Consider the following 57671-nt stretch of genomic DNA (forward strand, 5'->3'; position numbering starts at 1 on the left):
CGATGCGCACCAGCGCTACAACGACCAGGACGCCCGCGCGGACACGCTCACGGTGACGGCGGAGATTCTCCTCGAGAGCGACGAATTGGACGAGGCGGAGCATTTCCTCGCCGAGGCCGCGGCCATCAATGCGGTCACGCACAACGCGTACGACACGACCCACGAGCTGGTGGTGCGCGCGGAGCTGCACCGCCTGCGGCGCGATCCGCACGCCGCGATTGCGCAGGCCATCCAGGGCCGGCGCATGGCCGAGGATCGCTCGCTGGTGAGCTTTCATTTTTACGGCTTGGCCATCGAAGCGGCAGCGCGGGTGGACGCCGGGGAGATGCACACCGCCACGCTTCTGGCCACCACGGCGCTGGGGGCCGTGGAGACCCTCCAGGGCTGCGAATATGGCTTCGATATCCGGGTTTTGTGCGCCGATGCCCTCAGGCGTGCCGGCTCGCCCCAAGCGCCCGAAGCGCATCAGCGGGCGGTGGATCGTGCGGTTGCGGTGGTGGGAAGTATCCGTGATCCACGGTTGCGTACGTTGTTCCTTCAACGACCGATGGTGAGCGGACTGTTCGACAAGACCCCCGTTCCCCAGATAGTGCTTTCGTCAGCACCGATGAGCGAGATCGAATGACTGGAAAGACCCGACGGCGTGTCGCCATGATTCTGTCCGGAGGGGGTGCCCGAGGAGCCTACGAGGTGGGCGTCCTCTGGTACATCTTCGACGAGCTCACGCGCATCCGCGGTGGGCCGCCGAAGATCGACATCCTCTGCGGCACCAGCGTGGGCGCCATCAATGCGTGCTACCTGGCCGCGCACTTGGGCGATCCCGTGCTCGGGCTGCGGCGGCTCGTCGACCTTTGGACCGAGCTGCAGCTTCCGCGGGTGCTCGGCTTCGGCATGCGCCAGGTGCTCAATCTTCCGCGGCTGCTCCTGGGCGGGGCGGGCGATGGGCACGGCATCTTCGACGTGCGGCCCATGGCCGATCTCGTCACGCGCGAGATCAGCTGGCGCGCGGTGAGCCGGTGCCTTCGACGGCGGCAGCTGCTCGCGCTGAGCGTCTCGTGCACCGAGGTGTCGCGCGGCCGCACCGTGGTCTTCATGCAGACCTCGCCCCATCTGGTCATTCCCGAGACGGCGCCGCCGCGGACGCTCTTTCGCGCGGTGCACGTGGGGCCGCACCACGCCTTGGCGAGCGCCGCGATCCCGCTGCTCTTTCCGCCGGTGCGCATCGATCGCGAGCTCTATCTGGACGGCGGATTGCGCCAAAATACGCCGATTGCGCCCGCCCTGCGGCTCGGGGCCACGCACATTTTTGCCATCGGCGCCTCGTCGGAGGTGCGCGGGGTGGTGACCAACGAGGGTCCGCCCAAGAACACGGAGACGCCGGCGGCCGCGTTTCTCCTGGGCAAGGTGCTGAACGCGTTCTTGCTCGACCACATCGACGTGGACATCGAGTTGCTCACGCGGATCAACCACGTGGTGCTCGATGGGACGAACACCTTCGGTCCAGAATTTCTCGAGCAGCTCAATGCCACGGCGGCGCGCCGTGGGGCGCCGCCCTGCAAGTACGTGCACTGCTTGAACGTGCGCCCCAGTGAAAATATGGGGCGGCTTGCGTCGGACTTCGTGCGGCGCGGACGTTACCGCGGCGATCCGTTCGTGACCAAACGGGTGCTGTCGCTGCTCGATTTCGGCGTGGGCGACGAGGCCGATCTCGCAAGCTATCTGCTCTTCGACGGGCAGTTCGCGCGGCAACTCATCGAGATGGGGCGAGCCGATGCTCGCGCCCGGCGCGACGAGCTGCTGGAGTTTTTCGAAGGCGACGGCGCCAGCGCAGACGAATCGGACGAAGTCAGCGTAGACTCCAACGCTTCATGACCGCTGCCGAACGCCACGCCGCACTGGTGCGCGAGATCGACGCGCACAACTACCGCTACTACGTGCTGGACGATCCGAACGTCACCGATGCCGAGTTCGACCGGCTTCTGCGCGAGCTGCGGGCGCTGGAGGAAAAGCACCCCGAGCTGGTGAACGAGCACTCGCCGACCCAGCGCGTCGCCGAGCAAGCGCGCGCGAACGTGGTGAAGGTGCGGCACGAAGTGCGCATGTTCTCGCTCGACAACACGTACTCGGTGGAGGACCTCACGGAGTTCGCGCGGCGGGTGAAGGCGGGCCTCTCGGAGAGCGAGACGGTGCGCTACGTGATCGAGCCGAAGCTCGACGGCGCGAGCATCGAGGTGGTCTACGAGGACGGCCGTCTGAAGATGGCCTCCACGCGCGGCGATGGCGAAATTGGCGAGGACATCACCACCAACGTGCGCACCATCCGCGGTGTGCCCCTTTCCATTTCGCACAAGGGCAAGCTCACCTTGCGCGGCGAGGTGGTCTTCTACCGCAAGGACCTCGAGTCGCTGAATGCGGAGCGCGCGCAGGAGGGGCTCGAGCCGTTCGCGAACCCGCGCAACGCGGCCTCGGGATCGCTGCGCATGATGGATGCGCGCGAGGTGGCGCGGCGGCCGCTGCGGGTCGTTTTTTATCAAATCGTGGAAGGGCCTCGCCTGCACAAGTTCCACAGCGAGAGCCTCGATTGGCTGGCCAAGGAGGGGCTTCCCTCGCACCGGCGGCACGTCGCCGTGCCGTGGGAGGGCGTGACAGAAGCCATTTTGAGCATCGACCGCGCGCGGGCGGATTATCCCTTCGAGACGGACGGCGCGGTCATCAAGGTGGATAGCTACGCGCAGCAGGACATCCTGGGCTTCACGTCGAAGTTTCCCAAGTGGGCGGTGGCCTACAAATTCGCCGCCGAGCGCGCGTGGACGAAGCTCACGGACATCCAAGTGCAGGTCGGACGCACGGGAACGCTCACGCCGGTGGCGGTGCTCGATCCGGTGCAACTCGCAGGCACGACGGTGTCGCGCGCATCGTTGCACAATGCAAGCTTCGTAGCGGCGCTCGATGCGCGCATCGGCGACAAGGTGGCCATCGAGAAGGCGGGGGAGATCATCCCGCAGGTCGTCTTGGTGGACATGGAGGCGCGCAGCGGCGACGAGGTTCCATGGCAGATGCCCACCAAGTGCCCCGAGTGCGGCACCAAGGTGATGGCGCGGCTGCTCGACGAGGAAAAAGGGCAAATGGAGGCGGCCATCCGCTGTCCAAACCGACTTTGCCCCGCGCAGGTGAAGGCGCAGATCTTTTACTTCGCGCGCCGCTTTGCGATGGACATCGATCATCTGGGGCTGGCGCTGGTGGAGCAGCTGGTGCAGCGCGGCGCGGTGAAGGATGTGGCAGATCTGTACGATCTGACGAAGGAGCATTTGCTCGAGCTCGAGCGCATGGGCGACAAGAGCGCGCAAAACGTGATCGACTCGATCCAGCGCTCGCGCGAGCGTGTGCTCGATCGGCTGCTGTGCGGGCTGGGGATCCCGCAGATCGGGCAGGTGGCGGCGCGGCAGCTGGCCGAGCAGGCGGGCACGTTGGAGCATTTGCTTTCGTGGAACGAGGAGCAGGCGCGCGAGCAGGTGGCGAGCATTCACGGGTTCGGGCCAAAGATGGTCGATGCGGTGGTGGCGTTTTTGGCCGACACCGAGCAACGACGCATCATGGAGAAGCTCGTGGAGCACGGCGTCGGGCAGCCGCAGCCGAAAGAGACGGTGGTGACCGAGGGGCCGCTGGTGGGCAGCTCCTTCTGCGTGACGGGCGTACTCTCACGCAAGCGCGAAGACGTCCACGCCGACATCCGCGCCCTCGGCGGCACCGTGTTCGACTCGGTGAAAAAGGGCACGACGTACTTGGTCGCCGGCGAGAAGACCGGCAAGACAAAGCTGGATCAAGCGAAGAAACACGCGACCCGCGTCATCACGGAGACCGAGCTCGCGATCCTTTTGGCCGGCAAGGAATTGCCTCCGGCGTAGCGCGGGGGGAGGATGGAGCGCCGCCGTCTCGGCGGCGGTCCGCCGGCTTCTAGCCGGCCTGCCTCACGCGTCCCTTCGCGGGAGGTCTCCCCCATGCGAAGGCGGCCCAGCCGCCGAGCATTTGGGGGAGACCGCCACGCGCCCGCAGGCGCCCTGGCGCCGAGGACGCGTGGCGAGTGGGGGCAGCAAATCTTCTTTCTTCTGTTCTTCTCTCTTTAGGAAAATAGCATTTAGAACTTGAGTGTCTTCGCGTGGGCGGTGATGGCGTTGCGGAGGGCGCGGGTGGCGGCGGTGAGGTAGCCGGCGCCTCGGTGGACGACGCATACTTGGCGGAAGACGACGCCGCCGCTGATGGGGATGGGTTCGACGCGCCAGCGCTTGTCGCGGGCCATGAGCTCGGGGACGAGGGAAACGCCGAGACCCGCTTCGATCATGCGGCGGACGCTCTCCAGGTTGTCCGTCTCCAAGGCGACGGAGGGGCGCTTGCCGACGGCGGCGCACACTTCTTCCATTTTGCGCATGCCGATGGTGCCGGGAATGACGACGAACGGCTCGTCGATGAGCGACTGCAGCGCGATGGGCTTCTTGCTACCCGCGAGGCGGTGGTGCGGTGGAAGGGCGAGGCGGTGCTCTTCGCGCCAGAGGAGCAGCGCGGAGAGCTCCTCGCTTTTCGGTGGGTACTGCACCAGCGCGAGATCCAGCTCGCCGCGGGCGACTTTGGCCTCGAGGCCACCGGTACCGCCTTCGAGCACGATGAGCTTCACGGCGGGGTATGTCTTGTGAAACCCGGCGACGACCGGCGGCAGCACGTACGCCACGATGGTGGGTAGCGCGCCGATCTTCACCTCGCCGCGCGGCTCGCCCGAGAGCTCGCTCACCTCGACGACGCCCGAATCGATGGACGCGAGCGCACGCTCGGCGTGGGGAAGGAAGCGCTCACCCGCGTCGGTGAGGACGACGCCCTGCGGGGCACGCACGACCAGCTTCGCGCCAAGTTGGCGCTCGAGGCGCTGCACGAGGCGCGACAGCGTCGGCTGCGAGACATTGAGCGACTTCGCGGCCCGCGTAAAACGGAGCTCGCGCGCGAGGGCGGTGAAGGCGCGGAGTTCACTTTCATCCATGGCGTGCTATGCAAACTATACCAAAACTGCATGCCCGCTATTCGAGTCATTCACTCGACGCATGGGGTTACGGGGACCATAGTGGGGACATGACTTCCACGGTGTCTTCGTCGCTGCTGGAGGCTCCAGCAGCCACCGCGGGGACACGACGGAAGATCGCGACCCTCGCCATGATGACGGCCTTGGTCGTCAGCGCCTTCGAAGGAACGGTGCCGACGACTGCCATGCCGAGCATCGTGCGCGAATTGGGGGGGACGCACCTGTTTTCCTGGGTCTACGCGAGCTTCCTCGTCGCCTCCGCCGTTTCCATCCCCGTTTTCAGCAAGCTCGCCGATCGCGCCGGACGGCGCCCCATCTTCACGGCGGGCATGCTCCTCTTTCTGCTCGGTTCGGTCCTGTGCGGCGCCGCCCACTCGATGCACGAGCTCATCGCGGCGCGCACGCTTCAAGGCATGGGCGTCGGGGCCATCGGCCCGCTCGTGCCCACGGTGATCGGCGATTTGTATACGCTCGAGGAACGCGCCAAAGTGCAGGCGCTGTTCATGGCGGCCTGGGGCGCGGCCAATGCGCTCGGGCCGGTCATCGGCGGTCTCATCGTCTCCACCATGTCGTGGCGCTGGGTCTTCTACGTCAACGTTCCCTTCGGGTGCGCCGCCGTCGCGCTGCTGCTTGCGTCGTACGTCGACCCGCCCGGCCGCGGGCTCCGCGTGCGCTCGTGGCGCGAGCTCACGAGCTTCGTGAAGGCGAACCTCGACGTGCGCGGGGCCATTCTGTTCGCGCTCGCCGCCTCGGCGATGCTCCTCGGTTTGGAGGACCAGGCCGCCTTCGGGTTTGGCGTGCGCGTGGTGCTGCTCGCGATGGCCGTCGTTTTCGGCATCATGCTCGTGCGCGAGGTGCGCGGCCTGCGCGACGATCAGGGCACACCGCCCCTGCTCCCCTTCGCCGAGCTCGCGGATCCGGTCGTGCGCGCCGGCGCCATCGGAAGCCTCTTCGCCGGGGGACTCATGTATGCCATTCCCGCGTACGTCCCCTTTTGGTTCGCCACCGAGCGGCACGAGAGCGCCGTTCTCGCCGGCGTGGCGCTGATTCCCTTCCTGGTGGCGTGGGCCGTTGGCTCGGCGCTCGGTGTGAAGGTGCTCGTGCGCCTCGGCGCCGTGACGGTCTCGCGCGCGGGGATCTCGCTGTCGGGCGTGGGCACCTTGCTCGTGGCGCTCGCGGCGCGGATGCATGCGCCGACGTGGTTCGTCTTCGCCGCCCTCGGCATCGTCGGGCTCGGCCTGGGCGCGACCGCGAACTCGACCTTGGTGGGCCCGCAGTCCCGCGTACCATGGGCAAAACGCGGGGCGGTAACCGGTTTCATGCAGGTGGGACGCACGCTGGGTGGTGCCACCGTCGTGGCGCTCCTCGCGCTGCTTCCCTCGGCGCAGGGCCGCTTTCTCGTGCTGGCGTTGCTGGCGCTGGCCGGCGGGCGGGCGATTACCTTCGCGGCGTCTTGGAACCGCGCAGGCGATCCCGTGCCTCGCGCATGATTTCCGTCACGTCGTCCGGGTTGTCGAGCTTCACGGTGATCTCCTCACCCTCGGCAACCGGCGGCGTGGCGGCAGCTGCCGCGCGCCGCTGACCCGTGCGCGCGGCGCGGATCATGTCGATGGCATCCTGCCGCACCTCCGTGGCCGCCACCTCGTCGTCATCGTCGTAGGGGCGCGGCCGAAAATCCGTCCGCTGGATCTCGGTGGGCATGTCGTCGAACGCATCGGCCTGCGCGGCCAGGCGTCGCTCCTCGTCGGAAGGCGGCAGCGTCACGGCTTGGTAGACGGGCGCGGGAACAGGAGCGGGAACGACAGGAACGGGAACAGGGCGCGACGCGGCAGGGGTCGGAGAGCGCAGAAACGACTGCCGCGCGGCCTCCACCAACTCGGGCGAGATGGGATGCAACCGCGTGGGACCGCTGTAATCGTCTCGCAACCCCTTGAGATCGCTCTGGAAATCCACCGCGCTGCGGTACCGATCGTCGCGGGAGCGGCGCATCGCCTTCTCCACGACGCGCTCGATGTCGTTGGGCACGTTGGGCCGCAGCTCCCGAATGGGCCGCGGAGACGTGGTGAGGATCTGCAAAAGCAGCGCGTTGTAGTTCGGCGCGAGGAAGGGACGGCGTGCGGTGAGCGCCTCGTACATGATGACGCCGCACGCATACAGATCGACCCGTGCATCGAGATCGCGATCGCCACGCGCCTGCTCGGGCGACATGTAGAACGGCGTGCCCATGACCATGCCGGTGCGCGTGAGGTGCAGCTCCTCCTCCGTGCGATCGCCGGAGGGCAGCATTTTGGAGACGCCGAAGTCCAAAATTTTCGCGATGGGCGCGCAGCCCACCCGTCGCGCGAGGAACACGTTTTCCGGCTTGATGTCGCGGTGCACGATGCCCTTCTCGTGCGCGGCGATGAGGCCCGAGAGGACCTGCGTGATGAGATCGAGGACCTCGTCGTAGGGCAGCACGCCATCGCGCGAGATGCGATCGGCCAAGGTCTCGCCGACGAGGCGCTCCATCACGAGGTACGGGCTGCCGTCTTCCAGCTCGCCGAGATCGTACACCTCGCAAATATTCGGATGGCCGATCGCGCCGGCCGCGCGCGCCTCGTGGTGGAAGCGCTTCACGCTGACCTTTTTGCGCGCCTGCGAAGGGTGGAGCACCTTCACCGCGACGGCGCGGCCGATGGCCACGTGCTCGGCCTCGTACACCGTACCCATACCGCCCTCACCGAGGACGGAGCGAACGATGTACTTTCCACCGATTCGCTTGCCGATCAGGTTGCGGCCCCCGCGTTCGATCAACCGACGTTCTCCCGTGGGAGGCCGGTCCGAGCCGCCGCCCGTATTGGAAATGGTGCCGCGATTGGCCGGTGACGAGGACGACGACGAGGAGGACGAGGAGAACGTGGTGCTCTCCGCCATTTTTCTTCCCGTGATAGGGCAAACGGGAAGAGCTTCGTCGTGCATGCGTGCACAGTGAGGGCAAGGAATGGAACGGGGCACCGTATCTTCTCGAAGACTAAGCCCAGCGAGGGGCTCTAGCAACGTCCGCCGCCGTGTCACCCCCTCAATGGCCGTTCGGTACGCAGAGGTGTGCTAGACCGAGGGCGCAAGGAGATTTCCCATGACGACGACCGCGCCCGTTTACATCGTTTCGGCTTCGCGTACCCCCATCGGGGCCTTTTTGGGCAGCCTCTCCGCCTTGCGCGCGCCGGATTTGGGCGCCACCGCCATTCGAGGCGCCCTGGAGAAGGCCAAAGTGGCCCCCGATCAGGTCGGCGAAGTCTTCATGGGCAACGTGCTCTCGGCCGGCATCGGCCAGGCGCCCGCACGCCAAGCCCTGATTTATGCAGGGATCCCCAACACGGTGCCGGCCACCACGGTGGGCAAGGTCTGTGGCTCCGGCCTGCAAGCCATCGTGCTTGGCGCCAAGACCGTGGCGCTCGGAGATGCCGAGCTCGTGGTTTCTGGCGGCATGGAATCGATGTCAAATGTGCCCTACTACCTCGACAAGGCCCGCGGCGGGTACCGCATGGGCGACGGAAAAATCGTCGATGGAATGATCTTCGACGGCCTGTGGGATCCGTACAACAACATCCACATGGGCAATTGCGGCGATTCGTGCGCCAAGGAGCACGGCTTCACGCGCGAGGCGCAGGACGAATACGCACGCGAGAGCTTCCGCCGCGCCCTCGCCGCCCAGCGTGAGGGGCTCTTCGACAAGGAGATCACGCCGGTCAAGGTTCCGCAGAAGAAGGGCGACGCGCTCGAGGTGAAGCTCGACGAGGGGCCGACCAAGGGCGATCCGTCCAAGTTTGCCTCGCTCCGGCCGGCGTTCTCGAAGGATGGCACCATCACGGCCGCCAACGCTTCGTCGATCAACGACGGCGCGAGCGCGCTCGTGCTGGCCAGCGAAGCCGCCGTGAAGGCGCACAACCTGACGCCGCTGGCGCGCATCGTCGGGTACGCCGCCGCGGCGCACGAGCCGACGCAGTTCACCACGGCGCCCATCAAGGCCATCGACGCGGTGTGCAAGCGCACGGGGCTCAAGACGAGCGACATCGATCTCTACGAGGTCAACGAGGCCTTCGCGGTGGTGTCGATGGTGACCATCAAGCAACTGGGCCTCGACCCGCAGCGCGTGAACGTGCGCGGTGGTGCGGTGGCGCTCGGGCATCCCATCGGCGCTTCGGGCGCGCGCATCGTGACGACGTTGCTCCATGCGATGCAAGACCAGGGCAAGAAGCGCGGCTGCGCGGCGATCTGCATCGGCGGCGGCGAGGCCTTGGCCCTGGTCGTCGAGCGGTGATTCGCCCGCGCGAGCTCTCCGCCACGCTGGATCTGTTTCCCGTGCGCACGCCGACTTTGCCGCCGGCGACGCACACGAACAGCTACGCGCTGGGCTCGCGCGATGTTCTTCTCGTCGAGCCATCGACGCCGTACGACGACGAACAGCGCGCGTTCCTCGATTGGGCGCGCGCGCTGGCCTCACAAGGGCGGCGGGCGGTGGCCATCTGCGCAACGCATCATCACGCAGACCACGTGGGCGGCCTCGCGGTGCTCGCGAACGAGCTGTCGCTGCCGGTGTGGGCGCACCCCGAGACCACCGCGCTGCTCGAGCCGGATCTCGCCGCACACGTGACGCGTGCGCTCGACGATGGCGACCGCATCGTGCTCGACGGGCCCATCCCCGAGGCATGGCAGGTGCTGCATACGCCCGGGCATGCGCCAGGGCACGTGTGCCTTTACGAAGAGACGCACGGCACGGTCGTGGTGGGCGACATGGTGGCGAGCGTGGGGACCATCTTGATTGCGCCCGGCGATGGCGACATGCGCATCTACCTGGAGCAGCTCGCGCGGCTGGAGTCGCTGGGTGCGCGGCTGGCGCTGCCGGCGCACGGCGATCCCATCGACGAGCCGTCGGCGCTGTTTCGCAAGTACATCGTGCACCGCGGCATGCGCGAGTCCAAGGTGCGGGCCGCGCTCGATGCGGCAGGTGCGAAGGGCTCCTCGTTGGAAGACCTGGTGGCGGTCGCCTACGACGATACGCCCGTACACCTGTGGCCGATCGCGCGTTTGAGCCTGCAAGCGCACTTGGATAAACTCGCCTACGAGGGCGCCGCCGCGTTCGACGGCGATCTCTGGCGAGCGTCATGACCTGGCAGAAGGCTTACCTGGCAACCTGCATCGTGCTCGAGGAACCGGAAGCTGCGCGCGCGCTCGGATCGAGCTGCGACGAGGTGCGGCGGGAGCTCGCGCTCGATGCCCACTCGAGCAAACAAGCGCGGGCGCGCCGTTTGGCGGACGCGATTCAATCGATCTTGCGCGATCTCGAGCGCATGGAGCAGCCATGGCCCATCTAGCGCGCGGGACGGTGATTCGCGGCGAAGCTGCGGAGAAGGCCACGCCCTTTGGGCAGCACGTGGGCGATCCGGCGCGCGGCCGCGTTCTTCCTCGTCCGCTGGTGGACGCGCACCAGGCGGCCGCGGAGGTGACGGAGCGCGCGCGGGCTCGCGCCTACCACGAGGCACGGGTCCACGTGGAAACGGAGCTGGCGGCGCATTACCTGGCGCTGCGCACGCGGCAGGAGCGGCAGGCCGAGGACGATTTGGATCGCACGGTCGCGCTTGCCGTGCTGCTGGCCGAGCGCCTCATCGGCGCAACGCTTCGCGTGGAACGCCATCGTATCGTGCATATGGCCCAGGCAGCCTTGGCCGAAGCGAGGGGCGCACGAAGGGTCGTCATCGAGGCCTGCCCCCTCGACGTGGAGGAGCTTCGGTCCAACGTTTGCGCTTTCGGGCTCCCACCCGAATGCGTGGAAATCCGCGAAAACCCGGAGCTTGCTTCGGGCTCCCTCTCCCTTCAAACCGACCTCGGATCGTTGGATGCAAGGCTCTCCCCCCAACTCGAGCGACTCGCCGTCGCACTCCGTGACGCACTCCGTGAATAGTGATCGGCCCAGCGAGGCGACGCCGACGGGCGAGGTGGCCCACGTCGAACGACGGCCCCTGGCGTGGCGCACGAACCTCGGGCTCTTCCTCGTCACCGCCGTGAGCGTCTTCTGGACAGGGACGCAGGTATTCAGCGACGCCCCCACGTGGGCGGAACGCGCGGCCATGGCCTGGCCCTTCACGGTGACCTTGCTCGCCATCTTGCTCGCGCACGAGTTCGGCCACTACATCGCGGCGCGTCTTCACAAGGTGGACGCCTCGCTTCCCTTCTTCATCCCGCTGCCGTTTCCCGTCTCCCCCTTCGGCACGATGGGCGCCGTCATTCGCATGCGCGGGGACATCGACACACGCCGTGCCCTGCTCGACATTGGCGCATCGGGTCCGCTGGCCGGCTTGGTGGTGGCGATCCCTGCATATGCATGGGGTGCAGCACATTCGCAACTCGTCGCCAACACGGTGGACGCAGGCCAGCTCGGCGAGTCCATTCTGCTGAAGACACTGGACTACTTCTTCGGGCCCGCAGTTCCGGCGGGGATGGACCTGCAGCTCTCGCCGGTCGCGTACGCAGCGTGGATTGGCATGTTCATCACGATGATCAACCTGCTGCCCATCGGCCAGCTCGATGGCGGACACATTGCCTATGCGCTCTTGGGCCCCCGCCAGGACAAAGTGGCGCCTTACGTGCACCGCTCGCTGTTGGCGTTCTTCTTCGTCAGCCTCGCAAGCTTCGCCTTGCGCGACGTGCGCGCCGGGTTCGGGCTCTTCCGCATCGGCCAGCACGTGGCCAACGCCATCCCTTGGCTCGCTCTATTCGAGTTCATGGCCGTACTCGGCACCCTCTCGAGCCAACGCCACGCCCGTTCCCCCGACGCGATGACCCTGCGCACCCGCATCCTCGCCGTCGTGGGCCTGGTGGTGATCGCGATGCTGGGCCAAGACCTCACCGGCGTAAAGGGTACGCTCCTCTGGTTCGGGTGGTTCGTCGGACTCGGGTTGTTTCTCGCAATGGACGTCCGCTGGGGCGTGCTCCGCCGCCACGCGCTGTTCGATCATCCCGTCACGAGCGCAGAGCCCCTCGACCGCGTACGCGCGGCGATTGCCGTCATCACGTTGGCGATGTTCGTGCTGCTCTTCATGCCCGCACCGTTGACGATGTGAGATCGACGATCTCGTCGTAGGCGCTCCCGCAAAAACACCTTAATTGGGTGTTATATTGCATTTTGCAATTGGCACGTTCCGACGCAGATTCGTTGCCATTTTGCGTAAGGTCATACGCTCTCTTACTTCGAGTCAAACCGACCGATAACGTGAATTATCGCTACGTCGCGAGAATCCTTCAACGGATGCGTCACGATGTAAGTGTCGCGTCGTCATCTTCGTTGAGAAAAATCGAATCAGGATGGCGTCGTCTCATTTCGAACGATACTCCTAGATGGCCTAGCGCGGTTACCGCGGCTTTTTCGAAAGCAACCATCCTCCTGATCTCGACGATACGATGCGCAAGAAAAGCACCGCAAAAAGCCTCGGCGTCGCGACGTCGCCGCATACGCTCCCCCTTGGGCTGAAGCACACGATCGAACTCGTGCCTCAAGGGGGTGGCGCACAACTGCGAGTTGTGAACGCGGCATCGGGCCGCAACGATCTCGAAATCGATATCGTAGTCACCGATGCTGGCCCCACCGTGCGAGTACGGGCTCGCACGATCGAATTGGATGCGACCGACGAAGTGGCGGTTCATTGCAAGAATTTCACCGTCGACGCTCGCGAGGCGATCGCTCTGCGCGCTGGCAGTGACATGAACATCGCTGCGTCGGCACTCGAAATGAAGGCACATGTCGGCAACGTGACCGTTCGCGCCAACGACGACGTGCAGCTGCTCGGTGAACAGGTGCTTCTCAACTGCGACCGCGAACCGCCCATTCCACCCTGGGTACCGGTACGCACCGGCCCCGAGCAACTGCTTGCACGCGAAGATCAGACAGGAGACGTGGAGCTGCTGAACGCTTTACTGTCCAACGAACCTTTGCAGCCAAGTTAGCGGAGAACTGGCACGGACACGATGGAGTTCATGAACCATACGCCGTTCGCCGCGCGTTATCTTCCCCTCGACGTCGACGATGGTCGAGTGCGCGCGACCGTCATCGTCAAGGCTACGTACGAAGCCGCCCCCGACGGCTCACTCGTTCCTACGGCCGAGCAGCTACCAATCGTAGCGGACAGGTTGGACACTTCATTTGGCGTCTTTCACACCGACCACTTCGTCTCCAAAGAGGGCGCGGATCTATGCGTGCTCGGCACCATTCGGCGCGTGCAGCCGGTGCCGCACGTGGCCCTTTTTTTGATGGTGGGGACCTTTCGGCATCAGCTGCTCGCCTTCGGTGAGCGACGGTGGATCCGAGCCAACGGTAGCCTCGTGCCGTCTTCGCCCACCCCTTTCTCGGAGCTGCCACTCGGATACCAGTACGCGTACGGCGGAAAGGCCGAGTTCAATCACGAGATGGCCGCATGGCCCGATAACCCCGAGGGTCGCGGATACTACTTCACGGCAGCACAGGCGGAAGGCAATCCGCTTCCCAATATCGAATCGGCGCGCAATCCGCTGATCCGCACATGGGAAGAACGTCCTACAGTGGCTGGCTGGGCGCCATACCCCATGTTCTGGGGCCTACGCGCACGAGAAGGCATCGAACCACGCGACGGCGGCAAGACGCTGTCGATTCCACGCCTACGCGCACGCCTTTACAATCAGGCTCACCCTGAATTGATATTACCGAAGATCGTTCAAGGTGAGCACATATGCATCACGGGCCTGCGCGCGCATGATCTCTGGCTGGAAATTCCTCGCGATTCGGTCTCCGTCGACGTACGCGTTGCTGACACCTCGATGCAGGCCGGGGGAGTGCTCGACGGAGTGTTCGTGTGGGCGGATTTAGGCCGTCTCACAATCACGTATCGAGCACGATTCGAGTACACGTTTCGTCGAGGCGATCGACGCGTGATCAGCGTGGGCCTGCAAAGTGGCACACGCGCCATGACCCAGGGGGTGACGAATGCCCGGATCTCCTAACAAGGTTCTCAATTCGGTGCAGATGGTGGCAGGTTGCGATTTTCACCGCACCGCTCCGCCATTTGTGCCGGTATTGCCGTTCGCGCCCCATGTGGTGGCGTATTGCATTGGGTGGAGCTTCACGGGCGCGAGCAAGAAAGCACCGACCGTCTCCGCCGGTTGGGGGCGCGCACTCGGTCGACAACACGACATCGGTCCAGGCGTCTACCACTTCTGGCCCAATGCACTGCTTCCACTCATTTGGGCCGGTGCGGGCAACAAGGCGGAGTTTGCAGCCGGTACGGTGAAGATTCCGACGGGGCGCATGGCCGTCTCGCTCATCCCTTGGGTCGGGCTCAACCTTCAACTCGATTGCCAAGATTTTCCGATTCCACCAGCTCCAACCAGCATCTGTATTGCGAGCTTCAATACCGTACGCGCTGGATTTACGGGAATGGACGCCCTCGGCGGTGCCTTGGCGATGCTCTTCGACAGCGCATATGTCTGGGTCTTGAACGGTGTTCTCAGTTTCGGAGGGTCCGCTCTTAGCAATGCGATGCAGAAGGGCTTGTCCGGGTGCACGAGCGGCGTGCTTCGAAGCATTTCTAGGATGGGGTTTGTCTCCCCAAGCTTCGTCCGCACAGCGGCCTACTGGCTTAGCACCGAGGCACGTGAATTCTGGACGAGCGCGCCTAATGCGATCCCGGCAGTGGCCTCGTATCTCTTGAGCACATTCGGGGTCGGATCGCCGTTGGGGTATTCCGGAAGCTACACGCCCGGCGGGAGCTGGAGCGGTGGGGCCAACGACGCGATCAACGATTACGTATCCCCATCTCCGACCGGCCGCTGACCGCACCACGGTCCCCAACCACGAAGGAAAGAATCAGGCATTGGCCACCACGGGACGACTCTCGGGAATCACAGTCACGGCCCACCCAGAGGGGGGCTGGTGGGTGGGTGTCATCGCCAAGCGGACGTACGTGGTTCAGGCGGATCGATGTGTGCCGGCGGATGAACAATTCGCACTGGTCGAGGAGCCGCAGTTTACCGAGGACTCTTCGGTGCTCGTACACGACAGCGATCTCGTTCTCAATCGCAGACGCGCCGACGTGATCGTGACCGGACATGCGTACGCACCCAACGGGCGCGCCACGATTTTCGACGCGCACGTACGCCTGGGTGAGCTCGATCGCCGGCTGCGGATCTTCGGCGATCGGCAATGCCGTCTCGATTACAGCGGTCGCGTCCAATTTTCACCGCCCGCGGTGGTCGAAACCGTAGCCCTCGACTGGACAGCGGGCTACGGCGGCGCCGATCTGGTGGCACTCGCGCGACACGGAGACCCTACCCGTGAGATCACCGAGGCCGCAGGGGGCGCCTACGACCCGCGTTACGGGCTCTTTGCCTATCCTCGGAATCCGGCAGGTCGCGGGTATGTCACTGAAGCTACATCCGACGCACTCGAAGCATGTCGTCTACCGAATCTCGAAGTGCCAACGTGGTTATTGACGCCTGAAACGTTGTGCGTCGGAACATTCACGCGCTGGCCGGCGGGTCCCCCAGTCGCTGGGGTCGGATGGCTCTCTTACAATTATTTTCCTCGCACCGCCATGCTGGGCCTACCGCCGTTGGTCTACGATGATGCGGAGTTTGCACCGTCGAACTTTCTCGAGGTGCGGGCGGGCATCGTACGCTCACCCGATGTCGTGGCACCTGACAGCACCGTGGCACAACGACTCGACCTAGGGGCTGCGCAAGGTGCGGCCTTGGGTATGCAGTTGTCGCGAATCTGGCCGGGCAGCGCGGTCGAACTTCTACATTTGCATCCGCGACAACCGTTGTGGCGTTTTGCACTCGCGGAGGAGATGCCAAGGATTGCGCTTCAAATGCCAGACGAACCGGTGGCGGAGCTTACACCGGAGATCCGCACGGTAGAGATCCATCCCGATCGGGATCTCGTTTGTGTGGTGTGGGTCGCCCAACACCGGACATCTCTTCCCGTAGGGCCAGGAAAATTCGCAAAAATTCGCCACGCGGTCTCATGGACACACTGAAGGTGGTTTATGGGATCGAGGCCGTCGCGTTCTTCGTTGGATTGGTATTCTATTTTGCAGGTGATCACTTCTGGCCCATGTTGCGGCCGTGGATCGCGGTACTGATCGGTTTAGCCGTCGGTGTTGTGCTCGCGGTCAGCGTCGCGATCGTGTGTCTTGCTTTTGGCACCGCGCCTCGTCAGCTGATCGGACTGGGTCTGGGAGCGCTGTTGTGCGGTGGCACATTTGCGATGGGCGTAACGTACTTCGCCAACGGTGCGGCGTATCCCGGGTACGAACAACCATGCCGTGTGGTAGTGGTCGCGAGGGGGAGGGTAGGATCCAAATTCTTGGTCGAAGCACCCGAGACACTCGCGGGGCTGACGGGATATGCGCCCGGCTCGATCGATAAGGGACAACACGCAACCGTCGTGCTTCGTCGCGGCCGACTGGGCATTTACATCTATGTCACAATGCGTGTGGACAAATAGCTCTAGGCATTGACCTTCACCTCTCCACCTAGAACCTCGGCCTCGGGACCGCCATTCAAGGTCGCTTTCGCGGGTTCGAGCTTGAGACTACTCGCCACCACCTTCGCGAAAATCTCGCTCGTCCCCTCCAGTTTGATCGTCCCATCCTTCTTCAGTGAGATCGATGCATCACCACATTTGATGATGATCTCCTCTGCAGCCTCGAGTTCGATCTTCTTGGCCTTCGTCTTGTCAACTTCGGCGACTTCGCGCGTGTGGTTGCCGGCCTTCACTCCGATTTTTCGACTTCCCGTCGTCACTTCGAGATTGTCATCACCGGTTTGAATCGTGTGCGTGCGGCCGCTTTTGATGACGACTTTTTCTCCCGCCTCGATGGTCTCGTCGCGAAGCTGCTTCACCTTCACGATGAGTTTGCCCTGCTGCACGTCGACCGTGCGATTCCCTTCTTTCACGACGAGCATGTCGTCGCCCGTTTCGATCGTGTGCGTGCGGCCGGCTCTAATGAACACGTCTTCGCCCGTGGTGACCCTCTCGGTGCGCTTGCCCGCGATGGTGACTGTCTCGTTTGCGCCGATGGTGGCGGAGCGATTGGCTCCGATCGTCGAGCTCTGGTTCGCGCCGATGGTCTCCTTGTGGTTCGCGAGCACGACTTCGCGGAGGTTTTTCTGGGCGTGGAGGTAGATTTCCTCTTTGCCCGCGGAGTTGTCCTGCGTGATTTCGTTGAAACCAGCGTTGCCGGGGATGCTCCGGGTCTTCCAGGTGCTCTTGGCCACTTCGACCGGCAAGGGGTTCGGCTGGACTTGGACCTTGTTGTAAATGGCTCCGAGGATGACCGGGCGATCGATGTCGCCATCGATGAAGTCGACGAGGACTTCGGATCCGACTTTGTGGACTTGCCAAAAGCCTTCATCGCGATGGGCGACGGGCGTCATCATGCGGATCCAGCACGAGCTGTCTTTGTTGGACTCGGGGAGTCGGTCCCAGAAGAAGCGCACTTTGATGCGCCCGTGCTCGTCGATGTGGGGATCGCCGTCCTTTGGCCCGACGACACGGGCGCTCTGCAGGCGGCTCGGGGGCTTCTGCATGCGTTTCGGGTGAATGGTGGCTTTCGCCGGGACCGCCGAAAAGGAGGTGAAGCCGGTGCTCGCGCGGAATCCGCCTGCGTCGCGCGAGGCGCCCTGGACGGCGCCGTCCAGGCGGACGTGCGTCACGAGGAGCTTCTGATTGAAGCCATCTTCACGGTGGCCTTCGAGGGTGAAGGTCTTTCCGGCCGTGAGGCGATGCGAGGAGGCGGTGCCCGCGATCACGGCGGCGTCGGACCTCAGTTCGTCCAAACGCCGCTTGGCGAGCTCCTTCGCGATTTGTTGGTCCGTGAAGCGGCCCGGGTAGTCTCGTACTTCCCTCTTGTGGGAATTGGCAGGCGTCTCTTCGCCTTCGGTTTCCGCTCGCTCGATGATTGTCACCGTTCCCATGCCCGACATCTTCGACAATGGGTCGTAATCGCGATGTTCGAATGCGCCAACGCGCACACTCTGCATGCGCCGAATGCTGCGCACGTGTTCTCCTGATACGGCGCCGCCCGTGTCGTTGAACGAGATGGTGAACGGAGCGTGCTTGCCACCCTGATTGGCTTTCTCGTCGATGTCTTGGTAGCCACCAGGATCGTTGGCAAATACGAGCTTCGTCTTCGCCTCGTCGTGTTGAAAGTAGAAATGCATTCCCTCTTCGCTCGCAATGCGTTTGATGAATTCCAAATCGCTTTCGTCGAGCTGAGTGCAATATTCACGCTTGGGCGGGACACCGAGGACATTCCAGAAGCATTCGATCTGTTCGGTTTTGCAGATCTCCTCCACGATTTCGTTAATCGGCATATTTTGGAAGATTCGAAATCCGCCGCTGTGCCGGAGATTGGCCATGGTCGGCTCGAGCACGAGGAGGACGCGAGCTTGGTTCTTGCCGATGAACGCCCCGTCGGGCATCACATCGGTGATGATTCCGTGAACGACCCGTGCAACGCGACCATCCTCCTCGATCGCAAATGTGGCCTCACGACCGAGCCCATTTTCGAGTTCCGCAACGGAATCGGGCTCGGTGCCCACGAGAATCTTGTAGGTAAATAGTTCCGAAAGGCTCTCGACCGCTCGAAAAGATGCGACACGCACCGATGGCGCGTCCTTATTGGACTTCGCGTCCTTCGCAATCGTCAGCTTGTATTGCACATCTTCGTGCACGAGTCCGAAAAGCGAATCCCTCGCATCCAACGCGGTGGTCATGGCCCGTAGCATGGGAGACTTTGTCGCGACGTTGCAAGAAAGTCCGAACTTGCTGGCCGCCAAGGAAGACAGCTAACGTCTTCGCGTGCGCTACGGTTTTGGGGAGGTCTGGCTCATCACCGACCGCTTTCTACGAGATTGGCGCTTCGAAATCGTGCCCGTCGGCGAACGAACATCGAAGAACCTTAATTCCGTGTTGGATTCATCCGAAGAGTCTCTTTTTCACATCATCCAATTCACGTTCGACGATTCGCGGGCCTTGTGCGACGAGACCGCGAGCGATCTTCTATCGATTTACGATGCGCTGACAGGGACGCACCTGTGCGAGGTGTTGCCTCGCCCCACGACGGATCCGCATAGGCGACTCCGCGGGTTTCGAGCAGAGCTGAGCCGGGTACTCGATGAGGCGCTCGAAGCCGGTGTTCTCAACATCGAACGCTACGAGGTGCCTTGGCCCTTTCCGGAGCCGGAGGAAAAGCTGCCGAGTAAACCTCCGCCGTCACCCGTCGAGGAGAAGGACACGCATGACGTTCTCGTTCACGTGCCGGTCACCATGGACGACGCGAAGAAGATGCCCCACGTTTTCGTGCTCGAGAGCGACGACGGAAGCATCCGCATGAAGCACCCGTTGGCCAGCAAAGCGCGGCCGCTTGGCGAATTCGCGTGCGAGATCGAGTTCAAAGACTTGAAGAAAAGCCACCAATACCGCCTGTCGTATCTAGCCGACGGTAAACCGAACGTGCTCTTCGACTACACGCCTTATGACCAACTCCCGCATCTCATCGTTCCGGGCTCGCTCGAAGCCGACCACGGTGAAATCGCGAAGATGATCTCCGCCATGCACGCAGCGGACGACGCGTTCGACGCGAATACCGATTCATCCCACGCCGCCCCGTCCGAGCCTCCCCCCGCACACGACGGTGGCACCCGGGAGGGGAACGCGTGAGCGTCGCCGAAGCCGAATTCGTGCCTGCGAGCTTCGGGCGCACGGGGATCACGCCCACCGTCGGACTCGGGATCCCCCTCTACATCATTCATGCGACCTTCGTGCATCCGGTGACGGGCGCCGATACGGAGCTGCCGCCGCATCATTGGTTGCTCATGGATCTGGATGGCAAGGTCATCTCCGCAAGCCGGCCAAGCGATGTGAAAACGGGAATCTGCGTGATCAATGACGTGACCGATCACGGCAACAACGCGCTCGTACTCGGCTTCGTCCCAGAGCCTGCGGATGTTCGAGAATACTTCCTCGTCAACCACGAGGCGTGGATCGACCTCGATACGGGCATTTGGGCGTCACCGCAGCCCGACAGGACGAAGATCGATCCTCGCAATCTCTATCGCATCCCGGCGTGGACCACGCGTCGCAAAGCCAAGCGCGGAGGAGGCTTCAAGGACTGGCCTGCCAGGGCGCGCGCCAGCTCGCGGGAGAGCGGGGAACTGACCCGCGAAGACGTGCTGAGCAAGGCATACGGATCGCCGGCGAAGCCTTGGGAGATCGCCATCGACTTCAACTGGGTGCGCGCGACGGTGAAGTACATGTTCGCCGACTGGACCCGCGGCAAGGAGGCTCCCCTTCCCCCGGGCCTCTTCGTCGACGCGGTTCCGGCGATGCCCGACAGCCTTGTCGAGAAGGTGGGCCGTGGTGCCGCGGTGAAGAATGGAGATGGCGCGGCTCGGATGCTGCTCGAGATGGACAAGACGCGCTGGGCGGGCATTCACTTCCAATTTCACGCGCCGCCGGATACGCGCGTCGATCTCTCGGCACCCGAACCGACCGGGGGTGCGAAGGACACGCGCCTCACGGCAACGGGCGCCGCTCCACCGGACCGCGAGGTGCGGAATCTGCTTCCCGTGGTGTGGCATTCTCTCGGGCATCGCTGCAAAGCGAATGTGGGCGGCAAGGATTATGAGCGCCACTGGAGCAGCATTGCGCGAAAGCTGGTCTCGGATGGCGTGACAGACGTGACTGTGGAGTTTCACCTCGATGACGTGCAGCTCTGCAACCCGGACAGGACGGTGCGCGACCTCGACAACGGGCGCCCCGCGCTGTTCGATCATTTTTTGAAGCTGCTCGACCCCGTGGCCACGCGACCACACCTATCGGACACGGCGCTCGACAAGGGATTCCTCTATTCGGACAAGGCCTTTCGGATCGGCAAAGCGAAGCCCGGCCACGGCAAGCGGGGCATCGAGCAGACGACGCGTCTCGTCCACATGGAGGGCAAGCTCTACGATCTTCGCGACGATCGCGTGATGGGCGAACTTGGTCGCACGCCCATGATCGGCGCACGCGCTGCGATCCAGAACGCGCACCGTTTCGTGGACTACGGACGGAAAAAGGGCAATCCGTACATCGAGAAGTGCGGCGCCTACGAGATTCATTTGATCGATGTGCCGGACGTCAAAGATCCGCTGGCCGGACAGCCTCTGATGCACATGCTCCTCTTCATCTCTTGCCAGATCAAAGAAGGCGAGTTCCCCCCAAACGTCGTGGATGACTTCTACCTGATGCTGACGAAAGCGGCGGAGCGTTGGAGCCAGGGAAGCCCAGGCGTGCCGGGGCCGACGAAGGAATATCGGATCGTCTCGAAGGATCCCGCGAAACGCGACAAAGTGATCCGGGTGCGTGCCTACTTTGGACAGACGAGCTCGGACGAGCAGCTGGAGATCAAATTGAAATCTGGCGGAACGCGGTCGAATACCGGAGACCCATGGTGGCGGGGCGTGGACTCCGGCGTGATGGAGTACTACGACGGCAGCCTCAAGACAGACGTTGGCGGGGGCGCCGGAACGGGCCAGGACTCGGATGGCGTCTCGGCCGCGTGGCATACGCTCGCGCACGAGTTTGGCCATGCCCTCGGCTTGCCGGATGAATATGGGGAGTCGCTCAACCCGCACGACATCGACAAGACGATTCCAGGTCCGAGCGATCCGCGGGTGTCGGGCTACTCGCCTCCTGCGGAAGGGATGCCGACTGACTATCGGCCCTTCTACGGTGATGGTGATGCCATCATGAAAAGCAATCGGCTGCCCCGGTTACGTCACTATTGGCACCACATCGAGGCGCTCAACGAAGCCTCGGAGTTCACCGCAAACGGCGGAATTTCCGGAGCTCCGTTTCTCATGCGTCATGAGACACTCGGTGTGAGTGGCGTCGAATATGTGCGCGCACTCGATGAGCACCGGCACCCCTACACGCCAGTGTTTCATGGCAAGCGGATCCCTGGAGGACTTGGAGATTGCGCTCTTTTTCCCGTGGGGCAAGACGAGGGCGTCACCCAAGCCATGTTCGCTCTGCCCGTTCCCCTCGGTGCGCCCGTATCACCCGGACCAACACTTCTCAAACAAGATCAGTTCGATGCTCTTCTCATCGTTCGATCCCGCATACGATTTCGTTTCGACAACTCCATCGCGCCAGGCGACCAATGGAGGACCATCTCGAAGGACTTCATCGTGGAACTCTACGATGCCAATCATCGCGAGCGGGTGCGGTTCGCACTGAAGGGAGGTAGTAAACTTTCGCGCATCGCCATCTTGATCCAACCCCATTGCGACATCGGAATCGCGCCCCTCACGTCCGACGATTTGAAGCTCGTCATCTCGAGCAAGTCCCCCACTCCATCGAATCCGTTTGCGAGCGGAAGGATCGGCAGTTCGGCGGATTTGGATATGTCGCATTTCAATGCGATGTGCGTTCTTCGTGCCATTCTCGGGGTGTCGACGAGTGCACCGGCTCCCACGCCGGGCGCTCCGCCCATCGCCAACACGGCACCGATGGTCGTGTCGGATTTCGTCAACATCGCAACTCTCGTGGACCGCGAGCTCGGCGACCCTCCCGGAGCGAGGACCATCGTGCCCCTCTAGGGTGTGCCACCCATGCGATCCATGCTCACCTTTCTTATCTTCAGTGCGCTTGCACTAGCTTGCTCCTCGCGGGCGTGTGGAGAATCCAAGGAGGCCCCGATGTACAAGCTGGTTCCGTCTCCGAATCTGACCTTCTCGCGCTTCGAGACACGGAGCTCGGAATGCGTGCAGGCATCGAGCACCCGAAGCGGGCGCGTAGCGGCGCGATCGCGGAGATATGAAGAGCTGGCTCTTTTCGCGCCGATTGACGACGGCCCCCTTGGTCACCAGCCTCCGCGGGTCATCAACTTGCCTCCCGGAGGCAAGAACATCGTCCTAGAACGGCCCGGCGCGAACGGCGGAGGACTCGACGTGCGGTCCGCAACCGGCAAGCTAGATTCCGGCGGTCCCACCATATCCGCCGGAGCTCACGTTCTCGCGCATGATGATCGGTACTACCTCGATGTCCTGGGCTACTCATGGGCGGGTGAGCCGGACAAGGAATGGGCGGGGGGACATCTCAATCCATATGGCGAGTCGCTGGCCCGCAGCGTTGTAAATGGAGAGGCACGAAGCCTTATCGTGACGCCCGCAGGGCAGACGCCGGATCATCCCACCGTACCCGACTACATGATGGCGGAGCTGAATCGACCCTATGATGCCGATCGCCTTCGCCATCTTGGATGGCAGTACTCGGTCGAGGGCGCAGGTGTTGGCGCCATCGATGCTGCCGGCCACACCGTGATGGCCTTGCCCAGCGGACGACTCGTCGTGCTTCTACCGCAGGGCGACGAACGCAAATACGGCGTGCTCACCCTCGACGCGGCCATCCCGCCCAACGCGACGGATCTGAGCATCGTCCCGCCGTACGCCATGGTCCTTTACGGCGGTGGCGATGCCGGAAAGCTCGTTGCGGATCGAAGTGCCTCGATCACCTCCTCCCGGCTCGAGGCGCGGCGGCCCGATGGGTCGCTGGCGTGGAGCGCGAACGCCGCGTTTCTCGCCAAGCAGCCGCCCATCGATGGCAATGGCCGCGTCTACCTCGTGGGCGGCGGCATTGCGGCGTTCGATCTCGATGGAAAGCTGCTTTGGTCGGCGCAGTCCAATGTCCCGCTTCGCGCGACGGCGTTTGCGGACGGCACTCTGGCCGTCGTGCGCGGCAGTGAATTGCAAATCGTGGCGCCCGATGGGACGATTCGGCAGTCGTTCCGCGCCAACGAGGCGCTCACGACGTACCCTGCCATCGCGTCGGATGGCTCGGTGTGGGCGGCCTCGGCGAAGATGCTCTACCAGGCTCGCTGAGTTCCCCGTGAGACGGGCGAGTCCGCCACAGTTCGGCGGATTTTGCGCGGAATGCTATGAAACGGCTTCCGGCGCGGCGCGTTGGGGAGTAGGACGGGGGGCATGTCGAACGAGGAAAAGCTCGACCAGGCCATCCAAGTGGGGCTCGGGCGTGCGCTGGGTGGGACGGATTTTCCGTCGCTGGGCCGCAGGTACGAGGGCAAAGTCCGCGACAACTACACCACCGCCGACGGGCGCCGGTACATCGTGGTGACGGACCGGATCAGTGCGTTCGACCACGTGCTGGGCACCATCCCGTTCAAAGGCCAGGTGCTCAATCGGCTGGCGGCGTGGTGGTTCGAGCAGACGCGCTCGATCGCCGACAACCACCTCTTGAGCGTGCCCGATCCCAACGTGCTCGAGTGCGTGGAGTGCGAGCCGCTTCTCGTCGAAATGGTCGTCCGTGCGTACATCACCGGTTCGACGGGGACCAGCGCGTGGACGCACTACCAGAAGGGCGCCCGCGTCTTTGCCGGGCACCCGCTGCCGGAGGGTCTGCGCAAGAACCAGCGCCTGGCCGCGCCCATCCTCACGCCGGCCACGAAGGCTCCCATCGGCGAGCACGACGTGACGATGTCGCGCGAGGAGATCCTCGCTCAGGGCAAAGTCACAGCCGAGGAGTTCGACACGGCGGCGGCCATGGCCATGCGACTGTTCGAGGCGGGCGCGAAGCTCGCTGCGGCGCGCGGCCTCATCCTGGCCGACACCAAGTACGAGATGGGCAAGACCAAGGACGGTCGCATCGTGCTCATCGACGAGATTCACACGCCGGACTCGTCGCGCTTCTGGATGGCCGACACCTACGAAGAGCGCTTCGCCCGAGGCGAGGATCCCGCGCCCTTCGACAAGGACTTCGTGCGCCATTACTACACGGGCCTCGGCTACAACTACGACGGACCGCCGCCCCCGCTTCCGGACGACGTGCGCGCGGGCGCCGCAAAGCGCTATATCAGCGCGTACGAACGCATCACCGGCGAGACCTTCGTACCTGACACCGACGAACCGATCGCCCGTATTCGCAAAAATTTGGGTCTGTAGGAAGAACACGGAGAGATGACATGAAGGCGACCGTCGTGGTGAGGCTCAAGGCCGAGGTTCTCGATCCGCAGGGCGATGCAGTGCGACGTGCCCTGGGCACGCTCGGTTTCGAGGGCGTCAAGAACGTGCGCATCGGCAAAATCGTCGAAATCGAAATCGACGAAGCCCACTCCAAGGACCCCAAGGACCTGACGGCGCGCCTCGCGAAGATGTCCGACGAGATGCTCGCCAACCCCGTCATCGAGGACTACGAGGTCAAGCTCGGCTAGCGGCTGGCACCTAGCCCCCCTGGACGGGTCTGGTCCATTCGCGCGCGGTGCCTGGATCGCGCCCGTCGGAGGGCGCTCGGCGGTTCGTACGGGCCTTTGAACAAGTTGTTCAAGACCTTGAACAACTCGTCGAGGAGGCCGGACGGTGCGCGGGGCCCTGGCCTATGGCGTGACCATTGCGATGGTTGGTCAGCCATGGAACCAGGCACGCTGTTGGCGAACCAGTATCGAATTGGTGGGTTGCTCGGCCAAGGTGGGATGGGGGCGGTCTACGCCGGCGTGGCCGTGCACAACGGCAGGCCGGTGGCGCTCAAGGTGATGCTGGCCGACTTTGCGGCCAGTGCGGCGTTCCTCGAGCGGCTGCGGCGCGAGGCGCACGCGATGGGCGTCATCGATCATCCGCACGTGGTGCGCGTCTTCGATCTCGTGCTGGATGCGAAGCAGCCGTTTTTGGCCATGGAGCTTTTGCGTGGTCGCACCTTGGGCAGTGTGCTGCGCCGCGATGGTGCTGCCCATCCCGTGCACATGGCGCGGGTGGGCGTGCAGCTCTTGAACGCGCTCGAGGCGGTGCACCGCGCGGGGCTCGTGCACCGCGATGTGAAGCCGGACAATATTTTCCTCTTGGCGGGCTGCCCGGAGCCGTTTGCCAAGTTGCTCGATTTCGGCCTGGTGAAGCGGGTGAACAAGAAGGAGCCCGAGCTCACCAAGGTGAGCACCGCCCTGGGGACGTGGCAGTACATGGCCCCGGAGCAGGGACTCGGCCTTCACGTGGACGCGCGCGCCGATGTGTATTCGCTGGGCGCGTCGCTGTACTACGCGCTCACGGGGCAGCGGCCTTACGAGGCGGCGGGCGTGGATGCGGCAATGTTCGCGTGCTCGATGCGGCCGACCCTCCCGCTGCGAAGGCTCCGGCCGGACTTGAGCCGGCGTTTCTGCACGGTGATCGATCGCGCGCTCGCGAAGGAAGCTGCCCGGCGATGGGCTTCCGCGGAGGCGATGGCCGAGGCGCTCGAGGCGAGCATTGAGACGATGCTGGAGGCCGACGACAGCCTATCGATCGAGTCCGTGCTTCCGAATGAGGCGATGGACATAACTGCGCGCGAGTCCCGCCGTTTCGGCTACAGCCGTGACGTTACCACCGTGGTGCGCGAGCGCGGAGGTGACGTAGGTGCGCTCGAGATGGTCGATCCAGGCATCGCGGATCTCCTTGAAGGGGCGCGCGACGTCGACGGGGGGAAATGCGTCGCCTGAGGTCGATGCCGGGCTCGTAGCTCTGGGTGCGGAGGCGGCGCTGATGGCCAGGGCCTCCTCCGTGCCGAGGGTGATGGCGCGCTCGACGAAGCTGCGCAACTCGCGCACGTTGCCGGGCCACGCGCGGGCGGAGAGCTCGGTCATCGGGATGTCGAGCGGCGGGGCTCCGCGGGCGCGCAGCATCTCCTGGACGATGAGGGGAATGTCCTCGCGACGCTCGCGGAGCGGCGGGATCGCGATAGGGAGGACGTTGAGTCGGAAGAAGAGGTCCTCGCGGAAGGTGCCTTCGTTGACCATGCTCGCGAGGTTGCGGTGCGTGGCGGTGAGAAAGCGCGCCCGGATGGGGCGGTAGTTGGTCTCGCCGATGCGGCGGAACGTGTGGCTCTCGAGGGCGCGAAGGAGCTTGGGCTGCACGTCGAGCGGGAGTTCGCCGACCTCGTCGAGGAAGATGGTGCCCTCGGCGGCGACTTCCACCGCACCGAGGTGCGTGGAGACGGCGCCGGTGAAGGCGCCTTTGGCGTGGCCGAAAAGCTCCGACTCGAGCAGGTTGCCCGGCATCGCGCCGCAGTCGACGACGACGAAGGGGCGCTTGGCGCGGGCGGAGGCTTCGTGGATGGCGCGCGCGACGAGCTCTTTGCCGGTGCCGGTCTCGCCGTGGATGAGGGCGACCGCATCGGAGTTGGCCACGCGCACGAGGCGGTGAAAGAGCTCGCGCATCTTGGCGCTGCCGCCGAGCAAGGGGCCGAAGCGATCCGTGGGCCAGAGCGGGCGAGCCTCGTGATCGACGTCGATGGCGATGCGGGTGTGCCCGAGAACGACGGTGCCGCCGGCGGGCACGCGGGCGAGTCCGACGCGGACGCCCTCGACGAAGGTGCCATTGCGGCTTCCGAGATCGCGCACCCAGACGCCGTCGGCCTCGAGCTCGAGTTGGGCGTGGACCCTCGACACGAGCGGATCGGTGAGGCGAAGGGTGGCGCCGGCACCGCTGCCGATGACGAGGGTGCTCTCGAGCTTGACGGGCGGCTCGGACGAGCCGGCGACCCGCGCGTGCGCCGTGGCGAACAACTCGGAGGTTCGGCCTTGGTATTCGATGGTGGGATCGTCGGACACGCTGGGCTTTACGATAGACGAAGTCTCAGTGGTTTCCGAGCTTGGCCGCGAGAGCCTCTTCCGCTCGCGTAAGCTCGCTGGTGGCATCGATGACGATCCGCGTCTTTTTCGGCGCCGGCGCGGTGTGCGCCATCGGGCGATGCGGCGGCGGTGGCTTGGGTGCGGGTGCGGCCGATGGGACTTCCGGCGGTGGCGGTTCGGGGGCGGACGCCGGTATCGGGATCGGGGTCGGTGGTGGTGGCGGTGGCGGTGGTGGTGGAGCGGGCGGCGGCGGCGCTGGAGCCGTCGTCGCCGGCGGTGGGGTGGGAATCGATGGGGGCTGCTCGAGGTACCACGCGGAGAATCCGAGCACGGTGCCGGCGAGGCAGAGGATGGGCGTGATGAAACGCGCCCACGCGATCTCCCGTTTTGGCGGCTCGACCAAGGGCATGGGAGCTTGGGGAGGCTGCGGCGGTTGCGGCGCAGACTCCGCAAGCGCGGGCGGCGTCAGGACGATGGTCGGCTCCTGGTCGGTGACGATGGTCGGGTCGTCGCCGTAGTACGCGACCACGGTCGGATCGTCGTCGTAGAAGATCAAAGGGTTCGCTTGCACGTCGATGCGAACAGCAACTCGGGTGCCATGTAGGCGCGCCGTCTTTTGCGAGAAAGAAGAGCGTGCACCGTCCTCGCGAGAGCTCGCCCGTCCACTCGAGTGCACACTTCGCGCGGGCGAAACGCCGCAAAATGCGGGCGCGCGGCGTTGGCCAACGTCGTGCATTGGCCCACACGGCATGAGACCGAAGACGTGGTACGCCGCGCTTCTCACCGCGTTCTCGATGGCGCAGACCGCGCCCGTGCACGCGCAGGACGGCTACGCGCTGACGTTGCCCGGAGCCTTGGCGCTGGCCCGCACCCGCGGGGCCGAAATCCAGGCTGCACGGGCCCGCGCACGCGCCGCCGATGCCAGCGCCGATGCCGCCCTCGCCGGCTACCTCCCGAGCCTCTCGGGCCAAGGCTCCCTCGGTCAAACATGGTCGCGCACCGCCTCGCCCACGCCGACGCCGCCAGGCCCGGACGTCATCTACCGCGGCCAACACCGGCAACTCGATGCCTCCGCGGCCCTGCGCTGGACGGCCTTCGACTTCTGGCAGACGCCCAGCCTCGTCGGCGCAGCGCGCAGCGATGCCCGCGCCTCGTTCCAGCAGGTCAAGGCCGCGGCCAACGAGACTGCCCGCCTCGTGGCCAGCGCCTTTCTCACCGCCGCCTACGACGACTTGCTCGTGGAGAACGCCAAGACCACCACCCGCGTCCGCGAACGCCACGCCGCCATCACCCACGGGCTCGTCGCATCGGGCATCCGCCCATCCGTCGAGGAAGCGCGCGCCCGCGTCGAGCTCGAACTGGCGCGCCTCGAAACCATCGACGCCGAACGCCAGGCCGCGCAAGACAAAGTCCGCCTGGCCACCTTCCTCTTGATCCCGCCCACGACCCCCTTCGAGCTGGTGCGGCCGCAGGTCCTGCCTGCCGTCTCCCAGCAGCCCCGGGAGGCCGCGGCGCAAGCGGTCACCCGGCGCCCGGAGGTCGGAGCCTCCGCCGAGCAGGTCCACGCGCGCGAATCGTCCCTGCTGGCCGCGAAGGTCGCGCGCTTGCCCACCATCGGCGCCGCGCTCGATGCGTCGCACCGCGCGCAGTTGGGCGAGTCCGACCCGACGCCGATCTACACCAAGGAGACGTACCTCACCGCGCAGGTCACGGTGAGCGTGCCCCTGTTCGATTGGCGCGTCTGGGGCCAGGTGCCCGTGGCGCGTGGACAACTCGATGCCGCCCAAGCCGAGCGCGATGCCACGGTGGCGCGCGTTCGCGGGGAGGCGGCGGAAGCCGCGTACGGCGTTCAGGCCGCGCACCTGGTGCTCGAGCAATCCAAGTCCACCCGGGAGCTCGCGGGCGCCACCCTCGCCGTGATGGAGGCGCGCTACCAAGCGGGCCTGGTCACCTCGACGGATCTCTTCGACGCCGCCGCACGCGATGCCGAGGCACGGCGAGGCCTGATCCGCGCGGAGCTCGGGGTCGCTCTCGCCGTGGTGCAGGCTCTGGCCACGACCTACCGCATGGGGGAGCTCGAGCGATGACCCCGCGGGAAGGCGACGTTCTGCGCCTCGAGACCTCCTGGACCACGTGGTCCTTCCGCGTGGTGCTCGCCGCCGCCGTGGCCACCGTGATTGGCATCGCCATCTTCGATGTCACGGAATACGCGCGCGGTCCGGCCATCGTTCGCGTGGAGGGGCGACGGCCGCTCGTGACCACGGTGGCCGGCGTCGTCGAAACGGTGCACGTGCAACCCGGCCAGCGCGTGGAAAAGGACCAGGCCCTCGTCACCCTTTCCGCGCCCATGGAGGAAGCGGAATACCGACGAGCCAATACCGAATTTCGACTCAGCCTCGCCGCGCTTTTGCGCGATCCTGGCGATCAAGCCCTCAAATCGAGTTTGGCCTCGCTCAAGCCCAAACGCGACAACGCCGCACAGATCGCCAATGCGCGCATCGTGCGCGCACCCCACGCGGGCATCATCACCGATGTGCGCGTCCGCCCGGGGCAATACTTGACCGCGAACGAAGTCGTCGCGGGCGTTGCCCCCACCGGCGCCCGCGCCTCGCTCGTATGCCTTTTACCGGGTGAATACCGACCGCGATTGAAGGCCGGACAACGACTTCGTTTTTCGCTCGAGGGCTACAAATTCGAATACCGCACCGTGGAGGTGGAATCCGTCGGCGAAGAAGTCGTGGGCCCCACCGAGATGCGCCGCTACCTGGGCCAAGAGCTCGGCGACACCATCGCGCTGCAAGGCCCCACGGTACTCGTCAAGGCGCGGCTTCCCGCGCGCACCTTCACCGCCGATGGCCAGACCTACGCCTACGTCGAGGGCCTCATCGGCCGCGCCGACGTGGCCATTCGCAAAGAGCCCATTATCGTCGTTTTGATTCCTGCATTGAAATCATTGACCCATCGTCCCCCCTAGCCATCAAATCCCCCGTGCCCGTGCCCGTGCCCGTGCCCGCCAGCCCCCATCGCGGAAAGAATCCGACGTACGCCAACCCTTGCTATACTGGCGCATCGTGAGGACCTTCGCCTTCGCCGCTTTGCTCTCCGTGCCCGTCGCGTTGGCGATGCAAGCCTGTTCCAGCGACGACGAGAACCCCCCGGCCATCAGCCCGCAGCCCGATGCCGGGCCCGACGTGGCCGTCGATGCACCGGTCATGCGCACGACCGGTCTGCCGCAGACGTGCCAGCGCGGCGAGCGCGTGAGGGAGATCCCGGCCACCTGCAATGGCTCGACGGCTTTGTGTTCGCGCACCTACGATCGCGTGGCCGTGCCGATGACCCACAATGCCTATTCACTCGTCTCGGGCCATTTCAGCCCGCCCAATCAGACGGAGGGCATTGCCAATCAACTCGAGGACGGTATTCGCGGCATGATGCTCGATACTGCGTATTTCGATCCCATCGAGAAACAGGACAGCACGGAGCGCATCGTCGATCTGTCGCTTCCGGATCAGACCTTTCTCTGCCATGGATTCTGCTCCTTCGCCCAGACACGGCTGCTCGACGAGCTTTGCACCATTACGAAGTTCCTCGATGCGCATCCGGGGGAGGTCGTCAGCATCATTTTCGAGAACCGCATCGCCGACGCCGATACGGCGGCGATGCTGCAAGCGAGCGGGCTCGCCGATTACGTGTACACGCACGAATCGACGACCGCGCCGTGGCCGACCCTCGGCGACATGATTGCGAGCGGCAAGCGCGCCGTCATCTTCCTCGAGCAAAACGGAGGGACGCCCGCGTACTTGCATCCAGCGTGGACCAATGTTTGGGATACGCCGTATTCGTTTGCCAGCACGACGGACTTCTCGTGCCGTCTCAATCGGGGGGCGACGACGAATCCGCTCTTTCTGGTGAACCACTGGCTCAGCCCGCCCAAGCCGGAAAACGGCGACCAGGTGAATGTCGAAAGCGTGCTCGGAAAGCGCGTCGAACAGTGCACCCAAGAGGCGGGGCGCGTGCCCACCTTCGTCGGTGTCGATTGGTACGATAAAGGCAATCTCTTCGACGTCGTCCGCAAGGCCAACGGCCTTTAGGCGAGCCGGCCGCGCGCGATGCAATAGCCCGTGAGGCCAATCGGTACGGTGAGCGCGATCCAGCTGGTCCACTCGCCGAAGCCGAGAAGTGCGGTGAGCAAGCCGATGGCCGTGAGCGCGGCCAAGACGCTGGGGACGGCGAAGGCGCGGGCGAAGCTTTTCGGCGGGGAGCTCATTCCGTGGGCTCCTCGGACATGGCCCGGAGGCGCGCAATCCAGAGGTAAATGCCGCTGCCCAGGACCACGATGGTGAGCACGTCGAGCAGCGCCCAGAGCACCTTGAGCGGCAAGCCGCCGTAGTCGCCGAAGTGCAGAGGGCGCGAAACTTCGAGCGCCCGCAGGTACCAGGGGAAGCGCCGCGCCGTGGCCAGCTTTCCCGTGTCGGCTTCCACCAGCACCGGCGTGAACATGCGCGCGGTGAGCAAGCTCGAACCGTGCATCCAAATGAAATAGTGCCGCGGGCTTCCGAAACGCGATTCGGGAAAGCCCACGCTGGTGGGCGTCATGTCCGGAAGCGCGGCGCGCGCGGTGGCCACGGCATCATCGACCGAGCTTCGCGTCGCGGGAAGCGGCTTGCCTTTGTACGGGGCCAGCAGCGCGGGCACGGTCATCTGGTTCCAGATGCCGAAAAACGGAGCTTCCAGCGTGTTGATGAACCCCGTCGCCCCAACGACGAGCGCCCAGGCCAAGGTGGTGCTCCCCACCAGGTTGTGAACATCGAGCCAACGGATCCGCGCCGCGCGCGCTTTGCGTACGATGCCAAAACCGATGCGCCGGGCCATGGGGCCGTAGACGACCACGCCCGAAACGATGGAGGCGAGAAACGCCAGGGACATGATGCCCAGGAACAAATCGCCGACGATGCCGGTGCACAAGCTCTTGTGCAGCTTCCAAATGAAGTCCGTGAGGCCGCCCTCGGCCGGCGCCGAACCCAGCACCTGGCCGGTGCGGTCGTCGAAAAAGACGCGCTGCACCTTGGACAGCGGCGAGTCGAACTCCTCCCCCACCCCAAGGCCAATGAGGTGCGGCCGATCGGGATCCCAAAAGACGAACTGCACGTGCTTCGCGGGGTATAGGCTTTTTCCTTGCGCGATGATGGAATCGACGGGCTTCACGGGCATGCCCTCGGGCGGCTCCGCCAATTGGGGCGCATAGGGCCGCGCTTGGAGAGCTGCGTCGATCTCGTCGCGGAAGACGAGGGGCAGGCCGGTGATGCACAGCACCAGCATGAACGCCGTGCACACGACGCTCGTCCACGTGTGCACGAGCCTCCAGCGCTGGAGGCTCGCCTTTTGGGACGCCGATCCCGATACCAGTGTCATCGGTGCGGCTTATTTCACTTTGACGAATGCGCGGCTGAACCCCGCAATGGAGAACGCGGGCGCCACTGTGCCGTCGGCCTTGATCTCGTAGCCCTTGGACTGGGTGAATTCCTTGTTGGGCGTCAGCAAAAAGGTACGGCCGTCGAGACGGAACGTCGTCTGCTGCGCACCCAGCCGGCCAATCCCCGCAATGGGCTTCGCCTCACCGGTATCGAGATTGTACGACCACGACTCCCAATTTGCGCCGGAGACCAATTGGAACGCCGACGGTGTTTTGATATCCGGAAATGCCTCTTCGTGGAGGGCCGCAAAAATGGCCGTGCGGCCGCCGGCATAACTGAGCTGCGCTCCCTCGTGACCTCCGGTGAGATCGCGGAATTTCGGCGCCCAGTTCGGGTCGAGCGTGTCGCTGTTCGGCGGCAGACGCAGCATGCAGCTCGGCGGCTTGCCGTTCTGTAATGTGCCGGGCACGTTGTAAAACCAATTGCTGAAATAGGCGGTGCCGCCGCCGTCGGTGAAGGCAAGCCCGCCGAGGGCCGGGCAGCGCGTCTCGGACGTGATGGAAAGCAGCTTGTCCGTGTCGGTGTCGTAGACGGCGAACAATTGTTCGTCGGAGAAGTTGTACGGCTGCACCAGCAGGTTCGACCAATAGAAGAAGCGGTAAAGGCGATTGCCGCGGGCGATGCCCGAGGAGGCTTTCACGTCGAGGAATCCCTCGCGCTTCAGATTGGGTGTGCTGATCACGGCGCCGAGCTGCATGGTCGAGGGATTCCACGCGACCTGCGTGCCGTCCGTTCCAATGATGTACGCCTTCGTGGGGCTGATGAACGTGTTGACCGTCACGTCCACGGATACGGCTTGCACGCCGAAATTGGCAAAGCTGAGGGCGGGGACGCTCGTATCCAATTGGAGCCGTTGGTTCGCGTCGAGGATGTAGCGCTCGATCTCCGGGCGATCGCCGCGCGACACGTAGAGGTAACCATTGTAGGCGGCAATGTTGGCCTGGCCGCCGAACTCGCGCCCCTGCTTGGTGTCGATGGTGGGCACGTCGGGCGAGGCGACCGACGTCAGGTAGGTGGTGCCCTGCGGGGCGCCCGGGCTGAATACGATGATGGCCATCGCATAGGGCCCGGTCCCGAGCTCATTGTCGTTGGTATCGCTGCTGCAGCCCAATCCGGCGAGCGCCAAGCCGCCGAGAATCCAATTTACCCATTTCGACATAACGCGTCCTTCGGTTTGGTAAGCACGCGCCCATTGGCGCGCAGTTCTTTCATCGCGTTCAACTTGTCGCGAATGATTCGCATTTTCTTTCCATGACGCCGAGGGCCCGTCAAGAGCCGACGCCCGCCCAGGGCAAAGCGGGACGCACGTCCTCGACGATGCGTCCGCTGCGAAGCGTGATCCGCCGGTCGGCGACGTGGAAATACCGGTCGTCGTGGGAGATCACCACGAGGGTCTTTCCCTGGCGTTTCAGGTCGGGAAGAATTTCCGTGTAGAACACACGCCGGAAGGTGGGATCCTGCTCGGCGGCCCACTCGTCGAAGACAAGGATGGGGCGATTCTCCAGGTACGCCTGCACCAGGGCGAGGCGCTTCCGTTGTCCTGCCGAGAGGTCGATGGTCGAAAACGCGCCATCCTCGATGCTGACCTTGTGGCCAATCTCGAGCCGCTCCAGGTAGTCGCGGGCCAAGTCGGCATCCGAGTCGTCGCGGGTGATGAGGTCCTGAAAGAGGACATAATCGAAGAAGACGGGCGAGAAGAGCTGCCGGTAGGCGTCGCGCGCGTGGGGCTCGACGGGTGCGCCATCGAGGAGCAGTTCACCCGCGGTGGGCTCGTACAAGCCAAGAAGGACCATGAGCAAGGTGGTCTTGCCGCAGCCGTTCTCCCCGGTGATGAAGAGGGTCTCGCCTTGGTGCAGCGTGAAGTCGACGGGGCCGAGCTCGAAGGCGTTCGCATCGGCGGAGAAGCGGTAGCGCGCGCCGCGCAGCTCGATGGATTGCAGGGCGTCGGCGGTGGGGGCGACGTCGGTGGTGTCGGCGAGGGTGAGCTCGGGGGTTTGGAAGGCGGCGGAAAGCTCGGCGACGCGCTTGAGGGAGATTTGGGCCTGGCCCACCGAGGGGAGCTGGATGACGACCTGTTCGATGGGGCCTTTGATGTAGAGAAGAACGAGAGCGAAGCCGCTGACGGTGCCGGCATCGACGCCGTACCGATCGCCGAGGGCCACGATGGCACCGATGCCCGCGAAGAAGAGAATGGCCGAACAGGCGCGCGAGGCCCAGAAGGCGCGCATGGCGGTCATCTTGAGATCGCGGATGCGATCGACCGATCCGCGGAGTTGGATGCCGTGCACGCGGGCGCGGCGGCGGCGGTTCATGCGCAGCTCTTTGGCCCCCTCGGTGATGGCGACGTAGCCCTTTTGCAGATCGTCCTGGGCATCGCGCACGCCGGCGTAGGCCTTCAGCCAAATGCGCCCCGCGACGAGGTTGCCCGCGAGCCCGACGGCGATGGCCACGAGCGCAACGAGGAAGAGGCCCGGGCTGAGGAAGGCCAGGTACGCGAGGCAGCCGAGGGTGATGGCCACGGCGACGAGCAAACCGGATGCATTGAAGGAGAACGCGCTGATGGTGTCGACGTCGTGCCCGAGCGTGGAGAGCAGGCGCGGGGCGCGGTATTGCTGAATGGCCGCAATGGGCGCGCACACGATGCGGGCGACGACCTCCTTGCGGAGGTTGGCGATGACGCGCTGGCCGACGAAGCTGTTGCCCACGGCGGCAATGGTTTCGCCGGCCAACACGAGGATGCAGAGGGCGGCGAAGGCGAGCAGGATGGAGCCGAGCTTTCCCTTTTCGGGATGCAGCGAGGCGTTGAGGGTGGCGATGAGCCACGCCATGCCCAAGCCGGAGAGCACGCCCGTGATGGAGGAGAAGGTGGCGAGCAGCCCGAAGGGGCGAAGCAGCCGCAGAACCTCGCGGCCGAGGCTCGCCTCGGGCGGCGGGGGGTGGGACATTTCGTCGTGGGAAGGCATGGGGTTCCTCATTTTCGAAGGAGCGCTCGGAGGCCGGCGACGAGCTGCGCGTCCTCGACGATGGACTCGTGGGTGGCGTCGAGATCGAAGGTGTGGGCGGTGCCCGCGGTGAGGGTCTGCCAGCTCGGACCATGCTCGACGGGGTCGTGGCCATGGATCGGGCGGGTGGCGCGCCAGACGTGGACATCGGACTGGAGGCGGGCGATGCGGTGGCGGGCGAGAAGGTCGTCGTGGTGGACGAGGACTTCGAGGGCGGTATCGAAGGAGGGGCCGGTGATGGCGGCGCGCTCGAGATCGCGGGCGAAGGTGGAGCGGTCGGTGCGGTGTGCGGGGAGGACGGCGCGCGTGTCGGCGATGGCGAGGAAGGCGACGGGGATGCTGGTGCGTTCCAACTCGGAGATCATGGCGGCGGCGATCCATCCGCCGAGCGACCAGCCGAGCAGGGCGTAGGGGCCCTCGGGTTGGACGAGACGCATACGGCGGACGTACTCGCGGGCGAGTTCCTCGATGGAGGCCGCACGCCACGCGGGATCCGTGTAGATGGGCGATTGGATGCCGTGCACGGTGGCCACGTCGGCGAGGGAGGCTGCGAGGGGGGCGTAGGCGCCGACGATTCCGTAGAGCGGGTGGACGCAAAAGAGGTGGCGCGGGGCCTGGCTCGTGTTGAGGGCGACGATGTTCGAGGGCGAGGACTGCGCCTCGATGTGACGGGCGAGGGCCTCAGCGGTGCGCGCGGCGAACATGGCCTCCATGGAGAAGTGCGGCACGGCGCGGCGTCGTGCCGCCGCGGCGAGACGGAGGACGGCAAGGGAGTCGCCACCGGCGGCGAAGAAGTCGTCGGTGACGCCGAGGTCGCGACGTTGGAGAACGTCTCGAAGTAGGTCGAGCAAGGTGGCTTCCAGGGCGGTGCGCGGGGGCACGGCTTCCGCGGGGGGTGCATCGTCCGGGCGCGGGAGGGCGCGGCGATCGAGTTTGCCGTTCGGGAGCAGCGGGAGTGCGTCGAGCGGCATGATGACCGAGGGGACCATGTACCGCGGGAGTTGCGCCTCCAGGGCAACGATGATGGCGGCGGGCGGGGCATCGCCGACGACGTAGCCGGCGAGGCGGGCGTCGGGGGTGCCGGGGACGAGGGCGGCGACGGCGTCGCGCACGCCGGGGATGCGGCGGAGGGCGGACTCGATGTCGCCGAGCTCGATGCGGTGGCCGCGCAGTTTGATCTGGTCGTCGCGGCGGCCGAGGAACTCGAAGACACCGTCCTCGAGCACGCGGCAGATGTCGCCGGTGCGGTAGACGCGCGCTCCGGGGACGAAGGGGTCGGGGACGAACACGGCGGCGGTGGCTCCGGCGCGTTCGAGGTAGCCACGCGCGAGGGTGTCGCCTCCGACGCAGAGTTCTCCGATTCCGTAGAGAGGGACCGGGCCGCCGTCGGCGTCGAGTACGTAGATGCGGCGGCTCGCGTGGGCTCGGCCGATGGGGACCACCGCGCGCATGGCGTCGGCGGTGGTGGTCTCGTGCACGGTGCACGTCACCGTGATTTCCGTCGGGCCGTAGCCGTTCGTCAGCCGCACGGAGCCGAGCGCGCTGGCCTGCCACCGTTGGAGCATGTCCGGGGTGACGGCTTCGCCGCCAATGAGCATTACGCGCAGCGCGGGGAGCGGTTCGCGCATGTGCGCGATGGCTTGCGCCCAGTACGCCGTCGACAGGTTCAACACCGTGACGCGCTCCGCTGCGAGCACATCGTGCAGCGTGGCCCAGTCGGGCACGGAGGGACCGCGCACGACGATGCGGGCGCCGGCGGCCAGTGACGGGAAGATTTGTTCGACCGAGGTGTCGAAGTTGATCGTCGCGAACTGGTATACCGTGTCGCGGGCGTCGATGGCGTACGTCGTCAGGAAATCCGCCGTGTGCAGGGCAAGCGCGCGGTGGGTGATGCCCACCGCCTTCGGCTCGCCGGTGGAGCCCGAGGTGAACATCACGTACGCGAGTTCGTCCGGGTGCACCTCGGTGAACATGGGCGCGTCGGAGATGCCATCGAGATCCAGCTCGGCGAGGATGCGGTGGACGGCGCCCGCTTGCACCATCGCGCGCAGCCGCTCCTCGGGGTAGCTCGGGTCGAGCGGCACGTAGGCACCGCCCGCTTTCCAGATCCCCAGGCACGCCGCCACCATCGTCACCGAGCGCTCGACCCGCACGCCAATGCGCTCGCCCTTCGCGCTTCCTAGCTTGCGCGCGATGCGGTTTGCCAGCGCATCGAGCTGCGCATACGTCAGCCGCTCGCCGTCGCAGGAGACAGCTTCCGCGTGCGGCTGCAGCTCTACGCGTTCGCCAATTTGTCGAGGAAGCAACGGGCCACCCCCCGCCAGCCGGCCGGAGGCCGGCGTACCGCCGCCGAGACGGCGGCGCTCCATACCGCGCTCCATATCGCCGTCGAGACGGCGACGCTCCATACCGCGCTCCATATCGCCGTCGAGACGGCGGCGCTCCATACCGCGCTCCATATCGCGCAACGTATCGCGCGCCACGCCGAGAGCACCGTCATCCATGGAGCGCCGGCTTCCAGCCGGCGGTCCGCCGGCCTCCGGCCGGCTGTGTACCCCGTGCGGCCGAATCTCATCGAGAATGCGCTCTCCCTCGCACGCGAGCTGCTCGAGAATGGCCGTGTAGCCATCCGCCATGGCCAGCACGCGGGAGCGTGATACCTTGCGCGGATCCCACGACCACTCGAGCTTGATCTCGGCGTCATTGGGAACGACCGTCAACGTCAATGGGTAGTGCGTGCGGTCCACGAGCTCGGAGTGCTCGATGACGACGCCCACGTCGCGGGCGAACAGCTCCTGATCGATCGGGTAATTCTCGAACACGATGATGCTATCGAACAGCGCATCCCCTGCCCGCCCAGCCCATTGCTGCAGCTCGTTCAAAGGCGTGTACTCGTACTGACGCAGTTCCGTCGCCTCACGCTGCAAACCTTGGAGCCACGCCGCCACAGGTAGATCGGGCGGCATGTGGATCACCACGGGGAGCGTGTTGATGAACGGCCCCAGGATCCGCTCCGAGCCATCCAACTCGGGCGGACGACCCGAAACGGTGGCCCCAAAGAGCGCCTGCCTGCGGTCGGCCATGCGCGCGAGAAGCAGCGCCCACGCACCCTGCACCAACGTGTTCAACGTGATCTGATGCCGCTGCGCACTGTCGCGTAGCCGCTGGCTCAAGGCCGCACCCAAGTGCCGCTCGAAGGGCTCGCCCGGCTCCAAACCGAGGACGCTCGAGCGCTGCGTCGCCAACGAGACGCACGCGGGATCGTCTACCCTGCGGAACTTCTTCTCCCAGAAGACGCGCGCGCTCGGACGGCTCTGCAGCCACGCGATGTAGTGCCGGTACGGCACGGGAACGGGCAGCATGAGCGGCTCGCCGAGGGAACGCGCACCGTACTCCGCGAGGATCTCGCCAAAGAGCTGCTGCGCGGCCCACCCATCCGACAGCGCGTGATGGCTCGTGCGAAACAGATCGTACGCGCCATCGGGCCGCCGGAAGACGGCAATGCGGAGCAGTGGCGCTTCGTCCATCGCGAAACCGCGCGCGAGATCGCCCTCCCGCCAACGCGCGAGGCGCGTGTCGTAGTCGGCCTCGCCGGACCAATCGTATTCGACGAACGGAAGCACCGCCTCGCGGTGAACCACCTGCAGCGCCTCGCCACCGTGACGCCACTCGAAGTGCGTCCGCAAGATGTCGTGCCGCGCCACCGCGGAAGACCAAGCCTCGCGCAACGCCACCAAGTCCAGCTTGCCCCGCAACGTCAGGCGCAGCTGGTTGATGTACGCGCCGCGTGAAGGCCGCAGAAGGCTCTCGAAGATGAGCCCCTGCTGCAACGGCGTGGCGGGATAGATGTCCTGGATCCGTGCGAGCGGCAGATTCATCGCCTCGAGCTCCGCCTGCGTGATGCGCGCAAGTGTGAAGTCCGAGGCCGTCGTCGCCGGCTCCGCGGAGGCGCAGTGCGCTGTGAGCGCACGCACGTTCGCGTCGAACGAGGCCACGAGCCGCTCGACGGTGGCGCCGTCGAGTAGACCCGGGCTGTAGCGCCAGCTCATGGAAAGCTCGCCGTTCACCAGCAGACCATTGAGCTCGAGCAGGTGCGCCAGCTCGCTGTCGGCCGTCATCGCCTCGCCGGCGGCTTCGCTCGCGAACCCGAATCGGCCCTCCGCCGGCAACGCCTCGTCGAAGCGCCCGAGGTAATTGAAGCTGACCCACGGGAGAGGCTGCGCCCGTGCGCGCGCCCGCACATCGTCGTTGCCAAGGTACGCGAGCAAGCCCCAGTCGATGCCCTTGTCAGGGATGCTGCGGAGGCTCTCCTTGATCGACGTCAAGGCACGCGCCTCGTCGGCCTCGCCCTCGAGCCAGATCGGAAAGCGCGTGGTGAACCAGCCGATGGTACGGCCGATGTCGGCATCATCGAGCACGTCCTCGCGGCCGTGCCCTTCGAGGTGCACGAGGGCACCGGGCCCCGACGTCCACTCGGCCAAGGTGCGCGCGAGCGCCGTGAGGAGCACTTCGTCGATGCGCATCCGATAGGCACGGGGTGCAGCTTGAACGAGCTGCTCGGTGGCTTCCCGACCGAGCTTCCAGTGCACCGCACGGCTTGCGCCCATGCGGCGATCGGCTTCGCCAATCGCGGGAACCGGCGCTTCCGCGGCGCGTGCGAGCATCCGCTCCCACCAGGCGAGCCGCTCGCCCGCATCATCACGGCGCGCATACTCGGCGAGGCGAACGGCCCACACGCTCCACGGCGTGCCCGAGGTCTCCACGGACGGCGCCTCACCGCGCTCCGCCTCCAGGTACGCCGGCTCGATTTCCTCGAGGAGGATGCGCCACGACACCGCGTCCACTGCCAAGTGGTGCACGGTGAGCAGCAGACGGGCCTCCTCGTTGGGCAGAAGGAAATACCCGACGCGCAGCAGCGGACCGCGCGCGAGATCGAGGCTGCGATGGATGCGATTGCACGCGCGCTCGAGTGCCGGCGCGGGGTCGGCTTCGTGCTGCAGATCGACCACCTCGAGCAGCGGATTCGTCTCTGCATCGGCCACGCGCTGGGTCCACGTGTCGCCCTGCCGCGTGAAGCGCAGACGCAACGCATCGTGCCGCGCCACGATGGCGGCAAGAGCACGCTCGAGCGCAGGCACGGCGAGACCGCCGGCCACGCGCAGCAGGATCGATTGGTTCCAATGCGCCGGTCCCCAGGGATGGCGCTCGAAGAAGCGCGCCTGAATCGGCGTGAGGGGAATCTCGCCACGCACGACCTGCTCGCGCCGGCGGCGCACGTGAATCGGCTTGGCCACACGGGCCGCCGATTCGATGGTGGGCTGCTCGAACACCTGCTTCGGCGTGAGCTTCCACCCCGCCTCGCGCGCCCGGGCGATGATCTGCAAGCTGAGGATCGAGTCGCCACCCAACTCGAAGAAGTTCTCCGTCACGCCAATCGATTCGCGCTTGAGGACCGCTTGCCAAATGCTCTGCAAGGTGGCCTCGATGTCGTTGCGCGGGGTGATGCGCTCCGAGTTCTCGAGCTCGGGCTCGGGCAGGCCGCGACGATTGACCTTGCCGTTCGGCAGCCGCGGCAGCTCGTCCAGCACGACGAAGGCCGACGGCACCATGTACGATGGCAGCTTTTGCTCGGCGGCCGCCCGCAAGGCTTCGACCGAGGCCGCCCCGGTGACATAGCCCACGAGACGACGGCTTTCGCCCTCGCCCTTCACTTCGGCCACGGCCTCCGTGACACCTTCGCACGTGCGCAGGGCGGCTTCGATTTCGCCGAGCTCGATGCGGTAGCCGCGCAACTTGATCTGGGCGTCGGCGCGTCCGAGGAACTCCAGCGTCCCGTCGGATCGCTCGCGGCAGATGTCGCCGCTGCGGTACAAGCGACCGCCAGCGCCGTGCGGATCGGGAACGAAGCGCTCGGCGGTGAGGCTCGGGCGCTCGAGGTAGCCGCGGGCGACGCTGGGGCCCCCGATGCATAGCTCGCCGATGCCACCGCGCGGCACGGGGTGTCCCTGCATGTCGAGCACGTAGGTGGTGCGGCCGGGGAAACCTTTGCCGATGGGGACGATGGCCTCGCCGCCGTCCTCCAATTGGGTGCGGTGACGATGCGACGCCACGGTGGTTTCCGTCGGGCCGTACAGGTTGTCGAGCTTCACATGGGCGAGGGGACCCGAGAACCATCGCTGGAGCGCATCGCCGGCCAACCCCTCGCCACCCACGGTCACCTGACGCAGGCGCGGCAGGGCCTCCGGCAGCCGGTGCACCCACTGCTGCCAGTACGCCGTCGAAACGCGGGCGAAGGTCACGCCTTGATCGCGCAACGTCGTCGTCAGTGTCTCGAGCGCCCATGGATCGTTGCCGCGCATCACCGAGCGACCACCGCGCGTGAGCACGGGCAAGAGCTCGTGCAGCGAGACGTCGAAGTTGATGGTCGAGGTGAACAGGACGCGATCGCTCGAACCGATGCCGTAGGTCGCGACGAAGTCGTCGACGTGGAGGCTGAGCGAGCGGTGGCTGATCCCCACGCCCTTCGGACGCCCCGTGGAGCCCGAGGTGTAGATCACGTACGCGAGCTGCTCGGGGTGCGGCGAGCACCATTCGCCGTCGACGGGCTCGTCGCCGACCTCGTCGACCCGCACCACCTCGGCATCCGGAAAACGCGTACACGTCGCTGCGTCGCACACCACCACGCGAACCCCGCTCAGCATCTCGCGCAGACGCTCCTCTGGGTACGTCGGATCCAGCGGCACGAAGGCTCCGCCGGATTTCCACACGCCAAGAAGGCCCGCCACCAGAGCGGCCGAGCGTTCGACGCAGAGGCCCACCAATCCGTCTCGCCCCACGCCTCGCTTCGTGAGCGCGTGGGCCATTTGGTTGGACCATGAGTCCAATTCGCCATACCGCGTGACGGTGCCCTCGCAGTGGATCGCCTCGTCCTCCGGGTTTGCGCGTGCGGTGCGCGCGATGCGCTGGAAGATGGGGTCGAAGACGTAGTTCGGGATCTCCTGCGCGCGGGCGCGGCCGAGAACCAGCTCGCCGAGCCGTTCGTCGTTGGACGATGCGAGCTGCTGCAAGATGGCGATGTAGCCCTGCGCGATGTCGTCCGCCCAGGCGCGCTCGAATTTCTCGCCGTCCCACTCCCACTCGAGTTCGACCTCCGACTCGGCCAGGACGGTCAAGGTGAACGGATAGTGCGTGCGGTCGGCGCGTTCCGAGCGCTCGATGCGCAGCCCGACGTCGACGGAGCGGGCCTCCTTGTCGATGGGGAAGTTCTCGAAGGTGAAGAGCGTGTCGAAGAAGTCTTCCCCTCCGAGACCGGCCCAGCGCTGCACGTGCGAGAGGGGCGTGTGCTCCTGGTTGCGCAGCTCGTTCGCGTGGCGTTGCAGCTCGGTGAGCCACGCGCCGATGCGCTGGTTCGGCGGGAGATCGACCCACGTGGGCAGCGTGTTGATGAAGAGGCCCACCATCTCCATGGATCCGGGCAACTCCGGCGGACGGCCCGAGACGGTGGTTCCAAAGATGGCCTGCGTGGCATTGCCATAGCGACCCAAGACGATGGCCCACGCGCCTTGCATGACGGTGTTCAAGGTGACGGCATGGCGCCGCGCGAGCTCTTTCAGAGCGCGCACGAGTGCCGGGTCGAGGCCTTCGAAACGATGGTGCGTGCCCGGTTCGAGGGTGCGTGCGCGCCCGAAGGAGGGCCGAAGGCGCGCCGGGTTGGCGAGCCTCTGCAGGGCACCGCGCCAGAAGGGCTCTGGGCTAGGCCGGGCGGCGAGCCAGGCGACGTAGTCGCGGTACGGCACCACGGGCGCGAAGGCCGCGGGCGCGCCGGTGAGGTGGGCGCGGTAGGCGGCGATGACGTCGCCGAACATGCGCGCGCTGCTCCAGCCATCGGACAGGGCGTGGTGCATGGTCCACACCACGTCGTGTTTGCCGTCGGGCCTCGTGAAGACGGCCACGCGCATCAGGGGCGGGCGTTCGACGTCGAAGCCGCGCGCAACATCGTCGCGGCAGAAGGCCGCGAAGCGCTCGGCGTAATCGCGGGCCGCGGACCAATCGTGCTCCGCGAACGGGATGTCGACCTGGCGGTGCACGATCTGGAGTGCCTCGCCGCCGTGCCGCCACTCGAAGCAGGTGCGAAGGATGTCGTAGCGTCCGACCAGCGTCTCCCATGCCGCGCGCAGCGCAGCGACGTCGAGGGCGCCCGCCATGGTGAGGCGCAGTTGGTAGACGTAGAGGCCGTCCTCGCTTCGCGCCATGCTGTGGAAGAGGAGGCCCTGCTGGAGCGGCGTCGCCGGGTAGATGTCCTGCACGTCGCCGAGCGGCAGCTCGAGTCGCTCGAGCGTGTGCTGGGCGAGGCGGGCAAGCGGGAAATCGGCGGCGGTGGCGCTGCGTGGGGCGCTGGCGCAGTGCTCGATGAGGCTGCGCAAGGTGGTGCCGAAGGTCCCAACGAGGCGCTCGGCGGTGGCGGCATCGAGCACGTCCGGACTGAAACGGAAGGTGACCGAGAGCGTGCCCTCCGCCACGAGCGCGTTCACGTCGAGGGCGTACACCATGGCGGTGCGCGGGTCGACGTTGCGGCCGGCCGACTCGGAGGCAAAGCCGAAGGGACCCGCGGCGTCCAGCGCTTGGTCGAACTGGCCGAGGTAATTGAAGCTGACCTGCGCGCGCGGGAGAGTGGCGGCGGCCTCGCGAATGGCCGGATCGAAGGCGTGGCGAAGGAGGCCCCAATGCAAGCCTTTGTGGGGGATGGAACGGAGGCGCTCTTTGACGTTCGTGAGCGCGCGCGCCGCTTCGTCGGGGGTCTCGAGCCACACGGGAAAGCGCGTGGTGAACCAGCCGACGGTGCGACCGATGTCGACGTCGGCCATGACGTCTTCGCGGCCGTGCCCCTCGAGATCGACGAGCGCACCGGCGCTGCTTGTCCATTGTCCGAGGGCACGGGCCAAGGCGGTGAGGAGCACCTCGTCGATGCGCATGCGGTACGCGCGAGGGGCCGCTTCGAGAAGACGGCGCGTGGTATCGGGGTCGAGCTCGCAGGTGAGGGTGCGCGCCGCCGCGAGACTACGGTCACCCTGATGAGCGATGGGGAGGTCCGCATGGGCGGAGGCGAGTGCCTCCGTCCACCATGCGAGCTCCGAGCGGACGTCCTCGCGGGTGGCGTAGTCGTGCAAGCGAACGGCCCACGCGCTCCACGGGGTGCCCGTTCGCGGCAGTGACGGCTCGTCGCCGTGGGCGATCGCGGCGTAGGTGAGCTCGAGCTCCTCGAGCAGGATGCGCCAGGAAACGCCGTCGACGGCAAGGTGGTGCACGGCGAGGAGCAGGCGGTGCTCGTCGTTCGGCAGCCGGAAGTAGCCGGCGCGCAGGAGCGGCCCGCGTTCGAGATCGAGGCTACCTTGCAGGCGATGCCCCTCGTCGTCGAGGCGGGCGAGGGCATCCGTCGCGTTGCGCAGATCGACGACGTCGATGTGGAACGGCGTCTCGCTGTCCGCGATGTGCTGGCTCCAGGTGTCGCCGGTTCGCGTGAAGCGAAGGCGCAAGGCATCGTGGCGCGCGATCGTGCGCGCGAGGGCGCGCTCGAGGGCCTCGAGGGAGAGCTCACGGCCCACCCGGAGGAGTACCGACTGGTTCGAGTGCGCGAGGCCCTGCGGGTGCCGCTCGAAGAATCGCGCTTGAATCGGGGTGAGCGGGATCGGGCCGCGCACGGGTTGCTGCTGCGGCTCGATGTCGGTATTCGGCTGGATGGCCTGGGCGACCCGCGCCGAGGATGCGATGGTGGGCTGCTCGAAGACCTGACGGGGGGTGAGCTTCCAACCCGACTCGCGGGCGCGGGCGATGATCTGGAGGCTCAGGATCGAGTCGCCGCCCAGCTCGAAGAAGTTCTCGGTGACGCCGATGGATTCGCGCTTCAGGACGGCCTGCCAGATTGTCTGCAAGGTCGCCTCGAGCTCCGTGCGCGGGGCCACATGCTCGGCCGTTTCCAGCTCGGGCTCGGGCAGCGCGCGGCGATTCACCTTGCCGTTCGGCAACAGGGGCAGGGCCTCCAAGACGACGTACGCCGACGGGACCATGTACGACGGCAGCTTCTGCTCCGCCGCGGCGCGCAGTGCTTCCACGCTTGCCGCGCCCGTCGCATACCCCACCAGACGCCGCGACTCCCCTTCTCCTTTCACCTCCGCCACCGCGTCCGTCACGCCCGCGCACCCGCGCAGCGCCGACTCGATTTCTCCTAGTTCGATCCGGTACCCACGCAATTTGATCTGCGCGTCCGCTCGACCCAGAAACTCGATGACTCCGTCCGCACGCTCTCGGCACACGTCCCCGCTTCGGTACAACCGGCCACCCACCGCCTGCGGATCCGGAACGAACCGCTCCGCCGTCAGCCCCGGCCGCTCCAGGTACCCTCGCGCCACGCTCGCTCCGCCGATGCACAGCTCCCCTACTCCGCCAGCCGGCACCGCATTTCCCCATCGGTCCATCACGTACGACGTTCGCCCGGGGAAAGCCTGCCCGATCGGCACGATCGTCTCGCCCCCATCCTCCCTCTGGGTCCGGTAACGGTGCGATGCCACCGTCGTTTCCGTCGGGCCATACAGGTTGTCCAGCTTCACCGCCGACAGCGGACCCGCAAACCACCTCTGAAGCGCGCCGCCGGCCAGCCCCTCGCCGCCCACCGTCACCTGCCGCAGCTTCGGCAGCGCCTCCGGAAGCCGATGCACCCACTGCTGCCAATACGCCGTCGACACTCGCGCGAACGTCACTTCTTGCTCACGCAACGTCGTCGTCAGCTGCTCCAGCTCCCACGCGTCCTTCCCTCGCATCACGGAGCGCCCGCCGCGCGTCAACACAGGCAATAACTCGTGCAGCGACACGTCGAAGTTGATCGTCGACGAGAACAACACCCGATCTTCCGATCCAATCCCGTACGTCCCCACGAAGTCGTCCACGTGCAGGCTCAGCGACCGGTGGCTCACACCCACGCCCTTCGGCCTCCCCGTCGAACCCGACGTGTAGATCACGTACGCCAGCTGCTCCGGGTGCGGCCTCGGCCACTCCCCATCTGCGGCCTCCCTTTCCACCTCGTCGATGCGCACCACCTCCGCATCGGCAAAACGCCCCGCCGTCGACGCGTCGCACACCACCACGCGAACCCCGCTCAGCATCTCCCGCAGGCGCTCCTCCGGGTACGTCGGATCCAGCGGCACGAACGCTCCGCCCGATTTCCACACCCCCAAAAGCCCCGCCACCAATCCCGCCGAGCGCTCCACGCACAATCCCACGAGCTCGTCGCGTTTTACACCGCGCTTCGCCAGCGCATGCCCCACCCGATTCGACCACGTCTCCAATGCGCCGTAGCGCGTGACCACGCCCTCGCAGAAGATCGCCTCGGCCTCGGGGTTCGCGCGGGCGGTGCGAGCGATGCGCTTTTGAATCGCGTCGAACCTGTAGACGGGCAGCGGCTGCACCCGCGCCTCTCCCAGCACCAACTCGCCCACGCGCGTGGCATGCACCGCCCCCGCGAACTGCTCGAGCGCCTGGCCGTAGGCAGCGGCAAGCGATTCGGCGAGGGAGCGCTCGATGCGGGCGCCGTCCCATTCCCACTCGACGCGCAACGTCGGATCGGCCTGGAGGGTGAGGGTCAGCGGGTAGTGCGTGCGGTCCGTCTTCTCCATGGCCGTCACGTCCAGCGATCCGTCGTCCTGGCGGAGGGCTTCGTGGATCGGGTAGTTCTCGTACACGAGCAGCGTGTCGAACAACGCTTCGCCCGCGCGTTTCGCCCACTGTTGCACGTCGCGCAATGCGGTGTGCTCGTATTGGCGAAGCTCCGTGTTGTGCGCTTGAAGGCGTTGGAGCCATGCGATCACGGGCTCTTCGGCGCGAAGGTCGACCCACACGGGTAGGCTGTTGATGAACAGGCCCACCATCTGCTCCACACCTGGCAAATCCGCGGGGCGGCCGGACACCGTGGCGCCGAAGACGATGCGATCGCGGTTGCCGAAGCGGCTCAACACGAGCGCCCATGCCGCCTGCGCGAGCGTGCTCAGGGTGATGCGCCAACGCCGCGCGCACTCCTTGAGGCGCGCGTCCAGTTCGGCGTCGAAGCGGTACGCGAGTTTGTGCGATCCCGGGATGGCCGGCGAGGGCCGGCGTACGCTCGTGAGAAGTCCCGCAGCGGCGTCCGCGTCCGCGATGCGCGTGCGCCACCAAGCTTCGGCACTCGGTTGCCTGCGCAACCATGCCACGTAGTGACGAAACGGCGGGACGCGGGAGGTGAACGCAGCCTCGGGGGAGCGGTAGGCTTCCAGCACCTCGCCCAGCACGCGGGACATACTCCAGCCATCGAGAAGCGCGTGGTGGATGGTCCAGATCAAATCGTGCGCGCCATCGGGCCGTCGCACCAGCCGTGCGCGCATGAGCGGCGCGCGATCGAGCGCGATGACGTCGGTGCCCGCGTCCCCGAGCTGCATGTCGAAGTCGAGGTTCGCGGCGCGCTCCACGACCTGCAACGGCTCGCCGCCGTGGCGCCACTCGAAGCGGGTGCGCAGTACGTCGTAGCGATCGACGACGCGGCGGAAGGCTGCACGAAGGGCCTCCACGTCGAGCGCGCCGCCGAGGGTGAAACGGAATTGATCGACATACAGGCCCTCGCCGCCGGCGTGCAGCGTATGGAAGACGAGTCCCTGCTGCGCCGGCGTCGCCGGGTACACATCCTCTGCCGCCGAAAGACCGAGCGCGTCGATCTGGGCGTCCGTGAGACCGGCCAGCGGGAAGTCGGCCGCGGTGGCCCGAGGCTCGGTGGTGGCGCAGTGCTCGACGAAGCGGCGCAAATGGGCCTCGAGCTGCTGCGACCAGGTGCGCACGGTTTCCTCGCCCAATGCCGCTGCGTAACGCAGTCTCACGGAGAGGGCGCCGCCCTCGATCAAAGCGCTGACGTCGAGGGCGTGCGTTTCTCGGAGCGACGGTGCCGCGGCCTGTCCCGACGACTCACGCGCGAGGGTGAACGCGCCCTCGGGGCCTGCCTCGAAGCGGCCGAGATAATTGAAGAGCACCTGCGCCCGCGGAAGGGCCCGCACGGCGGCGCGCTCGGCTTCGCCCGCCATGTGCGCGAGAAGCCCGAAGTGAAGGCCCTTGTTCGGTACCGACCGAACGCGGTTCTTCGCGGACACGAGCGCGGCATGGTCGTCCTCGAGGAACTCGATCCACAAAGGGAATGCCGTGGTGAACCAGCCCACGGTGCGGCTCACCTCCAGGTCGGTGCCCAGATCTTCGCGGCCGTGGCCCTCGACGTCGACGAGCAGCCCACCGCCCGGTGTAGCGAGCGTGCGCGCCAGGGCTGCAAGCAGAAGCTCGTCGATGCGCAAACGGTATGCACGCGGCGCTGCCGCCACGAGCGCACGGGTCGCCTCCGCATCGAGGGTGAACGCGATCTCTTGCCCTTCACCGCGCGCGAGGTCGACGTCCAGCGCAGGCATCGTCGTCGCGGGGGCCAGGGCTTCGATCCAATGCGCGAGCTCCGCGCGCACGTCGTCCCGCGCCGCGTGTGCGGCCAACGCGGTCACCCACGCCGTCCACGGAGCGCTCGGCGTGGGAAGCTGCGCGAGATCACCGCGCAGGGCGGCTCCGTAGGCCTTCTCGAGTTCCTCGAGGAGTACGCGCCACGAGACGCCGTCCACCGCCAAGTGATGGATCGCGAGGAGCAGACGCCCCTCGCCGTCGGCGATGGAGAAATGAGCGGCGCGCAGCAGCGGCCCTCGTTCGATGTCGAGGCCCCGGTGGACGCGCTCCCCTTCCTCGTCGAGGCGCGCTTGCCAGGGGGTTCCGCGCAGATCGACGGAGGTGACCCTCGGCGGCGTGTGCATCGCTTCGACGCGCAGCACGCGCTGCGTCCATGTGCCATCGGTCCGGCGATGGAAGCGAAGGCGCAAGGCGGCGTGGCGCGCGATCAAGGTGCCGAGCGCCGCCTCGAGCGCGCGCAGCGAGACCTCACCCGAGGTCCGCAAGAGGACCGATTGGTTGTAGTGCGACGGCGCCTCCGACGCCCGCTGGAAGAGCGCAGCCTGGATCGGCGTGAGCGGAAGCTCGCCGTACGTCTCGGCCGTGCCGAACGAGGCGGCAAAGGTGGCCACGCGCGCGAGCTCTGCCACCGTGGGCTGCTCGAAGATCTGCTTCGGCGTCACACGAATGGCGAGCGCGCGGGCGCGTGCGACGATCTGCAGGCTCATGATCGAGTCACCGCCCGCATCGAAAAAGTTGTCGCCCGTGCCCAGATCGGCGCGCGCGAGGACGGCTTCCCAGATGGCCAAAAGCTGCCGTTCGAGCTCCGTTTCCGGCGCAACCCGTGCCGTTGCCGAACGAAGCGCGGGCTCCGGCAGCGCCGCGCGGTCGACCTTGCCGCTGCCGCCGATGGGAAGCGCCGGCAGCACGACGATGGCCGAAGGCACCATGTACGGGGCAAGCTTGCTCTCGAGCTCCGCGCGCAGCCGCACCTCGTCGACGTGGCCTGCGACATAGCCGATCAGGCGACGCGCCTCGCCCATGCCGCGGAGGAGGACCGCGGCCTCGCGCACCCCCTCGCAACCGAGAAGGGCCGATTCGATTTCGCCGAGCTCGATGCGGTAGCCGCGCAGCTTGATTTGGTGATCGCGACGGCCGAGAAACTCGATGACGCCGTTCTCGAGAAGGCGGCACACGTCGCCGGTGCGGTAGACGCGCTCGCCGGGGACGCGCGGATCGGGCACGAAGCGCTCGGCGGTGGCCCCAGGGCGCTCCAAGTAGCCGCGCGCGGTCGGATCGCCGCCGACGCAAAGCTCGCCCATGCCGTAGATGGGCACTTCGTTGCCGTCGCCGTCGAGCACGTACACACGCCGGCTCGCGTGGGCGCGGCCAATGGGCACGGTGGCCCGCTCGCCATCGGCCTCCGTCGTTTCGTGCATGGTGCACGTGACGGTGAGTTCGGTGGGGCCGTAGGCGTTGATCAAGCGCACGGCACCGAGGGGGCTCTCCTTCCAGCGGCGCACCGCGCTGGGGAGGACTTCTTCGCCCGCGACGATGAGCAGGCGCAACGCGGGGAGCGGCTCCTCGAGGACGTGCACGATGGATTGCGCCCAGTACGCCGTGGGGAGGTAAAGGGCGGTAACGCGCTCCGTAGCGAGAACGTCGTGCAGGGCATCCCAGTCGGGAACGCCGGGACCGCGCATGACCAGGCGCGCGCCGGCGGCCAACGTCGGGAAGATCTGCTCGACGGAGGTGTCGAAGTTGATGGTCGCAAACTGGTAGACGCAGTCGGACGCGGTGATGCCGTACATCGCGAGGTAATCGGCGGTATGCACGGCCAGGGCGCGGTGGCTGATGCCCACGGGCTTGGGCTCGCCGGTCGAACCCGAGGTGAAGATGACGTAGGCGAGCTCCTCGAGGTGCACCTCCGGGAACGGGAGCGCGTCCACCACGTCGCCCGTGCATTCGACGTCCACGACCATGGTGCCCTCGAGCGCGCGCGACGCACGGGATGCACTCGCGGGGTCGGCCACGACGCGCTGGATGCCGCCCGCCTCGACCATCGCGCGCAGCCGCTCCGCTGGAAAGGTGGGATCCAGGGGCACGTACGCTGCGCCCACCTTCCAGATCGCCAGGCATGTCGCAACGACGGCCACGGATCGATCGACGCACACGCCGATGCGCTCCCCGCGCCGTGCCCCGGTCTCGAGAAGCGCGCGCCCGATGCGGCTCGCCAGCGCATCCAGCTGGCCGTAGGTGAGTCGCTCCCCGTCGCACGAGACAGCCTCACTAGGAGCCATCTCACGCACACGCTCCGCAATTCGTTGCGTCATGGAGCGCCGGCGTCCAGCCGGCGGACCGCCGGCCTCCCGCCGGCTGGACGCCGCCGAGCGAAACGCCACCACCCCCACCGCACGATCCCCGTCGGCGGCGAGCTCCGAGAGCACCTCGACGTAATGCTCCGCCAAGGCCATCGCCCGCGAGCGAGCGATCTTCTCGCCATCCCACGCGAACTCGAGATGAACCGCATCTTCCTTGGGCACGATGAGAAGCGTCAGCGGATAGTGTGTCCGATCGCTGGCCTCGAAGTGCACCGTGGCCACGGTATCGGTGCGGCGGAGCACCTCATCGACGGGGTAATTCTCGTACACGAGAAGGCTATCGAAGAGCGCCGCGCTCGAACGGCCGACCCACTGTTGAATCTTCGCCAGGGGCGTGTGCTCGTACTGCCGCGACTCGCTTCCGCGCCGCTGCAGAGCCCCAAGCCACGCCGACACCGACTGTGCCGGCTCCAGATCCGCGACGAACGGAAGGCTGTTGATGAACGGCCCGAGCATGTTCGCAGCCTCGGGCAACTCCGCAGGTCGTCCTGCAACGGTGACGCCGAAGACGACACGGCGAAAGCTCCCGAACCGCCCCAGCACCAGCGCCCACGCGCCCTGCACCATCGTCCCGAGCGTCACCTTGTACCGCCGCGCCGCCACCCGCAGACGCTCGCTCTGCGCACCACCGAGGCTCACGGCGTGACGGTGAATCCCCGCCTCGACCCGATCGGGCCGGCCGAGCGCTTCGGTGAGCCGCCCTGCCGACTCCGTGTTTGCGAGCTCCGAACGCCACCACGACTCCCCGCTCGGCCGCGTCGAATACCACTCCACGAAACGGCGGAACGGCGCCGGCGCTTCGAAAGCCACCCCATCGCCCGTCACGCGCGCACGGTAATCGCGCACGATCTCGGCGAGCAGCCGCGCCGTGCTCCACCCATCGAAGATCGCGTGGTGGTTCGTCCACACCAAATCGAGCGCTCCGTCCGGCCGCAGAAACGTGTTCACGCGAAGAAGCGGCGCCTCGGCGAGCTCGAACCCTCGCGCCAAGTCGGCCGCGCGGAACGTCGCGAGCCGCGCTTCGTAATCGCGCTCGTTCTGCCAATCGTGCTCGGTGTACGGCAAGGCAACGTGACGCCGCACGGCCTGAAGCATCGCGCCGGACGGCATCCACTCGAACTGCGTGCGCAAAATGTCGTGCCGCGCGACCGCAGCCTCCCACGCTGCGCGCAGCGCCGCCGCATCGGTGCCGCGCGCCAAGGTTGCACGGCGTTGGTTGACGTACACCCCCTGGCCCGGCGCCAGCAAATCGTGAAAGACGAGCCCCTGCTGGATCGCGGTGGCCGGGTACACGTCCTCCACGTCGCACACAGCGGCATGGGCAAGGAGCTCGGCGAGACGTCGCTCGAAGTCGCCCGCGAGATGCACCACCGTGGCCTCGTCGACCGCCCCGGGCACATAACGCCAGTGCACGGCCAGAGCACCGCGCGTGACCATGGCGAGCACGTCGAGCGGGTGCGCCATCGTGCTCTCGGGATCGATGGCGTCGCCGGCCGACTCTTTGGCAAGGAAGAACCGCGAAGCTGTCGCCATGCCGGCGTCGACGCGCCCGAGGTAATTGAAGCTCACCGCCGCGCGCGGCAGCGCACGAACTTCCCGTTGGACCGCCTCGTCCGCGTGGTACGCGAGCACACCCCACGAGAGTCCCTTCTTGGGAACCGCGCGCAAGGCCTCCTTCACCGTCTTGAGCGCATCGCCCGGGCCGTCCGGCGGTGCGATCCACACCGGGAATCGCGTGGTGAACCAGCCGACGGTGCGGCTCGGATCGAGGCCGGCGGAAATGTCCTCGCGTCCATGACCTTCCACCTCGATGAGTGCCCCCGGCCGCTCGGCCCACGCAGCGAGTGTCTGCGCCAGCGCGGTGAGCAGCACCTCGTCGACCCGCATCCGGTACGCCTTCGGCGCGGCATCGAGAAGCCGCTGCGTGGCGGCTTCGTCCCACTGTCGAACGATCTCGCAACCAGCCGCCACCCTCGTGTCGGTCGCCTCGCCGAAGGGCAGCTTGGCATCGATGCCGCCGAGCACGGCGCGCCAGTACGGCAGTGCATCGAGCGCCTCGTCGCTTTTCGCGTACACCGCGAGCTCCGAAGCCCACGCACTCCAGGGCAGCGGGGCATCCGCCGTCCGCGGCAGCTCGCCCCGCACGGCATGCTCGTAGGCCTCGCCCAGCTCGTCGAGAAGGATGCGCCATGAAACGCCGTCGATGGCCAGGTGGTGCACCGCGAGGAGCAGACGGCCTTCATCGTCACCGGTTCGGAAATAGCCGGCTTTGAGCAGCGGCCCTCGTTCGAGGTTCAAGCTTCGCTGCACACGCTGCGCTTCGACCTCGAGCTCCCCGCCCGCGCGAAGATCGACGCACTCGAGCAGCGATGCCGTCTCCTCCGCGGCCACGTGCGACGTCCAGCGTCCCTCCGCCCGCGCGAACCGCAGACGAAGAGCATCGTGCCGCACCACCAGCGCGCGCAACGCCACCTCGAGGGCCGGCGCCTCGAGCTCTCCGCGCACGCCGAGCAGGACGGACTGGTTCCAATGATCGCGTCCCTCTGGGTTTCGCTCGAAAAACCGGCTCTGGATCGGCGTCAGCGGAATCGCGCCCCGCACCTCACCGCGAGCCTCGAGCGCCTCCGCCACCGCACGTGCCAGCTCCGCGAGGCCGTCGATGCGTGGGTGGGCGAAAAGGTCCTTCGCCGTGAACACCAGGCCCGCCTTGCGGGCGAGCGCGACGACCTGCAACGTGAGGATCGATTCGCCGCCCAGGGCGAAGAAGTCGTCGGTCACGCCGAAGTCGCGACGCCCGAGCACGCGCTGCCACACGTCGAGAAGGGCCTCCTCTTTCTCGTTCCGTGGGGCCACGCGCTCTTCGAGCACCACCTCGTCGCGAGGCTCGGGGAGTGCGGCGCGATCGATCTTTCCGTTCGCGGTGAGGGGCAGGGCCGCGAGCACGGTGATGACCGCCGGCACCATGTACGCGGGCAGCTCGGCGCCGAGAGCGCGCTGGATGGCCTCCGCACCGAGACCCTCGCCGGCCACGTAACCGAGCAGGCGCATGCGGCCGCGCGCATCGGGACGCGCGATCACGGCGGCATCGCGAACGCCCGGAAGTTCGCGCAAACGAGAGGCGATCTCCTGCGGCTCGACGCGGTAGCCGCGGATCTTCACCTGGTCGTCGAAGCGCCCGAGGAACTCGACCTCGCCGTTGGCAAGATGCCGTGCCTTGTCGCCTGTGCGATAGAGACGGCTGCCCGCTCGACCCCGTGCATCGGGCACGAAGCGCTCCGCAGTCAGCCCGGGGCGCCCCAGGTAACCGCGCGCCACGCTTTCGCCACCGATGCAGATCTCGCCCACCGCACCGCGCGGGCTCGGCTCGCCGTCGCCATCGAGCACGTACACGCGCGCGTGTGCGAGCGGCCGGCCCAATGGAAGCGCCGGCCGCGATGTCTCGGCGCCGTCGTGCGTGAGCACCCCCACCGTCGTCTCCGTGGGGCCGTAGTGGTTCATCACGTGGCACGCGGGCCTGAGCGCAGCGATGCGCGCTGCAAGCTCGGCGCCCGCCGTCTCGCCGCCCAGCACCAGGCAGCGCGCCGGTACGACGCCTTGGGCATCGCTCGCCTCGAGCAGGGCCGACAGATGGCTCGGCACGATCTTCAAGGCATCGATGCGGTGCTCGCGCATGTACGCCGCGAACCGATCCGGATCCATCGCGCGCGCCTCGTCGAGGATGTGCAAGGTAAAACCACAGAACAGCGCGCCGAAGAGCACCGTGTGCCCCAGATCCGCGGACGGCGTCGAGGCGTACGCCGCGCTGGCGATGCCCGCGGGCAAACGCAACGCGAGCGACTGCACGTACGCCGCGAGCGCGCCATGGCTCACCACGACCCCTTTCGGACGACCCGTGGTGCCCGAGGTATAAATGACGTATGCCGCTTGCTCGGCCCGTGGGGACACCATCGAGACCGCCGCGTACCCTTCTGCGTCGGGCGCCACGACCGCGATGCCCTCGGGCGCCCATGTCGCGTCGCTCACCAGAACGCGCGCCCCGCAGTCGCCGAGCTGCCACGCGAGCCGCTCCTCGGGCAGGCTCGGATCGAGCGGCACGTACGCGCCACCCGCACGCCACACGGCAAGAATGCCCGCGACGAGCTCCACCGAGCGCGGAAGGCACAACGCGACGGTGCTCTCGCGACCTACGCCCAGCTCGACGAACTTCGACGCCAGACGGCCCGCCCACACCCACAGCTCGCCCCACGAGAAGGTACGTCCCTCGTGCACGAGCGCGGGTTCGGCGGTGCGGGTACGCGCGAGCTCGGCCACGCGCGCGAGCACGTTGCCCTCCCACGTGAGGCCTTCGCCCCAGGCCTCGGCCGCGCACGGAAGCTCGACGCGCTCGACATTTGCCTCGGGTTGTTCGACCACGGCCGCGAGCAACGCTGCGTAGTGTTCGGCGATTTGCTCGATGGTGGCCACGTCGAACGCGCCGCGCGAGTAGTCGAACACCAGGCGGAATGCCCCCGCCGATTCGGTGACGTTGAGCGACAGTGCGAACTTCGCATCGCCCGCTTCCAGCGCGTGCGGAACCACGGTGAGGCCGGGAAGCCCGGAGAGGACGCGCTCGTCGAGCTCCTCCATGTTGAAGGTCACGTCGAAGAGCTTCGCGCCGGCGCTGCGATCCCCCAGCGCGCTCTCGAGCCTTGAGAGCGGCACGTCTTGGTTCGCCCGAGCCTCGAGCACCCGCGCGCGCACCTGCTCCAGCAGCGAAGCGAACGTCGCGCCGGGCGCCACATCGATGCGCACCACCAGCGTGTTCACGAAGAAGCCGATGACCCCGTGCGTCTCCCGCCGCTCGCGGCCTGAAACCGGCACACCGATGCGCACATCGCGCGCCCCGCCGAGGCGAGACAGCAAGGAAGCCCAAAGGGCCAGCAACGTCATGAACGGCGTCACCCCGCGCGCGCGGGCCATCGTGCGCACCGCCTCGGCGCGCGTTCCCGTCAAGGTGGCGACGATCTGCGCGCCCTCGCGCGCACCGCCATTTTCCACGCGGTCGAAGGGGAGCTTCGACGTCGAGGGACCGCCCAGGCGCTCGCGCCAATACGCGAGCTGCGCATCGATTGCGCCCTCGCCGAGCCACTCGCGCTGCCAGATGCTGAAGTCCGTGTAGCCAATGGCCGGTGGCGGAAGCTGCGATGCGCGCCCTTCGCGCGCCGCACCGTAGAACTCGACGAACTCGGACAACAGAATGCGCAGCGACCACCCGTCGCAGACGATGTGGTGCACCGCCAGCAAGAGCACGTGCGCCTCGTCGCCAAGCCGCACCAGCTCCGCGCGCAACAGCGGCCCGCGCGCCAGATCGAACGGCGCCCGCGCGCGTTCGCGCAGAATGCGCCCGAGCTCGTCCTCGGCCGACGCCACGCCGCGCAGATCGTGCGTTCCCCATGCGAAGACCGGCTGTGCGCGCACGCGTTGGTGCGGCTGGCCGTCCGCTTCGTCGAAGAAGGTGCGCAAGGCCTCGTGGCGCGCGACGACGCCCTCGAGGGCTGCATGAACGGCGGCGGCATCGAGCTCGCCTTCGAGACGCACGGCCCCCGCGACGTTGTACGCGT

General features: G+C 66.4%; 32 protein-coding genes and 1 pseudogene (2 of these 33 running past the window's edge). 23 read left to right on the forward strand and 10 right to left on the reverse strand.

What is annotated here, in order from left to right:
* The 3 genes in view from LZC95_46270 to ligA are tightly spaced (each overlapping or abutting the next) and all read left to right on the forward strand, a layout consistent with a single transcriptional unit that may run on beyond the window.
* On the forward strand, positions 1 to 625 hold the end of the coding sequence (locus LZC95_46270; protein ID WXA93849.1) for a protein kinase. The gene continues 3896 nt to the left of window position 1, outside the view; 625 of the gene's 4521 nt are visible here — the last part of the coding sequence; its start codon lies off the left edge, out of view; its stop codon occupies positions 623 to 625.
* Entirely contained in the window at positions 622 to 1872 is a 1251-nt protein-coding gene (locus LZC95_46275; GenBank protein ID WXA93850.1) for a patatin-like phospholipase family protein, read from the forward strand. The genes LZC95_46270 and LZC95_46275 overlap by 4 nt, the downstream gene beginning before the upstream one ends.
* Positions 1869 to 3905, forward strand: a complete 2037-nt coding sequence (gene ligA, locus LZC95_46280; GenBank protein ID WXA93851.1) for an NAD-dependent DNA ligase LigA — start codon at positions 1869 to 1871, stop codon at positions 3903 to 3905. Before LZC95_46275 ends, ligA begins: the two co-directional genes overlap by 4 nt.
* A gap of 230 nt (positions 3906 to 4135) precedes the next feature.
* Here the strand turns inward: ligA and LZC95_46285 are convergent, their stop codons facing one another.
* Positions 4136 to 5026 (reverse strand): LysR family transcriptional regulator, encoded by an 891-nt coding sequence (locus tag LZC95_46285; GenBank protein ID WXA93852.1) that lies wholly within the window; start codon positions 5024 to 5026, stop codon positions 4136 to 4138.
* A gap of 89 nt (positions 5027 to 5115) precedes the next feature.
* On the opposite strand from LZC95_46285, the gene LZC95_46290 reads away from it, so the two are divergent.
* The gene (locus LZC95_46290) at positions 5116 to 6555 is read left to right on the forward strand and encodes an MFS transporter (protein WXA93853.1); all 1440 of its coding nucleotides are present in this window, start codon (positions 5116 to 5118) and stop codon (positions 6553 to 6555) included.
* Here the strand turns inward: LZC95_46290 and LZC95_46295 are convergent.
* Positions 6503 to 7978 (reverse strand): serine/threonine protein kinase, encoded by a 1476-nt coding sequence (locus LZC95_46295; GenBank protein WXA93854.1) that lies wholly within the window; start codon positions 7976 to 7978, stop codon positions 6503 to 6505. The genes LZC95_46290 and LZC95_46295 overlap by 53 nt on opposite strands.
* A gap of 202 nt (positions 7979 to 8180) precedes the next feature.
* Here LZC95_46295 and LZC95_46300 point away from each other — a divergent pair, with 202 nt between their 5' ends.
* The 10 genes from LZC95_46300 (at position 8181) to LZC95_46345 (ending at position 16577) form a co-directional block, all read left to right on the forward strand.
* Complete coding sequence (locus LZC95_46300) at positions 8181 to 9365, forward strand: thiolase family protein (protein WXA93855.1); 1185 nt, start codon at positions 8181 to 8183, stop codon at positions 9363 to 9365.
* A complete protein-coding gene (locus LZC95_46305; protein ID WXA93856.1) occupies positions 9362 to 10213 on the forward strand; it encodes an MBL fold metallo-hydrolase in 852 nt (283 codons plus the stop codon). The genes LZC95_46300 and LZC95_46305 overlap by 4 nt, the downstream gene beginning before the upstream one ends.
* On the forward strand, positions 10210 to 10419 hold the full coding sequence (locus tag LZC95_46310) for a hypothetical protein (GenBank protein ID WXA93857.1): 210 nt from the start codon (positions 10210 to 10212) through the stop codon (positions 10417 to 10419). The genes LZC95_46305 and LZC95_46310 overlap by 4 nt, the downstream gene beginning before the upstream one ends.
* A complete protein-coding gene (locus LZC95_46315) occupies positions 10407 to 11006 on the forward strand; it encodes a hypothetical protein (protein WXA93858.1) in 600 nt (199 codons plus the stop codon). The genes LZC95_46310 and LZC95_46315 overlap by 13 nt, the downstream gene beginning before the upstream one ends.
* Positions 10999 to 12165: a site-2 protease family protein gene (locus LZC95_46320; GenBank protein ID WXA93859.1), complete on the forward strand. Its 1167-nt coding sequence runs from the start codon at positions 10999 to 11001 to the stop codon at positions 12163 to 12165. Before LZC95_46315 ends, LZC95_46320 begins: the two co-directional genes overlap by 8 nt.
* Before the next feature lie 337 nt (positions 12166 to 12502).
* Positions 12503 to 13045, forward strand: coding sequence for a hypothetical protein (locus LZC95_46325; protein ID WXA93860.1), 543 nt, complete (start codon positions 12503 to 12505; stop codon positions 13043 to 13045).
* A gap of 30 nt (positions 13046 to 13075) precedes the next feature.
* Positions 13076 to 14074 carry a DUF2169 domain-containing protein gene (locus LZC95_46330; protein ID WXA93861.1) on the forward strand — a complete coding sequence of 333 codons (999 nt, stop codon included), beginning with the start codon at positions 13076 to 13078 and terminating at the stop codon, positions 14072 to 14074.
* Positions 14058 to 14903 (forward strand): hypothetical protein, encoded by an 846-nt coding sequence (locus tag LZC95_46335; protein WXA93862.1) that lies wholly within the window; start codon positions 14058 to 14060, stop codon positions 14901 to 14903. Before LZC95_46330 ends, LZC95_46335 begins: the two co-directional genes overlap by 17 nt.
* A 103-nt stretch (positions 14904 to 15006) precedes the next feature.
* Positions 15007 to 16107, forward strand: a complete 1101-nt coding sequence (locus LZC95_46340; protein ID WXA93863.1) for a DUF2169 domain-containing protein — start codon at positions 15007 to 15009, stop codon at positions 16105 to 16107.
* Positions 16095 to 16577: a hypothetical protein gene (locus tag LZC95_46345; protein ID WXA93864.1), complete on the forward strand. Its 483-nt coding sequence runs from the start codon at positions 16095 to 16097 to the stop codon at positions 16575 to 16577. Before LZC95_46340 ends, LZC95_46345 begins: the two co-directional genes overlap by 13 nt.
* 2 nt (positions 16578 to 16579) lie before the next feature.
* Here the strand turns inward: LZC95_46345 and vgrG are convergent, their stop codons facing one another.
* Complete coding sequence (gene vgrG, locus LZC95_46350; protein ID WXA93865.1) at positions 16580 to 18850, reverse strand: type VI secretion system tip protein VgrG; 2271 nt, start codon at positions 18848 to 18850, stop codon at positions 16580 to 16582.
* Between the two features lie 85 nt (positions 18851 to 18935).
* Here vgrG and LZC95_46355 point away from each other — a divergent pair, with 85 nt between their 5' ends.
* The 6 genes from LZC95_46355 (at position 18936) to LZC95_46380 (ending at position 26595) form a co-directional block, all read left to right on the forward strand.
* Entirely contained in the window at positions 18936 to 19796 is an 861-nt protein-coding gene (locus tag LZC95_46355; GenBank protein WXA93866.1) for a hypothetical protein, read from the forward strand.
* Positions 19793 to 22717, forward strand: coding sequence for a hypothetical protein (locus tag LZC95_46360; protein WXA93867.1), 2925 nt, complete (start codon positions 19793 to 19795; stop codon positions 22715 to 22717). The genes LZC95_46355 and LZC95_46360 overlap by 4 nt, the downstream gene beginning before the upstream one ends.
* Before the next feature lie 99 nt (positions 22718 to 22816).
* Positions 22817 to 23998 (forward strand): PQQ-like beta-propeller repeat protein, encoded by a 1182-nt coding sequence (locus LZC95_46365; protein WXA93868.1) that lies wholly within the window; start codon positions 22817 to 22819, stop codon positions 23996 to 23998.
* 102 nt (positions 23999 to 24100) lie between these two features.
* Positions 24101 to 25075 (forward strand): phosphoribosylaminoimidazolesuccinocarboxamide synthase, encoded by a 975-nt coding sequence (locus LZC95_46370; protein WXA93869.1) that lies wholly within the window; start codon positions 24101 to 24103, stop codon positions 25073 to 25075.
* A gap of 20 nt (positions 25076 to 25095) precedes the next feature.
* A complete protein-coding gene (purS, locus tag LZC95_46375; protein WXA93870.1) occupies positions 25096 to 25344 on the forward strand; it encodes a phosphoribosylformylglycinamidine synthase subunit PurS in 249 nt (82 codons plus the stop codon).
* 195 nt (positions 25345 to 25539) lie between these two features.
* Complete coding sequence (locus LZC95_46380) at positions 25540 to 26595, forward strand: serine/threonine protein kinase (GenBank protein ID WXA93871.1); 1056 nt, start codon at positions 25540 to 25542, stop codon at positions 26593 to 26595.
* Positions 26596 to 26877: 282 nt separating this feature from the next.
* Here LZC95_46380 and LZC95_46385 read toward each other — a convergent pair.
* Positions 26878 to 27792, reverse strand: a pseudogene (locus LZC95_46385) (sigma 54-interacting transcriptional regulator).
* Entirely contained in the window at positions 27731 to 28297 is a 567-nt protein-coding gene (locus LZC95_46390) for a hypothetical protein (GenBank protein WXA93872.1), read from the reverse strand. The pseudogene LZC95_46385 and the gene LZC95_46390 overlap by 62 nt, the downstream one beginning before the upstream one ends.
* 178 nt (positions 28298 to 28475) lie before the next feature.
* On the opposite strand from LZC95_46390, the gene LZC95_46395 reads away from it, so the two are divergent.
* From LZC95_46395 to LZC95_46405, 3 genes are all read left to right on the forward strand, one after another.
* Positions 28476 to 29813: a TolC family protein gene (locus LZC95_46395; protein ID WXA93873.1), complete on the forward strand. Its 1338-nt coding sequence runs from the start codon at positions 28476 to 28478 to the stop codon at positions 29811 to 29813.
* Complete coding sequence (locus LZC95_46400; GenBank protein WXA93874.1) at positions 29810 to 30700, forward strand: HlyD family efflux transporter periplasmic adaptor subunit; 891 nt, start codon at positions 29810 to 29812, stop codon at positions 30698 to 30700. Before LZC95_46395 ends, LZC95_46400 begins: the two co-directional genes overlap by 4 nt.
* A gap of 97 nt (positions 30701 to 30797) precedes the next feature.
* The gene (locus tag LZC95_46405; GenBank protein WXA93875.1) at positions 30798 to 31817 is read left to right on the forward strand and encodes a hypothetical protein; all 1020 of its coding nucleotides are present in this window, start codon (positions 30798 to 30800) and stop codon (positions 31815 to 31817) included.
* Here the strand turns inward: LZC95_46405 and LZC95_46410 are convergent.
* The 5 genes from LZC95_46410 to LZC95_46430 all read right to left on the reverse strand — a co-directional run.
* Positions 31814 to 31993 (reverse strand): hypothetical protein, encoded by a 180-nt coding sequence (locus tag LZC95_46410; protein WXA93876.1) that lies wholly within the window; start codon positions 31991 to 31993, stop codon positions 31814 to 31816. The genes LZC95_46405 and LZC95_46410 overlap by 4 nt on opposite strands.
* A complete protein-coding gene (locus LZC95_46415) occupies positions 31990 to 33138 on the reverse strand; it encodes a PepSY domain-containing protein (GenBank protein ID WXA93877.1) in 1149 nt (382 codons plus the stop codon). The genes LZC95_46410 and LZC95_46415 overlap by 4 nt, the downstream gene beginning before the upstream one ends.
* A gap of 9 nt (positions 33139 to 33147) precedes the next feature.
* The gene (locus LZC95_46420; GenBank protein ID WXA93878.1) at positions 33148 to 34359 is read right to left on the reverse strand and encodes a hypothetical protein; all 1212 of its coding nucleotides are present in this window, start codon (positions 34357 to 34359) and stop codon (positions 33148 to 33150) included.
* A 109-nt stretch (positions 34360 to 34468) separates the two neighbouring features.
* Complete coding sequence (locus LZC95_46425) at positions 34469 to 36163, reverse strand: cyclic peptide export ABC transporter (protein ID WXA93879.1); 1695 nt, start codon at positions 36161 to 36163, stop codon at positions 34469 to 34471.
* A gap of 8 nt (positions 36164 to 36171) precedes the next feature.
* A protein-coding gene (locus tag LZC95_46430; protein WXA93880.1) for a non-ribosomal peptide synthase/polyketide synthase crosses the window boundary here: on the reverse strand, positions 36172 to 57671 show its 3' portion. It continues 238 nt past the right edge of the window; the window shows 21500 of its 21738 coding nt (coding positions 239-21738); its start codon lies off the right edge, out of view; its stop codon occupies positions 36172 to 36174.

The sequence above is a fragment of the Sorangiineae bacterium MSr12523 genome (assembly GCA_037157775.1).
GTDB classification, from domain to species: Bacteria; Myxococcota_A; Polyangia; order Polyangiales; family Polyangiaceae; genus Pendulispora; species Pendulispora brunnea.

What these genes read in the sequence shown, in the direction of transcription:
- LZC95_46380 (WXA93871.1), top strand. Translation starts at nt 25,540, where the DNA reads ATGGAACCAGGCACGCTGTTGGCGAACCAGTATCGAATTGGTGGGTTG.
- LZC95_46345 (WXA93864.1), top strand. Translation starts at nt 16,095, where the DNA reads ATGGACACACTGAAGGTGGTTTATGGGATCGAGGCCGTCGCGTTCTTC.
- LZC95_46275 (WXA93850.1), top strand. Translation starts at nt 622, where the DNA reads ATGACTGGAAAGACCCGACGGCGTGTCGCCATGATTCTGTCCGGAGGG.
- purS (WXA93870.1), top strand. Translation starts at nt 25,096, where the DNA reads ATGAAGGCGACCGTCGTGGTGAGGCTCAAGGCCGAGGTTCTCGATCCG.
- LZC95_46415 (WXA93877.1), bottom strand. Translation starts at nt 33,138, where the DNA reads ATGACACTGGTATCGGGATCGGCGTCCCAAAAGGCGAGCCTCCAGCGC.
- LZC95_46300 (WXA93855.1), top strand. Translation starts at nt 8,181, where the DNA reads ATGACGACGACCGCGCCCGTTTACATCGTTTCGGCTTCGCGTACCCCC.
- LZC95_46395 (WXA93873.1), top strand. Translation starts at nt 28,476, where the DNA reads ATGAGACCGAAGACGTGGTACGCCGCGCTTCTCACCGCGTTCTCGATG.
- LZC95_46400 (WXA93874.1), top strand. Translation starts at nt 29,810, where the DNA reads ATGACCCCGCGGGAAGGCGACGTTCTGCGCCTCGAGACCTCCTGGACC.
- LZC95_46325 (WXA93860.1), top strand. Translation starts at nt 12,503, where the DNA reads ATGCGCAAGAAAAGCACCGCAAAAAGCCTCGGCGTCGCGACGTCGCCG.
- LZC95_46330 (WXA93861.1), top strand. Translation starts at nt 13,076, where the DNA reads ATGAACCATACGCCGTTCGCCGCGCGTTATCTTCCCCTCGACGTCGAC.
- LZC95_46315 (WXA93858.1), top strand. Translation starts at nt 10,407, where the DNA reads ATGGCCCATCTAGCGCGCGGGACGGTGATTCGCGGCGAAGCTGCGGAG.
- LZC95_46310 (WXA93857.1), top strand. Translation starts at nt 10,210, where the DNA reads ATGACCTGGCAGAAGGCTTACCTGGCAACCTGCATCGTGCTCGAGGAA.
- LZC95_46365 (WXA93868.1), top strand. Translation starts at nt 22,817, where the DNA reads ATGTACAAGCTGGTTCCGTCTCCGAATCTGACCTTCTCGCGCTTCGAG.
- vgrG (WXA93865.1), bottom strand. Translation starts at nt 18,850, where the DNA reads ATGACCACCGCGTTGGATGCGAGGGATTCGCTTTTCGGACTCGTGCAC.
- ligA (WXA93851.1), top strand. Translation starts at nt 1,869, where the DNA reads ATGACCGCTGCCGAACGCCACGCCGCACTGGTGCGCGAGATCGACGCG.
- LZC95_46370 (WXA93869.1), top strand. Translation starts at nt 24,101, where the DNA reads ATGTCGAACGAGGAAAAGCTCGACCAGGCCATCCAAGTGGGGCTCGGG.
- LZC95_46420 (WXA93878.1), bottom strand. Translation starts at nt 34,359, where the DNA reads ATGTCGAAATGGGTAAATTGGATTCTCGGCGGCTTGGCGCTCGCCGGA.
- LZC95_46295 (WXA93854.1), bottom strand. Translation starts at nt 7,978, where the DNA reads ATGGCGGAGAGCACCACGTTCTCCTCGTCCTCCTCGTCGTCGTCCTCG.
- LZC95_46290 (WXA93853.1), top strand. Translation starts at nt 5,116, where the DNA reads ATGACTTCCACGGTGTCTTCGTCGCTGCTGGAGGCTCCAGCAGCCACC.
- LZC95_46335 (WXA93862.1), top strand. Translation starts at nt 14,058, where the DNA reads ATGCCCGGATCTCCTAACAAGGTTCTCAATTCGGTGCAGATGGTGGCA.
- LZC95_46425 (WXA93879.1), bottom strand. Translation starts at nt 36,163, where the DNA reads ATGCCTTCCCACGACGAAATGTCCCACCCCCCGCCGCCCGAGGCGAGC.
- LZC95_46410 (WXA93876.1), bottom strand. Translation starts at nt 31,993, where the DNA reads ATGAGCTCCCCGCCGAAAAGCTTCGCCCGCGCCTTCGCCGTCCCCAGC.
- LZC95_46285 (WXA93852.1), bottom strand. Translation starts at nt 5,026, where the DNA reads ATGGATGAAAGTGAACTCCGCGCCTTCACCGCCCTCGCGCGCGAGCTC.